Annotated in this window: 53 protein-coding genes (1 of these 53 only partly in view); 26 read left to right on the top strand and 27 right to left on the bottom strand. The window is 53.9% G+C overall.

Features of this window, described 5'->3' with window-relative positions; all coding sequences use genetic code 11:
- The 3 genes from BMZ24_RS09290 to BMZ24_RS09280 form a co-directional block, all read left to right on the top strand.
- Window positions 1-224 carry the 3' portion of a pancreas/duodenum homeobox protein 1 gene (locus BMZ24_RS09290; RefSeq protein WP_092191561.1) on the top strand. The gene continues 157 nt to the left of window position 1, outside the view, so 224 of the gene's 381 nt are visible here — the last part of the coding sequence; its start codon lies beyond the left edge, outside the window; the stop codon is at window positions 222-224.
- Between the two features lie 105 nt (window positions 225-329).
- Window positions 330-959, top strand: a complete 630-nt coding sequence (locus BMZ24_RS09285; protein ID WP_161949104.1) for a 4Fe-4S dicluster domain-containing protein — start codon at window positions 330-332, stop codon at window positions 957-959.
- Window positions 956-2,272: a 4Fe-4S binding protein gene (locus tag BMZ24_RS09280; RefSeq protein WP_244150325.1), complete on the top strand. Its 1,317-nt coding sequence runs from the start codon at window positions 956-958 to the stop codon at window positions 2,270-2,272. The genes BMZ24_RS09285 and BMZ24_RS09280 overlap by 4 nt, the downstream gene beginning before the upstream one ends.
- An 80-nt stretch (window positions 2,273-2,352) precedes the next feature.
- Here the strand turns inward: BMZ24_RS09280 and aroL are convergent, their stop codons facing one another.
- The gene (gene aroL / locus BMZ24_RS09275) at window positions 2,353-3,009 is read right to left on the bottom strand and encodes a shikimate kinase AroL (RefSeq protein ID WP_161949103.1); all 657 of its coding nucleotides are present in this window, start codon (window positions 3,007-3,009) and stop codon (window positions 2,353-2,355) included.
- A gap of 145 nt (window positions 3,010-3,154) precedes the next feature.
- Between aroL and BMZ24_RS09270 the strand changes: the two genes are divergently transcribed.
- From BMZ24_RS09270 to BMZ24_RS09255, 4 genes are read left to right on the top strand one after another with little or no spacing between them, the layout of a single operon-like run.
- Window positions 3,155-3,622: a TlpA family protein disulfide reductase gene (locus tag BMZ24_RS09270; protein WP_092191555.1), complete on the top strand. Its 468-nt coding sequence runs from the start codon at window positions 3,155-3,157 to the stop codon at window positions 3,620-3,622.
- The gene (locus tag BMZ24_RS09265) at window positions 3,619-3,993 is read left to right on the top strand and encodes a DnaJ family domain-containing protein (RefSeq protein ID WP_092191553.1); all 375 of its coding nucleotides are present in this window, start codon (window positions 3,619-3,621) and stop codon (window positions 3,991-3,993) included. The genes BMZ24_RS09270 and BMZ24_RS09265 overlap by 4 nt, the downstream gene beginning before the upstream one ends.
- Window positions 3,994-3,998: 5 nt before the next feature.
- A complete protein-coding gene (locus tag BMZ24_RS09260) occupies window positions 3,999-5,054 on the top strand; it encodes a lytic transglycosylase domain-containing protein (RefSeq protein WP_092191551.1) in 1,056 nt (351 codons plus the stop codon).
- A gap of 10 nt (window positions 5,055-5,064) precedes the next feature.
- Window positions 5,065-5,358: a helix-hairpin-helix domain-containing protein gene (locus BMZ24_RS09255; protein WP_092191549.1), complete on the top strand. Its 294-nt coding sequence runs from the start codon at window positions 5,065-5,067 to the stop codon at window positions 5,356-5,358.
- A gap of 53 nt (window positions 5,359-5,411) precedes the next feature.
- Here BMZ24_RS09255 and BMZ24_RS09250 read toward each other — a convergent pair whose 3' ends face one another.
- A complete protein-coding gene (locus BMZ24_RS09250) occupies window positions 5,412-5,858 on the bottom strand; it encodes a hypothetical protein (RefSeq protein ID WP_092191547.1) in 447 nt (148 codons plus the stop codon).
- A 142-nt stretch (window positions 5,859-6,000) separates the two neighbouring features.
- Here BMZ24_RS09250 and BMZ24_RS09245 point away from each other — a divergent pair, with 142 nt between their 5' ends.
- Genes BMZ24_RS09245 through BMZ24_RS09235 form a run of 3 tightly spaced genes read left to right on the top strand, consistent with a single transcriptional unit; the run spans window position 6,001 to window position 11,126 of the window.
- A complete protein-coding gene (locus BMZ24_RS09245; protein WP_092191545.1) occupies window positions 6,001-7,131 on the top strand; it encodes a class II glutamine amidotransferase domain-containing protein in 1,131 nt (376 codons plus the stop codon).
- A complete protein-coding gene (locus tag BMZ24_RS09240; protein WP_092191543.1) occupies window positions 7,095-8,729 on the top strand; it encodes a glutamate synthase-related protein in 1,635 nt (544 codons plus the stop codon). The genes BMZ24_RS09245 and BMZ24_RS09240 overlap by 37 nt, the downstream gene beginning before the upstream one ends.
- Before the next feature lie 12 nt (window positions 8,730-8,741).
- Complete coding sequence (locus tag BMZ24_RS09235) at window positions 8,742-11,126, top strand: FAD-dependent oxidoreductase (protein ID WP_092191541.1); 2,385 nt, start codon at window positions 8,742-8,744, stop codon at window positions 11,124-11,126.
- Between the two features lie 177 nt (window positions 11,127-11,303).
- Here the strand turns inward: BMZ24_RS09235 and glgP are convergent, their stop codons facing one another.
- From glgP to BMZ24_RS19805, 4 genes are all read right to left on the bottom strand, one after another.
- Window positions 11,304-13,013: an alpha-glucan family phosphorylase gene (glgP, locus tag BMZ24_RS09230; protein WP_092191539.1), complete on the bottom strand. Its 1,710-nt coding sequence runs from the start codon at window positions 13,011-13,013 to the stop codon at window positions 11,304-11,306.
- Window positions 13,014-13,138: 125 nt separating this feature from the next.
- The gene (locus BMZ24_RS09225; protein ID WP_244150333.1) at window positions 13,139-14,095 is read right to left on the bottom strand and encodes a 1-phosphofructokinase family hexose kinase; all 957 of its coding nucleotides are present in this window, start codon (window positions 14,093-14,095) and stop codon (window positions 13,139-13,141) included.
- Between the two features lie 645 nt (window positions 14,096-14,740).
- Window positions 14,741-15,583, bottom strand: a complete 843-nt coding sequence (locus BMZ24_RS09220; RefSeq protein ID WP_161949102.1) for a type II TA system antitoxin MqsA family protein — start codon at window positions 15,581-15,583, stop codon at window positions 14,741-14,743.
- A 70-nt stretch (window positions 15,584-15,653) separates the two neighbouring features.
- Window positions 15,654-15,896, bottom strand: a complete 243-nt coding sequence (locus tag BMZ24_RS19805; RefSeq protein ID WP_161949101.1) for a hypothetical protein — start codon at window positions 15,894-15,896, stop codon at window positions 15,654-15,656.
- On the opposite strand from BMZ24_RS19805, the gene metC reads away from it, so the two are divergent.
- Window positions 15,895-17,067 (top strand): cystathionine beta-lyase, encoded by a 1,173-nt coding sequence (gene metC / locus BMZ24_RS09215; protein ID WP_092191533.1) that lies wholly within the window; start codon window positions 15,895-15,897, stop codon window positions 17,065-17,067. The genes BMZ24_RS19805 and metC overlap by 2 nt on opposite strands.
- A gap of 114 nt (window positions 17,068-17,181) precedes the next feature.
- Here metC and BMZ24_RS09210 read toward each other — a convergent pair whose 3' ends face one another.
- Window positions 17,182-18,543 (bottom strand): sigma-54 interaction domain-containing protein, encoded by a 1,362-nt coding sequence (locus tag BMZ24_RS09210; protein ID WP_092191530.1) that lies wholly within the window; start codon window positions 18,541-18,543, stop codon window positions 17,182-17,184.
- Between the two features lie 248 nt (window positions 18,544-18,791).
- Here BMZ24_RS09210 and BMZ24_RS09205 point away from each other — a divergent pair, with 248 nt between their 5' ends.
- The 7 genes from BMZ24_RS09205 to BMZ24_RS09175 all read left to right on the top strand — a co-directional run bounded on the left by BMZ24_RS09205 (window position 18,792) and on the right by BMZ24_RS09175 (window position 24,341).
- The gene (locus BMZ24_RS09205; protein ID WP_092191528.1) at window positions 18,792-19,016 is read left to right on the top strand and encodes a hypothetical protein; all 225 of its coding nucleotides are present in this window, start codon (window positions 18,792-18,794) and stop codon (window positions 19,014-19,016) included.
- 40 nt (window positions 19,017-19,056) lie between these two features.
- Window positions 19,057-19,278, top strand: a complete 222-nt coding sequence (locus BMZ24_RS09200; RefSeq protein ID WP_092191526.1) for a hypothetical protein — start codon at window positions 19,057-19,059, stop codon at window positions 19,276-19,278.
- 30 nt (window positions 19,279-19,308) lie between these two features.
- Window positions 19,309-20,313, top strand: a complete 1,005-nt coding sequence (locus BMZ24_RS09195; RefSeq protein WP_092191524.1) for an arsenic resistance protein — start codon at window positions 19,309-19,311, stop codon at window positions 20,311-20,313.
- Between the two features lie 4 nt (window positions 20,314-20,317).
- On the top strand, window positions 20,318-20,833 hold the full coding sequence (locus BMZ24_RS09190) for a universal stress protein (protein WP_092191522.1): 516 nt from the start codon (window positions 20,318-20,320) through the stop codon (window positions 20,831-20,833).
- 296 nt (window positions 20,834-21,129) lie between these two features.
- Window positions 21,130-22,092 (top strand): 4Fe-4S dicluster domain-containing protein, encoded by a 963-nt coding sequence (locus BMZ24_RS09185; protein WP_092191519.1) that lies wholly within the window; start codon window positions 21,130-21,132, stop codon window positions 22,090-22,092.
- Window positions 22,085-22,510: a hypothetical protein gene (locus BMZ24_RS09180; RefSeq protein ID WP_092191517.1), complete on the top strand. Its 426-nt coding sequence runs from the start codon at window positions 22,085-22,087 to the stop codon at window positions 22,508-22,510. Before BMZ24_RS09185 ends, BMZ24_RS09180 begins: the two co-directional genes overlap by 8 nt.
- A gap of 139 nt (window positions 22,511-22,649) precedes the next feature.
- Window positions 22,650-24,341, top strand: a complete 1,692-nt coding sequence (locus BMZ24_RS09175; RefSeq protein WP_092191515.1) for an FAD-dependent oxidoreductase — start codon at window positions 22,650-22,652, stop codon at window positions 24,339-24,341.
- A 264-nt stretch (window positions 24,342-24,605) separates the two neighbouring features.
- Here the strand turns inward: BMZ24_RS09175 and BMZ24_RS09170 are convergent, their stop codons facing one another.
- A complete protein-coding gene (locus BMZ24_RS09170) occupies window positions 24,606-25,451 on the bottom strand; it encodes a DUF169 domain-containing protein (RefSeq protein WP_092191513.1) in 846 nt (281 codons plus the stop codon).
- A gap of 396 nt (window positions 25,452-25,847) precedes the next feature.
- Between BMZ24_RS09170 and BMZ24_RS09165 the strand changes: the two genes are divergently transcribed.
- Window positions 25,848-27,383 carry a bifunctional GNAT family N-acetyltransferase/carbon-nitrogen hydrolase family protein gene (locus BMZ24_RS09165; protein WP_092191511.1) on the top strand — a complete coding sequence of 512 codons (1,536 nt, stop codon included), beginning with the start codon at window positions 25,848-25,850 and terminating at the stop codon, window positions 27,381-27,383.
- A gap of 250 nt (window positions 27,384-27,633) precedes the next feature.
- On the opposite strand, the gene BMZ24_RS09160 is transcribed toward BMZ24_RS09165, so the two are convergent.
- Window positions 27,634-28,599: a molybdopterin dinucleotide binding domain-containing protein gene (locus BMZ24_RS09160; RefSeq protein WP_341864727.1), complete on the bottom strand. Its 966-nt coding sequence runs from the start codon at window positions 28,597-28,599 to the stop codon at window positions 27,634-27,636.
- Window positions 28,600-28,975: 376 nt separating this feature from the next.
- Between BMZ24_RS09160 and BMZ24_RS09155 the strand changes: the two genes are divergently transcribed.
- On the top strand, window positions 28,976-29,428 hold the full coding sequence (locus tag BMZ24_RS09155) for an iron-sulfur cluster assembly scaffold protein (RefSeq protein WP_092191507.1): 453 nt from the start codon (window positions 28,976-28,978) through the stop codon (window positions 29,426-29,428).
- A 270-nt stretch (window positions 29,429-29,698) separates the two neighbouring features.
- Here BMZ24_RS09155 and BMZ24_RS09150 read toward each other — a convergent pair whose 3' ends face one another.
- Window positions 29,699-31,177 (bottom strand): cation efflux transmembrane domain-containing protein, encoded by a 1,479-nt coding sequence (locus tag BMZ24_RS09150; RefSeq protein ID WP_092191505.1) that lies wholly within the window; start codon window positions 31,175-31,177, stop codon window positions 29,699-29,701.
- 777 nt (window positions 31,178-31,954) lie between these two features.
- On the opposite strand from BMZ24_RS09150, the gene BMZ24_RS19425 reads away from it, so the two are divergent.
- Entirely contained in the window at window positions 31,955-32,152 is a 198-nt protein-coding gene (locus BMZ24_RS19425) for an iron-sulfur cluster assembly scaffold protein (RefSeq protein WP_143077867.1), read from the top strand.
- A 274-nt stretch (window positions 32,153-32,426) separates the two neighbouring features.
- Here BMZ24_RS19425 and BMZ24_RS09145 read toward each other — a convergent pair whose 3' ends face one another.
- Both BMZ24_RS09145 and BMZ24_RS09140 read right to left on the bottom strand, forming a co-directional pair.
- Window positions 32,427-33,293: a hypothetical protein gene (locus tag BMZ24_RS09145; protein ID WP_143077866.1), complete on the bottom strand. Its 867-nt coding sequence runs from the start codon at window positions 33,291-33,293 to the stop codon at window positions 32,427-32,429.
- A 492-nt stretch (window positions 33,294-33,785) separates the two neighbouring features.
- A complete protein-coding gene (locus BMZ24_RS09140) occupies window positions 33,786-34,727 on the bottom strand; it encodes an alpha/beta fold hydrolase (protein ID WP_092191501.1) in 942 nt (313 codons plus the stop codon).
- 481 nt (window positions 34,728-35,208) lie between these two features.
- On the opposite strand from BMZ24_RS09140, the gene BMZ24_RS09135 reads away from it, so the two are divergent.
- The 3 genes from BMZ24_RS09135 (at window position 35,209) to BMZ24_RS09125 (ending at window position 36,747) form a co-directional block, all read left to right on the top strand.
- Window positions 35,209-35,667: a pyridoxamine 5'-phosphate oxidase family protein gene (locus BMZ24_RS09135; RefSeq protein ID WP_092191499.1), complete on the top strand. Its 459-nt coding sequence runs from the start codon at window positions 35,209-35,211 to the stop codon at window positions 35,665-35,667.
- 346 nt (window positions 35,668-36,013) lie between these two features.
- The gene (locus tag BMZ24_RS09130; RefSeq protein WP_092191497.1) at window positions 36,014-36,313 is read left to right on the top strand and encodes a type II toxin-antitoxin system Phd/YefM family antitoxin; all 300 of its coding nucleotides are present in this window, start codon (window positions 36,014-36,016) and stop codon (window positions 36,311-36,313) included.
- Entirely contained in the window at window positions 36,310-36,747 is a 438-nt protein-coding gene (locus tag BMZ24_RS09125; RefSeq protein ID WP_092191495.1) for a putative toxin-antitoxin system toxin component, PIN family, read from the top strand. The genes BMZ24_RS09130 and BMZ24_RS09125 overlap by 4 nt, the downstream gene beginning before the upstream one ends.
- Before the next feature lie 259 nt (window positions 36,748-37,006).
- Here BMZ24_RS09125 and BMZ24_RS19420 read toward each other — a convergent pair whose 3' ends face one another.
- Together BMZ24_RS19420 and BMZ24_RS09120 are read right to left on the bottom strand one after the other, a co-directional pair.
- On the bottom strand, window positions 37,007-37,879 hold the full coding sequence (locus BMZ24_RS19420) for a hypothetical protein (RefSeq protein WP_143077865.1): 873 nt from the start codon (window positions 37,877-37,879) through the stop codon (window positions 37,007-37,009).
- A gap of 675 nt (window positions 37,880-38,554) precedes the next feature.
- Window positions 38,555-39,583: a DUF2235 domain-containing protein gene (locus BMZ24_RS09120; RefSeq protein WP_092191493.1), complete on the bottom strand. Its 1,029-nt coding sequence runs from the start codon at window positions 39,581-39,583 to the stop codon at window positions 38,555-38,557.
- An 872-nt stretch (window positions 39,584-40,455) separates the two neighbouring features.
- Here BMZ24_RS09120 and BMZ24_RS09115 point away from each other — a divergent pair.
- Window positions 40,456-40,809 carry a GFA family protein gene (locus BMZ24_RS09115; protein ID WP_092191491.1) on the top strand — a complete coding sequence of 118 codons (354 nt, stop codon included), beginning with the start codon at window positions 40,456-40,458 and terminating at the stop codon, window positions 40,807-40,809.
- Between the two features lie 232 nt (window positions 40,810-41,041).
- On the opposite strand, the gene BMZ24_RS09110 is transcribed toward BMZ24_RS09115, so the two are convergent.
- Window positions 41,042-41,653, bottom strand: a complete 612-nt coding sequence (locus BMZ24_RS09110) for a LysE family translocator (RefSeq protein WP_092191489.1) — start codon at window positions 41,651-41,653, stop codon at window positions 41,042-41,044.
- A gap of 497 nt (window positions 41,654-42,150) precedes the next feature.
- Here BMZ24_RS09110 and BMZ24_RS09105 point away from each other — a divergent pair, with 497 nt between their 5' ends.
- Window positions 42,151-42,408 (top strand): IS110 family transposase, encoded by a 258-nt coding sequence (locus BMZ24_RS09105; RefSeq protein WP_244150324.1) that lies wholly within the window; start codon window positions 42,151-42,153, stop codon window positions 42,406-42,408.
- 36 nt (window positions 42,409-42,444) lie between these two features.
- Here BMZ24_RS09105 and BMZ24_RS09100 read toward each other — a convergent pair whose 3' ends face one another.
- The 12 genes from BMZ24_RS09100 to BMZ24_RS09050 all read right to left on the bottom strand — a co-directional run bounded on the left by BMZ24_RS09100 (window position 42,445) and on the right by BMZ24_RS09050 (window position 56,488).
- Window positions 42,445-43,872 (bottom strand): PAS domain-containing protein, encoded by a 1,428-nt coding sequence (locus BMZ24_RS09100; protein ID WP_161949100.1) that lies wholly within the window; start codon window positions 43,870-43,872, stop codon window positions 42,445-42,447.
- A gap of 874 nt (window positions 43,873-44,746) precedes the next feature.
- Window positions 44,747-45,121, bottom strand: a complete 375-nt coding sequence (locus BMZ24_RS09095) for a hypothetical protein (RefSeq protein WP_092191485.1) — start codon at window positions 45,119-45,121, stop codon at window positions 44,747-44,749.
- The gene (locus tag BMZ24_RS20485; protein WP_425266272.1) at window positions 45,118-45,411 is read right to left on the bottom strand and encodes a colicin Z C-terminal domain-related protein; all 294 of its coding nucleotides are present in this window, start codon (window positions 45,409-45,411) and stop codon (window positions 45,118-45,120) included. Before BMZ24_RS20485 ends, BMZ24_RS09095 begins: the two co-directional genes overlap by 4 nt.
- A gap of 942 nt (window positions 45,412-46,353) precedes the next feature.
- Complete coding sequence (locus tag BMZ24_RS09090; protein ID WP_092191483.1) at window positions 46,354-46,785, bottom strand: ubiquitination-like system serine protease family protein; 432 nt, start codon at window positions 46,783-46,785, stop codon at window positions 46,354-46,356.
- Window positions 46,782-47,954, bottom strand: a complete 1,173-nt coding sequence (locus tag BMZ24_RS09085) for a ThiF family adenylyltransferase (RefSeq protein WP_092191481.1) — start codon at window positions 47,952-47,954, stop codon at window positions 46,782-46,784. Before BMZ24_RS09085 ends, BMZ24_RS09090 begins: the two co-directional genes overlap by 4 nt.
- A complete protein-coding gene (locus BMZ24_RS09080) occupies window positions 47,929-48,684 on the bottom strand; it encodes a multiubiquitin domain-containing protein (protein WP_092191479.1) in 756 nt (251 codons plus the stop codon). The genes BMZ24_RS09085 and BMZ24_RS09080 overlap by 26 nt, the downstream gene beginning before the upstream one ends.
- Before the next feature lie 85 nt (window positions 48,685-48,769).
- On the bottom strand, window positions 48,770-52,171 hold the full coding sequence (locus BMZ24_RS09075; protein ID WP_092191477.1) for an ATP-dependent helicase: 3,402 nt from the start codon (window positions 52,169-52,171) through the stop codon (window positions 48,770-48,772).
- A gap of 1 nt (window position 52,172) precedes the next feature.
- The gene (locus tag BMZ24_RS09070; protein ID WP_208599822.1) at window positions 52,173-52,751 is read right to left on the bottom strand and encodes a hypothetical protein; all 579 of its coding nucleotides are present in this window, start codon (window positions 52,749-52,751) and stop codon (window positions 52,173-52,175) included.
- Window positions 52,748-53,605: an RNA polymerase sigma factor gene (locus tag BMZ24_RS09065; RefSeq protein ID WP_208599821.1), complete on the bottom strand. Its 858-nt coding sequence runs from the start codon at window positions 53,603-53,605 to the stop codon at window positions 52,748-52,750. Before BMZ24_RS09065 ends, BMZ24_RS09070 begins: the two co-directional genes overlap by 4 nt.
- Window positions 53,606-53,761: 156 nt before the next feature.
- Window positions 53,762-54,682, bottom strand: coding sequence for a hypothetical protein (locus BMZ24_RS09060; RefSeq protein ID WP_092191475.1), 921 nt, complete (start codon window positions 54,680-54,682; stop codon window positions 53,762-53,764).
- A 44-nt stretch (window positions 54,683-54,726) separates the two neighbouring features.
- The gene (locus tag BMZ24_RS09055) at window positions 54,727-55,188 is read right to left on the bottom strand and encodes a hypothetical protein (RefSeq protein WP_092191473.1); all 462 of its coding nucleotides are present in this window, start codon (window positions 55,186-55,188) and stop codon (window positions 54,727-54,729) included.
- A 58-nt stretch (window positions 55,189-55,246) separates the two neighbouring features.
- Window positions 55,247-56,488: an ISL3 family transposase gene (locus BMZ24_RS09050; RefSeq protein ID WP_092191471.1), complete on the bottom strand. Its 1,242-nt coding sequence runs from the start codon at window positions 56,486-56,488 to the stop codon at window positions 55,247-55,249.
- Window positions 56,489-57,162: the final 674 nt, after the last annotated feature.

The following is a 57,162-nucleotide window of genomic DNA, read 5'->3' as shown; positions in this document are numbered from 1 at the left end:
GCTTTGCCTTTCATCTCCAGCAACGTCCGGGCATGTGCCTGGCCTGCAACCTGACTTACGGACTGCCGCAGGTTTTCACCCGGCATCCGCTGCTTGGCGTGGGCAAGCTGGCTCAGAACCTGGCTGACCGCATCAACGCGAGCATGTCCTCCTGGGCGCTGGGCGCGACGCGCGAAATCTCCAGAAGCCTGCATGTCATCCCCTTTACCATCAAGGTCGCGTGACGAACAGCGCTTCGCCTCCCCAAAATTCTCACAAATAATGGAACGTCGGGAATTTTTGACCCAGGTCAAGGATTCCCGATGCCGTTTCATGGCATAGGCTCACCCATGAAAGACCTGCACAAGCTCCCCGCTCATACGCTCAAAGTCTGCCGTGGCGCGGCCCAGTGCCCGCATGCGGTACTGGGTACCGACCTGACCGCCGAACTCGAAGGCGTGCTCATCCGTTCCGGCTGGCCTGAATTTCTGGCCGGCATGACCCGCCCCATCCGCCATCACCATCAGTTCAGAATGGCCGTGGCCTCCTGCCCCAACGGATGCTCCCAGCCGCATATCGCGGATTTCGGACTCGTCGCCTTTGCCCGCATCGGCCTTGAGCCCGAGCGGTGCTCGGGTTGCGGGCATTGTGTCGCGATCTGTGCGGAGAAGGCCCTGCATCTGGAGGATGGCATTCAGCTGGACCGTTCGCGCTGCCTGGGGTGCGCGGCCTGTGCGCGAGTCTGCCCCGAAAAAGCCCTGCGGGTGGATGAAACCGGATATCGCGTGCTCATCGGCGGCAAGCTCGGACGCCATCCGCGCCTGGCTCATGAGCTGGGTTTTTACAGCCTGCCCGAATCCCTTGATGTCCTGCGCAAGGTCTTGAACGTGTTCATGGACCACCACCGATCCGGTCTGCGCCTGGGGGATCTTGTCGAGAAACTGGGACGGGAGGAATTCGACAAACTGGTGCGGCCATGACCTCCATGACTTTCCTGACACGAATCCTCATCGTGCTCTGCAGTCTGACCACGGCGGCGCATTTCCTGCGCTTCGGCACCCTCTGGGAGGCGGCTCCGGCTCTTTTCCCGGCCGTGGCCGCCTTTTTTCCGCGCCTCTTGCCCAGACCGCTGCTCATTCTGGCCGCCCTCGGCGGCGCGCTGCTGTGGGCGAATCAGGGCGTGGAACTGGCTTCGTGGCGGATGAATTTCGGCCTGCCGTGGATGCGCCTCGCCCTGATCCTGGGCGCGGTCTGCCTGGCACATCTGGGCCTCGCGGCGCTCATGGCCGGCCGCGCCGGGAAGGAACTCTTCGGACCCATGGGCGGCACCGATGCGGTCAAGACCGCGACGGCCCTCTTGGTGGGCGGCACCCTCGTTCTGGCCCAGAACAAGGCGCCCATGACCCTGCTCCTTGGCGACCGCTTTTTTCCCGGTTCCGGGATTTTCTGGATCTGCCTTTTCGCCTTCCACGGGACGCTGGTCGCCGGATGGCTGCTGAGCGACCGCAAAGGCCGGACGCGCGGCAGGATCTGGACCCTGTTTTCAGCCGTGTTCTTCGCCCAGCTCCTGCTCGGCCTGGCCGGTTGGAGCATTTTTCTGATGACCGGAAAACTGCACCTGCCCGTCCCGGCCCTGATCCTGGCCGGGCCGCTGTTCCGGGGCGAAGGGTTTTTCATGCCGATCCTGCTCGGCGTGTCCCTCCTGCTGGTGGGACCGGCCTGGTGCAGCCACCTGTGCTATATCGGCGCCTGGGATGACCGCATGGCCCGTCTGGGACCCGCAAGGCCCGTGCCCCTGCCCTCTTGGGCGCCGCGCCTGCGGGCCGGGTTGCTGGCCGCCACGGTCATCATGCCACTGGTGCTGCGCGCCCTGGACATTTCCTGGCCATGGGCGCTGGGCCTGGCCGCCGTCTTCGGTCTGGCGGGGGTCATGGTCATGGCCCTGGCGTCACGCGGAAGCGGAACCATGGTCCATTGCACGGCCTATTGCCCCATCGGGCTGGTCAACAACCTTATCGGACGCATGCTGCCCTGGCGCGTAAGCATCGGCAGCGGATGCACCCAGTGCGGTGCGTGCGCTAGGGCCTGCCGCTACAACGCCCTGACGGCCATCGATCTGGCAAAAGGGCGTCCCGGCCTGACCTGCTCCCTGTGCGGCGACTGCCTGCCCCGCTGTCCCCACGGACATCTCGGATACAGTTTCCCGGGACTGACACGGGCGCGCGCACGCCAAGTCTTCGTGACCCTGGTCGCCAGCCTGCATGTGGTGTTCCTGGCGGTGGCCCGGATTTAGAAACCGGACGCCCGCTCCCGTACGCAAAAACCAATTTCCACTCCGGACAAGCCCGGCTGGAGCCAAGGGCCCCTAAAGCGCTAATACCGGTCCAGAACCCGCTCTTTTTCGGAATAGTCCCACTCCTTGAGACCCAGGGCCACGAGTACGTCGTCGACCAGTTCCTCGACGCTCCTGTGGGCCTGGAGCATGTGGTCCATGCCGGCCATGTAGAGGGCTTCGCGTTCGCTCATGACCGCCGCGACCTCGTCGTGCAGGGCCAGCGGAGTCAGGGCCGGGCGCTGGGCGACGTTGGGATCGCGCAGCATCCTGGCGATGAGCAGCCCCGCGTCGGCAGCAAGATAGAAGCTGACTCCGGAGCTGTACATGAGGTCCCGGTTGGCCTTTGAGAGGATAATGCCGCCGCCCGTGGAGACGACCTTGCCCGGAAGCGCCGCCGCCTTGATCAGGGCCGCCTCCTCCAGGGCGCGAAAGGCATCCCAGCCCCGCTCGGCCACGATGGCATCGATGCTCTGCCCGGCCTCGGCCACGACCAGGGCGTCGGTGTCGACGCAAGGGCACTTGAGGGTCTCGGCCAGCGCCTTGCCCAGTGTGGTCTTGCCGCTGGCGCGCATGCCCAGCAGGAAAATATTTTTCTTTTGCAGTGAAAAGGGTTCACGCTTGAACTGTCCCGGACGGAAGGTCATGGTGGCCGCGTCGTCCTCGATTTCCACTTTCTTCTTGATGAAATTCGTCATTTGCATCCTCCTTCTGTGGTGCGGCCACAGGAATGGGCGAAAAGCATGCAAATTGCAATGCCCCGGCCGCCAGGTCCGCTGCATTGACTGGCAAATGGCAAACAGCTAGCAATTCAAAAATACGACTTCCAAAAGAGGACCATCCATGAATTTCCTGAAGACATTCGCCCTGATTCTGCTGCTCGCCCTCCTGCCTTCCACCGCCATGTCCCAGGACATCCAGAAAGCCGGAGTCCATGATTTCAAGAACATCATCGAATCAAACAAAGGCAAGGTCCTGATCATAAACTTCTGGGCGACCTGGTGTTCTCCCTGCGTCAAGGAGTTCCCCGGGCTCATGAACCTGCGCCGGGAATTCACGGAGGACGACCTGACCATCGTTGGCATCTCCATGGATTACGGAGCGCGGCCGGTGGAAAATTTCGTCAAGCTGCACAAGGTCAATTTCCCGATCCTCATCGACGACGAATCCATCGGCGCCATGCTCGACATCAAGTCCATCCCCCGCACCCTGATCTACAACCGCGCCGGAGAACAGATCCTCGATCATTTGGGATTCATTTCCGAGGAAAGCTTTCGCCACATTGTCGAACGGTTACTGCAAAAGCCATGAACATTCTCGCCGATCTGGCTGAAAGGGCGATCCGGGAGGCCCAGCAGCGCGGCGAATTCGATGATTTGAGCGGCCAGGGCCAGCCCCTGCCCGATTCAAACGACCCCTTCATGCCCGAAACGCTGCGCATGGCCTACAAGGTGCTCAAAAACGCCGGTTACGTGCCCAGGGAAGTCCAGTCTCAGCGGGAGATCAGGTCGCTCATCGAGTGCCTTGAGCGGGAAACGGACGAAGCCGTGAAAATGCGCCAGATACAAAAGGTCCAGCTCTTCATCACCAAGGCCAGGATGGAGCATGGCGGACTGCTGCAGGAAGAAAACGAAAACTATTTCCAAAAAGTCGTGGCTCGCGTCACGCTCAATAAAGCCTGATTCCCATGAATAATCAAAGACGTTCGCTTCTGAAGGCCGCCCTGGCCCCCCTGCTGCTGCCGCTCTTCGGCCACGAGGCCCTGGCCGCGCAGCCGCCCCTTTCCGAAATTTCGGAGATCCGGATCATCCAGGCCAAGGACCCGGCACGCATCCTTGACCGGGTCTCGGCTTCCGGCTTTGCGCACGCCATGGCCCAATCGGTGCTGGCGTACATCATCGAGAGCTACCCCAAGGGCAATCTGCCGGTCTGGAAAAAGCCCCTGTCCGAGATCGACCTGCATTCGCGCATCCCCCAGATCTGCACGCATGTGGTGCAGGGCGTCCTGCGTCACGCATCCATCTACCCTGTGGACCCCTGCTGGATCATGGGCCAGATGATGGCCGAGTCCTTTTTCTACGAATTCGCCGTGTCCTCGGCCCTAGCCGTTGGGCCGTGCCAGTTCATGGCCGCCACGGCCAGAGGGTACGATCTGGTCTGCGCCGACAGCCACGGACAACCGGCCGGATTTGCCCTGCGCGAGGATCTGGAGCCCGAATTCAAGCAGGCCGCGGCATACCGCGACCAGATGCGGGCCCTGCGCAAGGAACAGCCCGAGCTGTTCGGCAATCCGGCCAAGCTGCTGCGCACCCTCGTCAACGCCCAGGCCGCGGGCAAACCGCTGAGCGCCGCCGGAACCTACGCCCTGGCCCTTGACCGCATGGATCTTTTGCAGGCCAGTTACACCGCATCGCGGGACAATTGCCGCCTTTTTCTGAGTGAAAACTTCCAGAACCGCTCCATTTTCTCGCCCCAGGATGTGGCTTTCCTCGAAAAATTCGACCAGCGCGTCCTTTACTCCCATTCCATAAACGCCATGGTCAAAATGATGGCCGAAAACCTGCGCGCCCGCGGCGGCAACATTCTCGCGGCCACGGCCGGATACAATGCCGGGCTTGGCAACACCGACTCCAAATACGGGGTCTACAGCACCTACGGACGCATCCCCAACTTCGGCGAGACCGTGGATTACGTCAGCAAGATCCTCGTCAACCATCACGAGATAACCCGCCGCATCGTGTAGGAGAAAGGCCGTGAACCCAGCCAAAGTCAGGCGCGATCACCTCCGAAATCTGACCGACCTGCCCAACATCGGCCCGGCCATGGCCCGGGACCTGCGGCTGCTCGGCTTCGAGCGCCCGGAACAGCTCACCGGCCAGAACCCGCAAACCCTCTACGACCGCCTCTGTGAACTGACCGGAGCGCGCCAGGACCCATGCGTGCTGGACGTCTTCGTGTCCGTGACCAGATTCATGGACGGAGACGAGCCAAGGCCCTGGTGGTTCTACACGCCGGAGCGAAAGCAGAATCCGCTTTCCGAAAAATAATTGCCCCGCGATCCATTCCTGACGTCCTAGCCCGCCAATTCCAAAGGCCACGTTCAGTCCGCGACACATACTGCTCGAAGTTCGGAAACCCGCAGTTCCAACACGTCATTCCCGCGCAGGCGGGAATCCATGCCTTGAACAGACGAACCTTGAAGCTCGGGGGATGGATCCCCGCCTTCGCGGGGATGACGCTCGGTGAGACGGCAATCGACTATCACGACCTCCGTAAGATGGATCCCCGGCTGCGCGGGAATGACAAGAGCGTGTTCCGCCTCCTGGCCGACATCGAAGATGGATCCCCGCCTGCGCGGGGATGACGCATGCCCAGGATGATGCGTGTATGCCAGTATTCCACGCTGAATCCCACGCGACGACAGGCAGTCGGCAGGGTTGAATTCCCGACCGTTTGGGAATAGTGTCCTGTATGAGCGGGAAATATTCCCAAACGACAGTTTTTCTGCCTTGTCCCGGTAATCGATTTTGGCCCTTTCCTTGCTCATGTCAGCGTCCTTGACTTTTCACGAGTCGGGGCCGTTTTTTTATACAAATTTGTCATTAATCACCTGTTTGCACCGAAAAAATATGACAATTATGTCACATTTCCAGGAGCCAGGTTTTGAACAGCAAAGGGAGTAGCGCGCTATGTGTCGATTGTTTGCGCTGACCAGCAGCGAACCCGTCTCCCCCATGGATGCCATCCGTGCCTTGGATGTCATGCGCGAGGGACACGACGGATCAGGAGTCGGCCTTTATTTGTCGGATCTGGGCGGCCCGTTCGAGTCCATGAAGGGCAGCCCCATCCTGTCGGGAATCTTCACCGACGCCGGTGTCGAACGTCTGGACGCCTTCATGAGCGCCAAGGGGTTCACCCTGAAGCACGACCTCGCCATCACGCCGAGGGGTCCCATGCCCACTTGGACGCCCCGGCGTGACCGCTACATCGTGCGGACCTATGACATCCCCGCCGCCTGGAACGATCTGAGCGAAGATGAAAAAGGCCTTGGCTACCTGAAGACCCGCCTTGAACTCAAGCACATGGGTCTGGCCGACGAGAGCATCACCGTCTTCTCCTTCTGGCCGGACACGGTCATGATCAAGGAGATCGGCGATCCGTTGCAGGTCGGCGAATATCTGGGACTGGACCGGCCCGAGATAATGAGCCGCCTCGTCCTGGCCCAGGGTCGCCAGAACACCAACTACGCCATCAATCTCTACGCCTGCCACCCCTTCTTCGTCGAAGGGATCAGCACCATGACCAACGGCGAGAACACGGCCTTCATCCCCATCCGCGACTACCTCGCAGCCCAGGGCATTCCCGGCTATGAAGGCTACAACTCCGATTCGGAAGTATTCACCCACATCCTGCACTACACGATCAAGAAGCTGGGCCTGCCCTTTGAAGCCTACAAGCACATCATCACGCCCCTCAAGGACCACGAGATGAGCGCCCATCCGGACAGGGAATTCCTGTCCAAGCTGAAGCAGATCTGCCGCCGCCTCATCATCGACGGCCCCAACTGCGTCATCGGCTGCCTTCCGGACAAATCCATGTTCATGGTCCAGGACAGCAAGAAGCTGCGCCCCGGCGTGGTCGGAGGCCGTCCCGGCATCTACGCGTTCTCTTCGGAGATCTGCGGCCTGGACCTGGCCATTCCCGATCGTGACAAGTCCCAGGATTTTCAACCCATGCATCTTGATTCGGCCATTGTCGGCCCGGACCGCCAGGAGATCAAAGTATGTCGGCAAACACAGCCATTAGCCCTTCCCAACTGAGCATCAAGGATCTGCCCTGGCAGATCGAGTGGAACAAGGACCGCTGCACCCTGTGCGGTCAGTGCTGCGCGGTGTGCCCCATGCAGTCCCTGGAGCTCGGCACCTTCCGCAAGCGCAGCATCAAGGTTCCGGCCGGGTTCAAGAACAAGCCCGAGAACGAGCACACCATCTATTACGGCATCCGCCAGCGCACGGCCCCGCACCAGGCCTGCGTGGGCTGCGGAACGTGCAGCATGGTCTGTCCCAACGACGCCATCCTGCCCATGCACTCCGATGAAAAGGACAAGCTGCGCTACCACGTGAATCTCGGCGGTCAGCCCCGCACCCGTGGCGGACGACGCAACGACAACAATTCGCTGCTGGACCAGATCAAGTTCATCCGCATCTCCATGCTGACCGACCCGGCCCTTGATTCGGGCCGCCATGAATTCGACCTGCGCACCCTGATCGGCCGCATCCAGAGCCCCATGGAGGGCCTTGCCACCATCAAGGAACACGGCTGGGCGCCGCCCGTGCGCGAGATCTATCCGCTCATGATCGGCAGCATGTCGTTCGGCGCGCTCTCGCCCAACATGTGGGAAGGCCTGCAGATGGGCGTCGCCTACCTGAACGAGGAGCTGGGCATGCCCGTACGCATGTGCACCGGCGAGGGCGGCTGTCCGCCGCGCCTGCTCAGATCGCGTTTTCTCAAATATGTCATTCTGCAGATCGCCTCGGGCTACTTCGGCTGGGACGAGATCATCCACGCCATCCCGCAGATGAAGGAAGACCCCTGCGCGGTGGAGATCAAGTACGGCCAGGGCGCCAAGCCCGGCGACGGCGGCCTTTTGATGTGGCACAAGGTCAACAAGCTCATCGCGGCCATTCGCGGCGTGCCTCCGGGAGTGAGTCTGCCGAGCCCCCCCACGCATCAGACCCAGTATTCCATCGAGGAGTCCGTGGCCAAGATGATCCAGTCCATGTCCATGGCCTGGGGCTTCCGCGTGCCGGTCTATCCCAAGATCTCGGCCACGACCACGACCAACGCGGTGCTGAACAACCTCTGCCGCAACCCCTACGCGGCCGGATTGGCTGTTGACGGCGAGGACGGCGGAACTGGCGCGGCCTACAACGTGTCCATGAACCACATGGGCAGCCCCATCGCCTCCAACATCCGCGACGCCTACCTGACCCTTTGCAAGCTGGGCAAACAGAACGAGGTCCCGCTCATCGCCGGTGGCGGCATCGGCAAGAACGGCAATCTGGCGGCCAACGCGGCATCGCTGATCATGCTCGGCGCCTCGGCCGTACAGATCGGCAAGTACGCCATGCAGGCCGCCGCCGGATGCGTGGGCTCGGAGTCCGACCGCTGCAACGTGTGCAACATCGGCGTCTGCCCCAAGGGCATCACCTCCCAGGATCCGCGCGTGTACCGCAGGCTCGATCCGGAGAAGGTGGCCGAGAGGCTGGTCGAGCTCTACGTCAGCTTCGACATGGAAATGAAGAAGATCTTCGCCCCCCTGGGCAGGTCCACGTCTCTGCCCATCGGCATGTCCGATGCGCTGGGGATCGCCGACAAGGACGCGGCGGACAGACTGGCCATCAAATACGTGGTCTGATGAGGGAGAGATATGCAAAGCATCATTCATATTGACGGAAAGGAAAACGGAGTGCGCCTGGAATCGCGCATCCTGGAGGAACGCATCCAGGACGCGGTCAAGGCCGGAGCCAGGGAGCTGACCATCGACGCCTGCGGCCAGCACGGTATCGGCGGGCGGTTGTGGGTATCCAAGGATGAGTCCGTCAGCGTCAAGGTCACCGGCGCGTCCGGACAGCGCCTTGGTTCCCTGGGCTTCCCCGGCACGACCATCGAAGTCATGGGGCCCGGCTCCGACGACATCGGCTGGCTCAACGCCGGAGCGGAAATCATCGTCCACGGCAACGCGGGCAACGGCATCTGCAACGCCATGGCCCAGGGCAAGGTCTATGTCGGCGGCAACGTCGGCTCGCGATGCATGACCATGACCAAACAGAACCCGCGCTTCACCCCCCCGGAACTTTGGGTTCTGGGTGAGACGGGCGACTATTTCGCGGAGTTCATGGCCGGCGGCACTGCCGTGGTCTGCGGTTTCAACGCCCACGATCAGGCCAATGTCCTGGGCTACCGCCCCTGCGTGGGCATGGTTGGCGGGCGCATTTTCTACCGTGGCCAGGAACAGGTCATCAGCAACGCCGACGCCAAGCACGTGCCCATCTCCGACGAGGACTGGGCCTGGCTTGAAGAAAACCTAAAGCAATACCTTCAGAAAATCGAAAAATCCGAACTTTTCGACATCCTGGCGACCCGCGACCAGTGGCATCAGGCCACGGCCAAGTCCCCCTACGAGAAGGTCACCAAGAAACGCAAAAGCATGTCCGACTTCCGTTCCCAGGTCTGGGACATGGAGCTTGGACGCGGCGGCCTGGTCGGCGATCTGACCTCCCTGGACCGTTCGCCCATCGGACTCATCACCAGCGGGGAATTGCGCCGCTTCGCGCCGGTCTGGGAAAACTGCAAGTACATGCCCCCCTGTCAGGCCAGCTGCCCGTCGGGGATTCCGGTCCAGAAACGCTGGCAGCTGGTGCGCGAAGGCCGCCTGGCCGAGGCCGTGGATCTGTCCCTTGAATATACGCCATTCCCGGCCACGGTCTGCGGCTATCTGTGCCCCAACCTGTGCATGGAGGGCTGCACGCGCGGCCTGGGCAGCCTGAAGCCCGTGGACGCCAAGATGCTCGGCAAGGAAGGCATCAACGCCCATCCGCCCATGCTGCCTCTGTCCTCGGACAAGAAGGTCGCGGTCATCGGCGGCGGCCCGGCCGGCATCTCCGTGGCCTGGCAGCTGCGCCTCAAAGGCCACAAGGCCTCCGTGTTCGACATGGACGAGAAGCTGGGCGGCAAGCTGCAGGCCTCCATTCCGGCCAACCGCATCCCGCCCGAGGTGCTGGCGGCGGAGCTGGACCGGGCGCGCGAGATCATTCCCCATGTGCGCCTTGAAAAGAAACTCAACCGCGACGACTTCGAGGCCATAAGAAGCGACTACGACTTCATCGTCCTGGCCACCGGAGCCCAGCGCCCGCGCACCCTGCCCGTGCCCGGCAACGAGCGGCTCATCACGGCCACGGACTTCCTGAAAGCCTGCAAGCACGGCGACGCCGATGTCGGAGAGCGCGTGGTCATCATTGGCGCGGGCAATGTCGGCTGCGACGTGGCCACCGAAGCGGCCCGCCTGGGCGCGAAGAGCATGACGCTCATCGACGTGCAGAAGCCCATGAGCTTCGGCAAGGAGCGCGAGGAAGCCGAGAAAGCCGGAGCCCAGTTCCTGTGGCCCTGTTTCACCAAGGAAATCACGGCCGAGGGCGTGCTCCTGACCGACGGACGGGTCATCCCGGCCGACACGGTCATCATCTCCATCGGCGACACCCCGGATCTGGAGGCCTTTCCCGAGAACATCGCTCGTGAGCGCGGCTTCATCACCGTCAACGACGTCAACCAGACCACGGACCCGAAGGTCTTCGCCATCGGCGATCTGGTCAAACTTGGCCTCCTGACCCAGGCCATCGGCGACGGACGACGTGCGGCCCAGGCCATCGACGACATCATCAGCGGCCGCCGCCCCCTCTCGGTCACCGAGGACATGCACGAGGGACTCAAAACACGGCTTGAATACATGGATCCGGGCAACCACATGTCCGAAACCATAGACTACTCACGCATGAACCTGGCCTACTTCGACCCGCGCCTGGGCGCATTCGACAGCCTGGACCAGTGCGCCGAGGAGTGCTCGTCCTGCGGCGTGTGCCGCGACTGCGGCATCTGCGAGGCCATCTGCCCGCGCGGGGCCATCAGCCGCGAAGCCTTGCCGGACAACGAATTCGCCATGGTCTGCGACAGCGAGAAATGCATCGGCTGCGGCTTCTGCGCCGGAGCCTGCCCCTGCGGCATCTGGACGCTCATTCCGAATACGCCGCTGGAATAGGCGGATTTAAGAATCAGAGAAAACAAGGGGGAAGACGATTTCCCCCTTGTTTCATGTGCGGGAAGGATTGAAGGGAAGATACCTGGACGTTTTTCCGTACACAAATCTGCAAACATAGAAGGCTCGGCTCGTGCCGGTTCTTCTCTTTGCTTTGACAATCAGGATAGATGCGTTTTCTCAGCGATTGTAATATGCATTGAGCACATACTCCTGCACCATCCTCTGGGTGTTAAAAAATGATCCGTTGATGGCAATGGAGTAGGCCATCATGTCCATGAATCGGCCCCGATCGCTGTAGAAAAGGGGGATAACGGTATGCTCCAGCTTGTCGTATAGAGACGGGGCGTCCTGGGAGTGATCCCGCTCCTCTCCCTTTCCGTGAACCGGCTCCCCTATGGACCAGCCCGTCAAACCCTCAATGTGCCCCTCGATCCACCAGCCATCCAGCACGCTCAGGTTTGGGACACCGTTCAGGGACGCCTTCATCCCGCTGGTTCCGGAAGCCTCCATGGGCGGCTCGGGTGTGTTGAGCCAGATATCCACCCCGGCGGTCATGATCGCACCCAGCGTCATGTTGTAGTTCTCCAGATAAACAACTTTAATGTCATGCTTCAGGTCATTTTTGGCCGAGAATATTCTTTTAATGAGTTCCTTTCCGTTATGGTCACGGGGATGGGCCTTGCCGCTATAGACGATCTGGATTTTGCCGACCTCATTGGAGATTCTCTTGAGCCTCTCCATGTCTCTGAACAGGAGATCCGCCCGCTTGTACGTGGCGGCGCGTCGGGCAAAGCCGATGGTCAGTATGTTTTCATCCATGCCCACACCGGTTTCGTCGTTGACAAGGCCCATAAGCTGCTTCTTGCACTGCATGTGGGCGTCCCACAGTTCATTCCTGGGAACGCTCAAGGCGTAGCGCAGGCTGAAATTGTCCTGCCTCCATGAAGGAATCATACGGTCGAAAAGTTCTCGAAACGGTGCGGCGACCCAGGCGGCGGCATGGACCCCGTTGGTGATGGCGTCAATGGTATAGCCTGCAAACATGAGCCTTGAGATCTCGCCATGTTTTCGGGCCACACCGTTGACATAACGGCTGAGGTTGAGGCCCAGATAGGTCATGTTCAGGGTGGTCCCTTCATGGAGAACGCCTTCCAGGTCGAAGAAATCATCCCGCTCGCCGATGACCTTGCGTGCCAGCTCCAGCGGAAACTTGTCATGACCGGCCGGAACAGGGGTGTGGGTGGTAAAAACGCAATGGTCGCGGACCGTATCCAGGTCCTGCGCCATGATCGATTTCCTTCCGGCCTGTTTCGCCGCCTCGTCAAGCAGCGCCAGAGTCAAAAGGGCGGCATGGCCTTCGTTGAGGTGGAATGTGCTGATTTCCTGATAACCCAGAGCCCGGAGCATCCTGACGCCTCCGATACCCAGAATCACTTCCTGTGAGATCCGGTAATGATCATCCCCGCCGTACAAAGAGTGGGTCAGCCCCCTGTCCCACTCCGAATTTTCGGCAAGGTCCGCATCCAGAAAATAGATGGGAACCACGTAGCCGCTCAAGCACTGGGCATCGTAGCGCCAGGCCCGAAGGTGCACGGTCCGCCCTTCCACGGTGACCTGGGCGCGAGCGGACTCCTCTTCCAGCAACTCATCAAAAGCCCAGGAGGTGGGTTCCTCCCGCTGCCACCCGTCGGCTTCCAGTCGCTGCCTGAAATAGCCCTTGCGATAGAGAAGCGTGACCGCAACCATCGGCACCTTGAGGTCCGCTGCCGAACGGATCGTGTCTCCGGCCAGTACCCCCAGGCCACCGCTATACGTACATATTTTTTCGTCAATGCCAATTTCCATGGAAAAATAAGCCACTGAGCGATCTTTGATGTCCTGATTCATGTCTTTCTCCTGATGCTGGCAAGGTTCCGGGAGTTTCTCCAGGATTCATGAGGCCGGGTGCGTACGCTCTTGATTTTAAGGAGTGAAACTCTCATGGCCGTCACCCCGCGCTGTGCATGTGTTCTTCAAGATCCTGAAACCATGCTTTCATATAACCTCTCGGCATCCTCCCGCCTACATAGCTCCGATCCCGGGGTCATGACGGCTGCCGAACCGGTCGCCACTCCGAAAAGGACGGATTCCCTGAGCGGGTTTCCTCGGGCAAGGCTCAAGGTGACACCGGCAACCATGCTGTCTCCGGCCCCGACCTTGCTGACAATGGGCACGGTAGGCGGCAGGATGTGTTCGGTAAATTCCTCCGAAACCACCAGGGCGCCTGCCGCACCGAGAGAAATAATGAGCACCTCGCACCGGCCGCTCTTGACCATTTTCTGGGCCTCGGCCTTGATCTGCGATTCCTCTTTGATCTCTTCGCCGACCAGTTCCCTGAATTCGCGGACATTGGGTTTGATCAAAAACACCCCTTCATCCAGCGCTTCCTTCAAGGCTTTACCCGAAACGTCCACAATGGTTTTTGCCCCCCTTTTCTTTCCGATACGCGCGACCTGTGCATAAAAGTCAGTAGGCACGCCCTGCGGAAGGCTTCCGCTTGCCACAACATAATTGGGTGCGGGGTCGATGGCAGCAAGTTCCTGAAGAAATGACTCCCATTCGTTTTCCTTCAGTTTTGGTCCCGGCATTCCAAAGCGGTACTGCTGGCCGGTCGATTCATCCAAAATGACCAGACTCTCGCGGATCATTCCCGCGATGGGAAATGACCGATGGTTCAGCCCTTCTTCGTCCAGAAGTTCCTGAAGCCTCTTGCCTGTCATTCCCCCTGCGGGATAAAGGAGCTGGGATTTTCCTCCCAGTTTTTTGATGGCCCGACAGACATTAACCCCTCCGCCTCCTGGCTCGAAACGTGGCGGCTTGCAGTAGAGTTTTCGCTCTGCAACGACGTGATCAACACTTGAGCTCTTGTCGATCGTTGGATTTAAAGCAATGGATACAATGGTTTTCATGATTATAAACTCCCTGATCACCAACCCGATGCCGAACTTTCCGTAAGTTTGAAACCACTCTTGCGGAATCTCATATCGTCAACACGATGATCGACGAGATAAGCTTCGATTTTTCAACAAATTTATCTGAAGCCGAACCAGTCGTATCTCATCCAGTAGCATAGAATCATGGTCCCGAAAAGCAGATAGGCTCGCAAAAGGAGCTGCGGCGATTTTTGGCACACGGCCACCGCTTTTGCTTGCTCCAGCGCGGTGGGTAACCTTTCAGCTTTTTCTCATGAACATTCAGGATGATACCCAGCATAACGGCGCATGAAACGAGCCAGCGCCACTTGGCGTTGCGCTTTCTCATGTGATTTCAAAGCGATGCATAGGTTGATCGAGGATGAGAAATTAATAGCTAGATTCGAGAAGGTGCGCGCTACTACAACGTCAACTTGAGATGATATACCGGAAGGTCACTATCGCCGCAGCAGCCAGCGAAAAAAGCCTGAAACAAGAATGGTGAAAAAATCTGGATGTAAAAAATAAACGGAAACTATAAAGAATAGCAATCAAAAAAAATGTTCCCGCATCATTTATTGAATATTGCACGCATGGACACTGTCACAGCAAGCTTCAGCAAACCATTTGCGTCACTTTTGCGCATTCGATCGCATTCAATTGTTAAGAAAGATCCTTGCATGTGGGCATTTCGGTCAAGTCAACGGCATGGGAATATGGAATGAGCGCCCCGGTGGCGCAACGCAGCCAGATTGCTTCGCGGTGCGAGGCATCGTAGACGCCCTTGTTGGTCGGAAAAGTCCGGGCCACGGCTGCGATAAGGGCCGTTTCCGCTTTGCTGAGTGGTGAAGCGCTGGTCATGTCGGCCTTGAGTATCTCATCAACCAGATCCCGATAATTGTTCAGTTGAGGGCCCATCGGTAAAGCGGCGTATGTAGCCCCAGTCATGCCGCGGCCCAGATCCCTGAATGCGGCCATGTCGGCGTACCAGAGGTATTTAGCCGCATAGAGCATGCGGTCATCCTTTTTCAACAAAGGACGCTTCAGGTGATCCGCAAAGGCTTCAAGAACCAAACGAATTCGCGGGATGGAAAATTCACGGTTGCCAGTGTGCTCACTGCATTGATTGTCCAGCAGAAACGATCGCAACAGGGTGTCCATCGACTTGCTCTGAACAACGCCGGTTTCCCAGCGTTTGATACTGGCGACTCCGACTTCCAAGGCATCCGCCAGTGCCTGTTGCGACAAGCCCTTTTCCTGACGCAGTCGACGAATATCTTCGCTTCCGAGCAAACCAACGATTTTCCGGTATGCATCGGCAAGCCGCTCCTGCATGACCGCCGCCTCTTCGATGTCAGCCAACTCAAGCCCGCATTCGGCGCACTGCTGCAACGTTGCAGTGTACGCAACCTCAACGCCTTTAAACAAAACATGCTCTTCAATCTCGATTTGCCTCACAAAACCCTGACAGTTGGGGCACGGCGTTGCCATATCCTGATTCTTCATGGTGATCTCCCTTGACGTTATAGGTGACTTGCCTGCAGCAAATTTCCATCGCGTACACGTGTGATCACAATCACGGCAAGCGCCAGAGACCTTGGTTCTCTGAAATACGGAAGCATCCCAGCATCGCAAATGCCGACATACTGCCAAAGCAGTAGCGCTCCGCTCTCCCTCTTTCCAGGGACGCAAGCAGGAGTCCATCGCCGCCAACCGGCACCAAGACCTTGAGCACGAGCCCTTCGGCCGCCCCATCCAAAACATTGTTGACCAATGATTTTCGCCAAGGCATCAGCACCAGGAGCAGGAGGGATTTCATGAAAGCACGCACCCGCATCATGCAGACGCCGGATCTGGGACTTCCGCGGACCAGAACCGTCAACCCGGAACTTCATCGCGGCTCGACCGTATATTTCGACTCGTATGCGGATCTGCGCAGTGCCGGCCTTGGAGAATATGGCGGGGTCACCTATGGCACCGACAGGCTGCCGCAGCAGCGCATTCTCGAAAAGGCCATCGGCGAACTTGAGGGCGCGGCCCTGACCCGCGTCTTTCCCTCGGGCATCAGCGCCATAAGCGAAACCCTGCTGGCTTTTGTGCAGAGTGGGGACCATCTGCTCGTCTGCGACAATGTCTATGGACCGACCTTACGCTTCTGCCGTGAGGTCCTGGGCAAATTCGGCGTTCAGACCGATACCGTGCCGGGCAATGCGGGAGCGGACATCGCAGGCTACCTGCGTCCGAACACCCGGCTCATTTTCCTGGAATCGCCGGGCTCGAACACGTTCGAGATCCAGGACATACCAGCCATCACCGGCATCGCCCGCGAACGCGGCATCCTGACCGTCCTCGACAACACCTGGGCCACTCCCCTGTTCCTCGATCCGTTCGCCCTTGGCGTGGACATCTCCATCCATTCAGTCACCAAATATCTTTCCGGCCACTCGGACGTCCTGATGGGCTCGGTCTCGACCACCGCCGAACACGCCCAAACCCTGGACAAGGCTTACGCCTGCCGGGAAATCTACGGTTCGCCCGACGACTGCCTGCTGACCCTGCGCGGCCTAAAGACCCTGCATGTCCGCATGAGGGAGCACTTCGCCTCGGCCCTTAAGGTGGCGCAGTGCCTGCAAGACCATCCGCTGGTCGGCGACGTGCTCTATCCGCCCCTGCCCTCGCACCCTGAACACCATCTCTGGAAGCGCGACTTCAGCGGCGCGTCCGGCCTTTTCGGCATTACCTTGCGTCACGAATACGCTCCGGAAGATCTGGGCGCATTTCTGGACTCTCTTGGTCTGTTTGGGATGGGATTCAGTTGGGGAGGATACAAGAGCCTGATCACGGCCGGAGTGCCCGCAAGAAATCTGGGCGGCCGCCATCATGGGCAAACGATCATCCGCCTGCATATCGGACTCGAAGATCCGGAGGATCTGATGGTAGATCTGCGGCACGGGCTGTCGCTGCTTGAAAAACAGACACCACTTGAATGATGCGCCCGTCAGACCCGGCGACTGGCCATGACGTGACGCCATGGGCTCCGCATATCCGGGCGCTTCCGTCAGACCCGGCAAAGGGAGCCTTCGTCCGGCCGTTTTCAAACCTCCTTAAAGCCCCACCTTGTAGCGTTTCATCTGGCTCCAGACGCTGGTGCGGGAGATTCCCAGAATCCGCGCCGCTTCGGACTGGTTTCCGTTTGCCTCGCGCAGGGCCTGCACCAGGCGCTCCCTCTTGATTTCATCCAGGCTTCTGGCCCCGACATCGGCAGGGGCGCACACGACTGCCTCGCTCATGAGCTCCGTCGGCAGGTCACGGGGTTCGATCATGTCCGTCTTGCAGGCCACGAAAGCGTATTCGAAGGCGCTCCTGAGCTCGCGCACGTTGCCCGGCCACGGGTGGCGCAGGAGCAGATCCATGGCCTCGCGCGAGATGCCCTGCACCTTCTTGCCGGACTTGAGCTGCATGCGCAGGAAAAACGAGGAGGCCAGCAGCGGGATGTCCTCGCGGCGCTCGCGCAGCGGTGGGATGCGGATGGGGATGACGTTGATGCGATAGTACAGGTCCTGGCGAAACAGGTTCCTGGCAATGAGATCCGGCAGGTCGCGGTTGGTGGCGGTCAGAATCCGGGCCTGAACCGGGATGGACTTGTGGTCGCCCACGCGCTCGATGACCTTCTCTTCAAGCACGCGCAGGAGCTTGACCTGGGTACTGGCGGGCAGATCGCCGATCTCGTCCAGAAAGATGTCGCCGTCGCCCGCGCTCTCGAAGCGCCCCATGCGGTCCTTGTGCGCCCCGGTGTAGGCGCCCTTGACATGCCCGAAGAGCTCGCTTTCCAGAAGCGACTCGTTGAGCGCCGCGCAATTGACCTTGATGAAAGGCTTGTCCCGGCGTGGTCCGGCTTCATGGATGGCCTTGGCCACCAGCTCCTTGCCGGTGCCGCTCTCGCCATAAATGATGACCGGAGAGTCGATCTGCGCCACGCCGTCGATAAAGTCGAAGACCTGCTGCATGTTCGCGGCCCGGCCCACGATGCCGTGAAAGGAGTCTTCGCGTGAGATCTCGCGCCGGAAGGTCTCAAGCTGCTGCTCCTTGTCCACAAGGTCGGAGATGTCCGTCATGGTCTCCACCGCCCCGATTATCTCGCCGTCCCTGTCCTTGAGCACCGAGGCATTCTTGACCACGGGCACGCGGGAACCGTCCTTGCGCATCAGGGCGCACTGCTGCTTGCGCAGCTCTCCCTTCTTGAACATCACGCACCAGTGACACTCCGGAATCCCGCGTGCCAGCTCGCAGGACGAGCAGCCGAGGATCGTGCACGAAGCCCCGATAAGCTCATCGCGGGCATACCCCGTCATGCTCACCAGCCCCTCGTTGACGGACACGATCTTGCCGTCCGGCGTGACGATCATGATCCCGTCCTGAATGGTGTTGACCACGGTCTTCCAGTATTGATTCAGATCCTCGTCCATCCCCTTCGCTCCATGCCACCTGTTTTATTTGTGAACAAACAACCTGTTAAGGTGTTTAGTTAATGAACATGCAAAACGCAACAGCGAAGCGCCAATCAAGCATTTTGAATCGCCTACACGCACATTTAAAATAATTATTTCGCCATGATAAGCATAATTAAAATCTCGGGATCACCAAAAGGAAATTCTGGCACGCCGCTGGCTATGGGAGAAATGTCGGCGAGGCCCGGCGCATGAGGATGACTGCCATGACCAAGTTAGACATGCGGAACACAATGGATTTTTTCGGGATGCTGACAGCGTGCGCACTGATCAAAAGGCTTGAAGCCGGTGAGTCCATGCTGATCCTGGCCAATGACAGGGCCTTTCTGCCCGATCTGCGCAGAGTGCACCCGGAGTGCAGTTTTCAGCTGGTCCCACCTCATGAATTGAAGGAAGGAGACGATTATCTGTTTCAGGTCAGAAAAATCTGAACCAGGCAGACTTCTCAACCCAAATCGCAAGGAGCAAGCCATGTCTACAGTAACAGTCAATTGCCCGTATTGTCAGGAAAGCATGACCGTAAATCAGGGAGACGACTATGCCCCGCAATTCCACGCATGCCGCAAATGCGGACGCAAGTTCATCGTGGAGCGCGGAGCGAACAGGGTAAAGGTCATGAAGGAAAAGGAAGCTCCGTGCATGAGCAATCCGGACTGCCGGGAAATTGAAACCAGCGCCACGTGTGAAGAATAGCAACACAAAAATGAACAAGGAAGAAAGGTGATGTGGAAGATACTGCAGACGATATCTAAAAATCTGGTCCTGGCCATCCCCACGGTCATGATCCTGGGATTCGTGAGTGGGCTCCTGGGTGACGCGGCATGGCTCAAGAATCTCATCGTGCCCTTCACCTTTCTGATGGTCTACCCGATGATGGTCACGCTGAAGATCAATCAGGTCTTTTCCGGCGGTGATCTGAAGGCACAGATCGTCACCCAGATCGTCAATTTCGCCATCGTTCCCTTCATGGCCTTTGGAGTGGCCTGGATCTTCTTCCGCGACCAACCGTACATGATGCTCGGCATCGTGCTCGCCGGTCTGGTGCCGACCAGCGGCATGACCATCTCCTGGACCGGCTTCGCGGGAGGCAATGTCGCCGCCGCCGTGAAGATGACGGTCATCGGGCTCACGCTGGGTTCCCTGGCCACGCCGTTCTACGTGCGCTCCCTGCTCGGGGCGAGCATCGAGATGGATGTCAGCGCCGTCTTTTCCCAGATCGCACTCATCGTCTTCCTGCCCATGGCTCTTGGCTACGCCACGCAGCGACTGCTGATCCGCGTTTATGGCCAGAAAACATTCGCCGAACGTCTGGGACCGCGCTTTCCCGCCCTGTCCACCCTCGGCGTGCTCGGCATCGTGTTCATCGCCCTGGCGCTCAAGGCCAGGACCATCATGGGCGCACCGGCCATGCTGCTGCAGATCCTCGCGCCCCTGGCGATCATCTATGGAGTGAATTTCGTCCTGAGCACCGTCCTGGGACGAATCATCCTGCCACGAGGCGACGCCATCGCCATGGTTTACGGCACCGTCATGCGCAACCTTTCCATCGCGCTGGCAGTAGCCATCAACGCCTTCGGATCCCAGGGTTCCGACGCGGCCCTGGTCGTGGCCATGGCCTACATCATCCAGGTCCAGAGCGCGGCCTGGTACGTGAAGCTGACCGATCGCCTCTTCGGACCGGCACAGCCAAAAGGCATTTTTACTCCCCAAACAGCAAGCAGGAGCTGACACCATGCTGCCCGAATACAAACGCATTCTCTATGCAACGGACCTCTCCGAAAGCGCGCGCATGGCCCTGCGGCACGCCGTTTCCCTCGCCAACTGCCATGGAGCGGCCATGACAATCCTGCATGTCGTTCCGGATCTGGTCGAGCTCATGAGCGGGGACGCGGGTTTTGACATTGAAAGCCATTTCAGCCGCGCCGAGTGGGAAACGATCAATGCCACGGCCACAACCAGGGCCAAGGAAAAAGCGCGCGAAAGGGTGCGCGAGATGGCCTCCGAATGCGTCACGGACAATCCCCGCTGCCCGGTGTCCGGGGCCGAACTCAAAATCCAGACCGGAGACCCGGCCGAACGCATCCTGGCCGAAATACAAACCGGAAACTATGATCTGGTGGTCATGGGAGCTCATGGTCGCGGAACATTCATGGACATGCTGCTTGGATCCGTGGCAAACAAGGTCGTAAGGCTCAGTCCGGTGCCGGTACTGACTGTGCGCCTCCCCGTGGAGAAAGCGACAGGATGAGTCGACAGCGTACGGGAAAAGGCAGGATCCCCGCCTGCGCGGGGATGACGTCCCTGACTCGCCTTCGAATTGTGAAGATTTCGGCAGGCAGGATCCCCGCCTGCGCGGGGATGACGTCGGGGAGGGACGGCTGGATTCTGGATATTTCCGGATTGCCGCAATGGCGGATACCGTTTTTACAGACACAAGACGCGGCACCGCAGTGAGCGCGGTCGACGCCCTTGTACACTGTCATCTCCGCGCAGGCGGCGATCCATGCCTTTGAACATCAGACTACGAATACTTTGGAGAAACGCATGAAAGTCAACCGCAGATCCTTCCTCGCCTCCGGCCTCGCCGTTGCAGCAGGGGCCGCCCTGGGCCCGGCGAAGGCGCGCGCCCAAGGCGCCCGGGCCGAAGAGGTCGTACTGGCCACGCTGCTGGACCTGTCCAAATGCATCGCCTGCGGCGCGTGCGTGGAGGCCTGCCGCGAGACCAACGGCCACAAGTTCCCGCAGCCGAAAAAACCCTTCCCCAAGATGTATCCATCCAAGGTCAAGGCCGCGGACTGGTCGGATCGGCAGGATGTGGACGACCGCCTGACTCCCTACAACTGGCTCTACATCCAGACGGCCACGGGTGAATACAACGGTAGGCCCTTTGAGCTCAACATCCCAAGACGCTGCCTGCACTGCCAGAATCCGCCCTGCGCCAACCTCTGCCCGTGGGGTTCCGCTTCCAAGGACAGCCGGGGCATAGTCAGCATCAACGACGAAATTTGTCTGGGCGGCTCCAAGTGCAAGGATGTCTGCCCCTGGCACATCCCCGAGCGCCAGACCGGCGTTGGCCTTTACCTCAAGCTCGCGCCGAGCTTCGCGGGCAACGGCGTCATGTACAAGTGCGACCGCTGCCGGGACCGGGTGGCCCTGGGTGAAACCCCGGCCTGCATCGAAGCCTGCCCCGAAGGGGTCCAGACCATCGGCCCGCGCGACGAAATTCTGGCTCAGGCCCGTGAACTGGCCCGGCACACCGGCGGCTTCATCTACGGCGACACGGAAAACGGCGGGACCAACACCTTTTACGTCTCCCCCGTGCCCTTCGACGTTTTGGATCAGGCCATTGAAAAGGGTCCGGGCAAGCCGCATCTGGCTTCGGTCGGCAACCCGTTCGAAAAAGAGGAGCTGCTGGCGCGCGCCGTCTATGCGGCGCCCCTCGTCGGAGTCATGGCCGGCGTGCTGCATCTGGTGCGCGGAGCCACCTCGGAGGACGACAATGAATAAGCTCACCCTGCTCTTTCGCCTGACCGTGGTCGCGCTGCTGTTCACGGGCTTCGCCCAGATGCCCATCTTCGCCCGCTATTATCTGGCGGACGTACCGGGCTTCGCATGGACGGCGGACTACTATTTCAACCACGTGCTGCATTATATCCTGGCCATCGTGCTGCTGGCCATTCTTGGCTGGCGGCTGCCCCGCATCCTGACCCGCAAGTCCTGGACGGCAATGGATGTCATCGTTGGCCTCTGCTGGGCAGGCATCGTCGTGACCGGCATCATCCGGGTCATGAAGAACCAGCCGGAGAGCTATTTCTCTCCCACGCTGGTCATGTGGGTGGACTGGAGCCATCTCGGATTTGTCATGCTTCTTGGAGCGGCGAGCCTGATCCGTTCAAGAGCCCGGCCCGCATCCCTGAAAAGGTGATTCAGGCAAAAACCTAACATATCACTTTAAGTTTTTTCGGCGGATTCATTCCTGTCAACATGACGCGCACCGGGCGATTGGGGGCGTGGCGGGGGCTCTTGTTTCAAAATTCAACCAATTTGACCAAAAGGAGACGAATATGATTGCCAAACGCATTGTCGTGATCGGAGGAACCGCCGCCGGACCAAAGGCAGCGGCCCGGGCCAGCCGTCTTGATCAGAACGCGGAGGTCATCCTCCTGCAGAAGGCCCCGGAGCTGTCCATGGCATCCTGCGGATATCCCTACTACGTGTCGGGAATGTTCAAGGAGCGCGAAAAGCTGCTGTGCACCCCCTCCGGCGTAGTTCGCGACCCGGCCTTCTTTGCCGGCGCCAAGGGCATCACCGCCATGGTCGAGACCGAGGCCGTGAGCATCGATCGTGAGAGCAAGGTCGTGAGCTGGATCAATGCCGCCGGAAACAATGGCCTCCTGGCCTATGACAAGCTCATCCTGTGCACCGGCTCCGTGCCCAAGATGCCTCCCATCCCCGGACGCGACCTCAAGGGCGTGACTACCCTGCACTCCATGGCCGACGCCGACGCCATGCGCAGCTGGGCCGAGCATTCCAGCGGCAAGAAGGCCGTGGTCATCGGCGGCGGACTCATCGGCATGGAGGCCTGCGAGGCCCTGTGCCATGCGGGTGTCGATGTCACCGTGGTCGAGGCCCTGCCGCAAATTCTCGGCTTTCTGGATACGGAATTGGCGCTGCTGGTGGAGAATCATGCCCGCGCCAAGGGTGCAAAGATCATCACCGGCGTCGGCCTGTCGGCCCTTGAAGGCGAAAACGGACAGATCGGCTCCGCTCGGCTGGCAGATGGACGGGTGCTGCCCTGCGACCTGGTGGTCATGGCCATCGGCGTGGCTCCCAACACGGCCCTGGCCAAGGCCGCGGGCCTTGAAATCGGTGCATTCGGCGGCATCGCAGTCAACGACTTCATGGCCACCTCGGACCCAAACATCTACGCCGCCGGTGACTGCGTCGAGATCACCAACCGTCTCACCGGCAAGAAGATGCTTGCGCCCTACGGCGACCTGGCCAATCTGGAAGGCCGCGTGGCCGGAGAGAACGCGGTGCTCGGCGATTCGGTGCGCTTCCCCGGGACCATCGGCAGCGGCATCTGCAAGGTCTTCGACTTCACCGCCGCGTCCACAGGCCTCTCGGAACGCCGCGCCAGGGAGGCGGGCTTCGACGTGGTCACGGCCATCAACGCCAGCCCCGACAAGCCCGGCTTCATGGGCGCCAAACCCCTGGTCTCCAAGATGGTCGCGGATCGCGCCACGGGCCGCATCCTCGGATTCGCCTGCGTGGGTCCCGGCGACGTGAACCGTCAGGCCTCGGAAATGGCCGTGGCCGTGGCCGCAGGCTGGACCGTGGACGAGATGGCCATGGCCGACCTGCCCTACGCGCCGCCCTATTCCCAGGCCATCGACCATGCCATCGCCACCGCGCACATCCTGCAGAACAAGATGCGCGGACTGATGACCGGCATCTCCAGCGTCGAGGCCAAGGCCCTGTTCGATGCAGGCGGTCCGCTCTACATCCTGGACGTGCGCGGCCACGATGAATTCAAGGAAAATCAGCTCGGCCGGGGCGAAACGCTCATCCCACTCGGCCAGTTGCGCGGACGCGTGAACGAGTTGCCCAAGGACAAAAACGCGACCATCCTCTCCTTCTGCAAGGTCTCCATGCGCGGCTACGAAGCCCAACGCATTCTCGAAAGCGCTGGCTACACCGACGTACGGGTCATGGAAGGCGGCCTTATGGCCTGGCCCTACACCAACGAACTATAGTTTCTCCGCCCTTTAACTGATTGAAAAATTGAAAATTCGCAGACGCAGCAGATCGCCCTTTTGGGGCGGCCTGTTAAAGAAAACGAAAGCCCCCGGACAGATTGGCTGTCCGGGGGCTTTTGTCTGTTGATTCACGGGGCTTTTGCCGCGTCCACGCAATTTTCACGCGGCAGGACATCAGCTGACTGTCGAAAAAATCCAAATTTGCAGGCTGTTGTTACTGCGTAAGGGTTGCCCTGGAATCGGAAGGATCCCCCTGTCCCGCTACTCCACTTCTCCCCAAGCTCTGGCGCTGCGCTCAACCTTCTTGCGCACTCCCGTCCAGTCCGTTTCGTGCGCAAACATGGACTCCGGCAGGGCGACCAGCATTTTTTCGTACAGACTCAAGGGGACCGTGAACGTCAGTTCGTCGGTTTTCATGAATTTTCTCGCAGACGGATCCATCCCGCCGAGCACGGCCTTTTCCACACCCTGCGTCTGGTAGTACAGCGGCCAGCCGATTATGTTGGTGCAGCCTGCGCCAAAGGGCGATGCCACGCAGTCCATGTCGCCCGTGGTAAACACCGCCTGGACGAAAAGCCCTGTCAGCACTTCGGGCCGGGCGAAAAAGATGACGAACTCGGGCTCGTCGCCGTCCGTAAACTGCGACAGGGGCTTGAAAATGCAGTATTTGGCAGGAGCCTTGCGCGGATTCACCTTCTCCATGAAGGCCCGCATGGCGTCGGGCCCCGGCATGTACCGCTCGCCGTGCATGGGCGTGCCCGCAAAGCCCGTTGACACGTAATGTTCGATGAAGCGCAGATGCGGCTTCATCATCGAACAATAGTACACGCCGCCCGGACATCCGTATTCCTCGGCGGAAATGAACGCCGCCCCCTTCTTTTTTCGGGCCAGCCAGATATTGCCCATGACACAGGAAAAGGTCTTCATGACCGCCAGCATATTGAGCTCTCTTCGATCCTCCAATTCACGCGAGATGGGAGTGCCCGGCTTCGGGCCGTATGCGTTGTCCGGCTTCGTGTCCGAATAGTAGACGCCGAAGGGCTCCTCGCTGAGTCCGAGATGCTCCATGAAGGTTGCGGTGCCACTAAGAATGAATTCCATTGCCATGTCGTCCTCCTGGTCGTCAGAAATCTGCTGTAAGACGGTAGAGTTGCTCCATGCCATGATAACAGCTAAAATAGACGGAATAAATAGAGAATCCAGGGGCAGATCCTGAATCTTAAATCATCCTATTTTCCGAAGAATTTTACTCACTATTTTTGGGGCGACTTCAATATTTTCGGATACCAACTCGGCGCCCGAGGTTGGCTATGAGTAGCTAGCAGTCTTTTTTTATGGAAATTTAATCAAAACCTCGCCCCCAATTCCGCAATTGCGTGACATGTCGCCCTTGCAATTCCCCCAGTTTATTATACAAACTTCCTGAAGATGAATTTATTCACCATATAACACACATACGATTCAGTTTTTTTCACGCACAACCAAAGTGAAAGGATGACATGGATGATGCAAGAAATCGAACATAAATTACAGACACGACATCTTTCAATAGACGACTTTGATGCTTTGCGAGATCTCCACAAACGGGTCTACAAAAGCCTCGACACCCCGTGGACGCAAAAGCAGATTGCCCTGCTGACCACCCTCTTTCCCGAAGGACAGGTTTGCATCGAGGACAATGGAGTGATCGTGGCCATCGCCCTGTCCGTCATCATCGATTTCAGCCTGTTCGGCGACCAGCACACCTATGACCAGATTGTCGGCAAAGGCACCTTCAAATCCCACGACCCGGAGGGAGACTACCTCTATGGCATCGAGGTCTTCGTGGATCCGGAATACCGGGGCATGCGGCTGGGACGGCGCCTTTACGACGCACGCAAGGAGATCGCCGAGAATCTCAATCTCAAGGGCATCCTGCTGGGCGGGCGCATTCCCGGCTATCACAAAGTATCAAAGGAGATGACGCCCCAGGAGTACATCCTCAAAGTCAAAAACCGTGAATTGTACGACCCGGTGCTCACCTTTCAGATTTCCAACGATTTCCATGTCCGCAATCTCCTCGATGACTACTGGCCGGGCGACCACGAATCCCGAGGCAATGCAGTGCTCCTGGAATGGATCAACATCTATTATCGGAAAAAGACGCGACTGGTGGGGCGCACCAAATCCATCGCCCGTCTCGGAGTGGTCCAGTGGGAGATGCGTCGCTTCGAATCCTTTGACGACTTTATGCAGCAGGTGGAGTTCTTCGTGAACACGGTCAGCGACTACAAGGCGGACATCATCCTCTTTCCGGAACTGCTCAATGCACCGCTTATCCGCATGTTCGATGACCTGCGCCCCACCGATGCCATGCGCCGACTCTCGGAATACACCGAGCCCATGCGTCAGGCCATGACTGAGATGGCTCTGAGTTACAACATCAACATCGTCGCCGGAAGCGTGCCTCAGCTCCAAGAGGATGGCACCCTGCACAATGTCAGCTTTCTGTGCAGGCGCGACGGCACTTGGGACAGCCAGGCCAAACTTCATATCACCCCGGATGAGGATGCACACTGGGGCTTCACGGGCGGACACGACCTTAAGGTCTTTGAAACCGACGTGGGCAAGATCGGCATACTCATCTGCTATGACGTGGAATTTCCAGAACTGGCCCGGTTGCAGACCCTGAAGGGGATGAAGATGCTGTTGGTCCCGTTCTGGACAGACACCAAGAACGGATATCTGCGCGTTCGCCTCTGCGCGCAGGCCCGGGCCATCGAGAACGAATGCTTCGTGGCCATCTCAGGTAGCGTGGGCAACATCCCCAAGGTGGAGACCATGGGCATTCAGTACTCTCAGTCTGCCATCTTCACCCCGTCGGACTTCCCCTTTCCTCATGACGCCATCGCCTCGGAGGTGACCCCGGGCATCGAGACCACGCTGATCACCGACGTCGATCTCGACCTCCTCAAGGAACTGCGCACCCTGGGCAGCGTGCGCAACGTCACAAGCCGGAGGACCGACCTCTATGAACTTCGCTGGAAAGGCGAAGAGTAAGCTATAACGCCAACAAGGAAGTAGTCAGCCAGCCCTGAAGAACAGCGCAATATGCTGAAATTATTTGGTCATAGGGTAAGATCTTGAATCTTGAATTACCCCATTTTCACACCCGGCCGTTGTTCACAACTTCAGAAAAAAAGGGCTCATGAATCAAAACGAGACGTGCTCTTTTCTGGACCTAAAAAAGGCGAAGGCCCCCGGACAGACCATCTGTCCGGGGGCCTTCGCCTTTTGGGAGGGGAGAAATCTAGGCGGCCCGTTCCACCCTTGTCTTGATGTACTTGAGCAGCGGGGTGCCGCCCGTGGACTCCGTGCGGTTCGGGGGCATCAGCGCGCCGGGCACGTTGACTCCGCCCATGTCGGGATACTTGGGATCGCCTTCCAGACCGCGCACATGACCGTAGCCACCGGCCGCGGCCAATACGCCGGGCCGGATATCGTCGGTGACCTCGGCCTTGATGCGCGTGACGCCCCATGGCGAGGACAGCTGGACAAGGTCGCCGCTTGAGATGTCGTGCCTTGCGGCATCTGCCGTGTTGATCAACAGCGTGTTGGTCTTCCTGCGCTTCATCAGTTGGAAGTTGTTGAACGTCGAACAGTGCTCGTGCTGCAGGATGCGGATGTTTCCAAACAGGAAAGGATACTCGGCGTCCGGCAACAGGTCCTGGTCGATAGGCTTGAAATCGGGCAGGGGGTCAACGCCTTTCTCCGCACTGACGGGATTGAGGAAGTTGTACTTGCCGGTCCTGCTGGACCCAGAGCTGCCGTACCCTGCGGGAGGATTGATGCTCTCCCACTTCCTGTATTTGTAATACTCGGCAGCATCGGTCAGGATGAAACCTTTTTCGCGCAGCTCTTCAAAGCTCCAGGGCAGATCGCGCATCTGGTTGGCAAAAGCCTCTTCCATGTTCTTCCACGGCACCGCGTCGGTCACGCCCATGCGCTTGGCCAGCCCCTCGATGATCCGGTACATGGGCCGCGAGTCGTACATGGGAGGCACGACCTCTGCGAAGTAGCTCAAGAATGCCTCGTAAAGCCAATCCGGCTTGACCTGCGCCTGCTCAAGCCAGGTGGCATCGGGCAGGACAACGTCGCTGTAGAGGGCGGTGTTGCACATTTGTGAAAAAACGAAGTTACCGAAGAGTTGATCAAACTTGTGCAGGGCGTGGGGAAAGACGCAATCAGAAGGCGCAAAGCAAGAAAAGGGGATCAAGAACTGGTCAGCCTCGCTTTGGCAGCTCTGACCGGATTCATAAGCTCAAAGAATCAAAAGCAGACCCGCCCCCTTTTCTTCCCAATGGCCTTGAACCCGCCTTGCAGAACATGCCCATCTACTCTGTCATGCCACCCGTTTGAAGGGCTGCGTGCAGGCGTTTGTGAACCTGCGTAGTGTCACGCCGGTTCCTGATGGGTAATCGGCTGCGGGATTGGGGTGCGGGCGAGTCCGGCACAAGGCTTTTCTGACCATTTTGGTATGTGTTCCAGTCTTTGGCGACTGGTGTTGCCGATTTCCGGAGGGGGTGCTAGGAGCCCATTTTGGTCTGTTCCCAGCGGGGACACATGGAAGCACTCAACAAACGGACGAGACAATGCCCAGTTTTGACGACATCGTGAATGAACTTCAGGACAAGATTTTTGATGAAGCGCGTCAGACCTACGGTCAGGCCGGGTTTGAACGCTGGCGCAACAAGCCGTATCGCGGCCGGCCGGCCAAGGCCGAGTACATGGGCGCAGCTACCGGCACGTGTGGCGATACCATTCGCATCTTTCTGCACATCGAAAACGACCTGGTCCTTGACGCGGGATTCGGCACCGACGGATGCGGTTCCAGCCAGATCAGCGGGTCCATGGCTGCGGAACTGGCAGTGAACAAAACCTGCGAAGAGCTGACCGCCATCACGGGCGAGACCGTACTGGAAGCCTTGGGCGGACCAAACTGCATGCCCGAAGAAGACCGACATTGCACCCGTCTGGCTGCCAACGCGCTGCACGAGGCGCTGGGAGATTACTACTTTAAGACGCTGGGGATGCGAGAACGCTGAAGACTCCACGTTCCTTCCGGCGGGTTAAAAAAAATGGCTTGAGACTGTTGAATCTCAAGCCATTGCTCCAAATGGTGGGACCTGAGGTTGTACTTATTTGTGTCTCAAATTCTATAGACACGTACTTCAACTCACTGTTCAGCCTGTGCAGGCCTGTTCCTGATATGGCGCTTCAACAATTTTCCAGGACAGACTGGATAGGTCGAAACAATTCAAGATTCAAGACCTGCCCTCATCTCTTGCGGTCCGTCCCATCGGATTCTTCGCCTTTTACCGATTCTTTTCAAATTTATCATAGACAGATTCTGTGTGGGCTTGTTTATAAAGTATCTCAACGCCATCCCAGTCAATCCCTCTTTTATAAACTGCAAAACCAAGCTTATCGTATATTTTATTTGCCATGATCTCTTCAGGTAAATCACAAGTAAATAATCTTATATATTTTCTTCCTGTTTTTCTAGCTTCGTAAACTACTTTTGCAATTAGGCCATTAGCGGCTTTTGCCGAAAGCATGCCAAGACTCCGTTCTACTGCAGCCCAACCTGCCCACACAGCATCGGTCTCATTTGGATCGAAATAATATCCTGAGAACCCTATTACCTTGTCGCCGTTTAAAGCTACCCAATAGCGAGGATGCGCTATATTCTCTTCCAAGAGTTCATTTTTGTTGGTGCCTAACATACAGCTTTCTTTCAGCACCTTAAATATTAGTTCATAATTGTCTGTAGGCAAGAATTTTTTTACCAACTCCATTGATTCTGTAATGTTTTGTTCTGTAATCGGTTGAATATGTATTTTTTTTAAAGAATTTTTTGCTATATTTGTCTCGCTAAATTCCTTGTATATTCGTGGGATAATTTGCACTTCGCTGTCGGGAATGTCGTTTTCCAGTTTTTCTTTAATCCTTCCAGAAAGGTCAAAGATATCTCCCGCTGTCTTGTCAGGTGTGAAGCCAAGCGTAATGTCAATTATTATCTTCTTGCCTGACTTTCTGGATTTTACACCGTGAAAAGAATCATACCAGTCGAAGTACTCACTTAATCTTCTGAGAACTTTCATCTGCAGATCTTCGTCAAGGGTTTTGTCCAAGAGGTCATGCATGCTTTCTTTTATCAGATCTAAAAATGCATAGCCGGCAGCAAAAATTAACAATATCGCACACGCAGGGTCAATAATAAAACCCCATGAAAAATCTCGCAAAAAAACAGCCGCAAGCAATGAAACAAATACGAATATATTTGCAATGGCATTTGCTCGATGAAGCCTCCATTGAGATTTCATTATTGGCGAATTTGACACTAAAGCAATTTTATAAATTCTTTTCCATAAAACAACATTGATTACTAAAGAAATACAATTAATTACAAAGCCTACTAAAGCAAAATCTACATTTAAGTCCTGAGGATAAACGATGCGATGTATTGATAATCCAGCTGTAATGATCAATCCGAGGACTACCAAAACAGAAATTAATAGAGAACACATGCTTTCAAGTTTTCCGGCACCATAATCGTAAGATGTTATCTTTCCCTTAATGAGCTTGTTAACAATAGTAACAGAGATAATTCCCGAAATAATGTTGTATGAATAATCATAAATATCAGTAAGAAGTATCATCGAATTTGAAAGTATGGCGATCGCTATAACAGGTAGACAGGAAGACACATCAATAAGCAACGCCAACTTCAATACCTTAAACTGTAAAGGCAGGTTTTCCTTTGCGTGGTCAGCAGACGAGTTATTTTGCATGTGTCAAAAACCCTGATTTTGTTAGATATGAATATCCCTGAAACCAACAATGACAGCGAGTTACTGTGAAACTTCCATAACCGAAACCGACAATGCCTCAATCAGCATGCACACAGTGGCTTCTTGTGCTACTACGAACGACCTTGCCGGGAAAACTGTGCGTCACGATCCCGTACATGTATGCGCCCATGAGGCGTTGCCAGTGGTCGCGGTCGACCAGGGGGCGTGCGAAGGACCTCGCCGGTGAAGCCGATGCAGAGCAGGGCCACGGACAGGTCGCATTGGGCCAGCTCCCAGGCCGAGACGATGCGGCTGGAGAGCTGGTAGTGGGTGTCGCCGCTAATGTAAAGCCGAGGAAGTGGCGATTTACAAAAGGTTCACGGGGAATCCAGGATAACGGGGAATCGGGGAATCTAGGGGCGGCTCTTGAATCTTGAAATATTCCATTTTCCGAAGAATTTTACTCACTGAGGAATGAATGCCTGCGTGTAAACGCCGTGTAATTGCCGCAGGGTTTTGGAAAGATTTGCGGCCGAAGTTGCGGCAAATAAAAGTGATTTGTCGTCAGGCAATAGCCATGATAAATAACGTTGAACCGGTGCAACGTTATCCCGAGCACGGAAAGAAAGGTGCTCCTGTCGATATCGTCCAGAAAAAAGGAAGATTATGCATTGCCCCGGGATGTCACATGGTTGATGGCTCCAGAAAATTCTATGCGGAGTGGGCGGACCATAGAGAGGAGTCACTCCAGAAAATTCAAGATTCAAGATCTGAACCTTGCCTCACGCGGAACTGACAGTGAACAAGACCTGCGAAGAGGTGGCTGCCATCATGGGCGACACCATACTGCATGCCTCGGGCGGACCAAACTGCATGCCCGAAGAAGACCGCCATTGCACCCGACTGGCCGCCAACGCGCTGCACGATGCGCTGGGAGATTACTACTTTAAGACGCTGGAGATGCGAGAACGCTGAAGATTGCGCGTTCCTTCCGTCGGGTTAAAAAAAATGGCTTGAGACTGTTGAATCTCAAGCCATTGCATTCAAACTGGCGGGGGCTAATACTGTTTTTTGGTGTCTCAGTTTTTTGGGACACGAACTTCGACTCAATGTTCTGCCAGTGCAGGCCTGTATCCGATGTGGCGCTTCAGCAGTCTTCCAGGATCGACTCGAGAGGTAGAAATAATTCAAGATCTGCCCCACATCCCCCTGGCTGCGCTTCTCGGCCCATCCTTTTGGATCAGAGCGGTCACGGTCGCGGATAGATCTTTTCGGCGATTTGCTGAATCGCCTCCGTGGCCGACAAGCGGACCTTGTACGCGGCAAAAGGCGTGGCGGGCACGGTGAACTCGGCAACGCCGCTCCCCCCTGCGGGCAGGCACGGAATGCCTGTAGACATGATGTTGACCGGCTGTGAACCATCCGTGTCGGGAAGGCCTTGCATGTGCAGCGACACGCCCGTGACGTCGGCGTTGCCTGTATTGTGGACGACTACATAGACCAGCGGCGGCGCGAAGGTCGCCTCGCCCAGCGCCACATTGTCGCCGGAAGGCTTGGCGACGGGAGGCATCTGGGAAACCCCGCTTGTCAGGACCGTGCCTCCGTCCCGCAATTCGACCAGAACCTCGCGCTCCAGGTTGTCACGCAACGGGACACTGCCCATGCATTCTCGCGTCTCGCCTGCGGCAAGGGATGGCACGGCGATGTCGGATGCGGCCGTTTCGAGCACACCTGCGGCCAAGCGATAGACGGGTCGCAGAACGAGATTCGAACTGGTGGGCGTGTCCCCCGTGTTGGTCAGGCTGACAACAAGCTTCAGCCGGCAGGCCGGGAGATTGGGGAAGGTTCGGAATTCGACGGCCTGGATCTGGATGTCGGACACGGTCTGGGCTGGTGTCTCCTGCGTCGTTTCGGGCTGCGTTTCCGTGGATGACCCGGACTGCTCTCCGGTCTTCGGAATGAACCCGGGTTTTTTCAGCACATTGACCTTGGGCTGTGGGCCCTTGAATGCGGGCTGACTTTCCTTAATCCCCGGCGCGACGCCGGTTACCCCGGCAAAAACGGGCAATGCCGCAAAAATGGCGGCGAGGACCCATGCCAGGAAAATGGATCTCATGACGGCTTTGTCTCCGGGACACAGGGCCCGTGTTTCGCCCTGACGAGCGTGTCTTCCGATTCGGCCTGAAAACTTGGTGTAAATCTCGCGGTCCGGCATGTTCTGTTCCTCCGTTGCTGTTGGGCGGCTCATGTTCCACTTCCAGATTTGCTGTAGGCATCCGCTGCGAATAATGTGAAAACGTGGGACCTTTGTCCCCAGGCTGCATTTTCCACAGGACTTCGCCTGATCTAGGGCATCTCCCCATGATGTCTGTTCTTCCGAACAATCCTTCTCAAATTTCATATCCTGCTAGCACATGGACACGTGCTTTACAATTCGAGGAAGCGTCGATCCAAGAAATCATTCCATCACGTAACAGGGTATTGCTGATGCTACACGTGAGGCGATTCTCTCATGCACCGGTCAAGAAAGGCGTCCGCTCTTCTCCTGTACGGAAGGTCGATCCGTATCAAATACATACCGTGCTTCGACAGCGACGCGAGCGGCTTTTCAGTCGCCGCGCAAGAGTCGGGGATCAGGTTTGCTTTTGACATTTGTTGAAAACGAACCGATCGCTTTTTCCAAAGCGGAATTAAACTCCTCTACGCGATTCAGCATGAGAAAATGATCCGCGTCCTTCAGGACAATGGCATCGAAGGAAAACATATGGCGCCGGTTTGCTTCGTATTCGATGGGCCACAAGTCGCCGTTCACGGTCCTGACGGGTATGCGGATGTCCTCGAATATCTTGGCGGCTTCGCCGGTGATGTACTGTGACATCATGCTTTCCATGGCACTCAATGCGACATCCGGCGGTGCGGCAGACATATCGGCGATAATCCATTCACGAAGTTCTGCATCGGTGCGCGGCGAAATCATCGTCTCCACGAATTGCCGGCAGCCGGTCTGAAAATTTGTTTCGAGCGGGCCGACCATGCCTTTGAATTCTTCTTGAGTCATCGGGTATTCGATGTTTTCAAGCGTATCGATACCGACGAGCCCGATCACACGGTCCGCCATGAGCCGGGCAGCCTCGGCGATGACGGAACCGCTCATGGAATGCCCGACCAGGATGACGCTGCGACTGCCGGTTGCCTCGGTTACAGCTTTCACATCCTCTCCGAATGATCTCATGGTGTACTGAGTTCGCCCCATGCCCGAGTGGCCATGGCCTGCAAGATCGAGCACAATCACGCGGTGATTTTTCGAAAAATGGGGGATTTGTTCCCGCCAGTAGCGGGCATCACAGCTCCAACCATGGACAAATACGAGCGTCGGTTCTCCAGAACCATACGATTCGAAGGAAATCGGAGTCCCATCCGCAGATATTGCGAGACTTGGCCATTTGTTTTTGGCGTGTGCTGGGGTGAAAAAGAAAAAGATGAACGCAAAAAAGACAATCAGGCTTATTGAATACCTTTTCAAATCCTTGCAGTAATTATCTTGATTCATATAGATTTCCTATAATATACATTTCGATATATTCATGAATTTTAATAACAAGAAACTATAGATAAGCGATGCGAAAATTAGCGCAGAAAATTTCAGATATTTTGAAAATCTGTTCCGAAATGACTACTAGAATGGATACGTCAAAGGCAAGGGTTTCTTTGGTTGCGTGTTTTACAAAAAAGACGACAGATCATCGATAAGTGGATCAAAAAAATATGGAAGATTGTGAATTACCACGGGATATCACATGGTAGATGCTCCCGGAAATTCTATACGGAGTGGGCGGACCATGAAGAGTAGTTACTCCTGAAAATTCAAGAATCAAGATCTGGCCCTTGCCTCCTGCTCGTCTCCTTGCTGCTGCCCTTTGTCGCCCTCGTTCCGTCAAAGAGCCGAATTTTGGGTTTGATCAAGGCCAGAAGTACGGGCAAGGAATGATGCACACGAAACAACACGAACCCGCTATTCTTGGGAGGCCCAAATGAGAAGAAAGGATCGCGAGATCACCGACCAGTCCTTCATGCACGACGTGCTGCGGGAAGCGGACGTCGTCTCCATGGCGTTCAACACGGGCGAATTTCCCTATGTTCTGCAGTTCAACTTCGTCCTGTACGGGGACAGCATCTTCATCCACTGCGCCCCCGAGGGCCGCAAGCTGGACCTGATCGAGCGCGATTCCAGGGTGGGCTTCTGTGCGGCAGTGGACATCCGCGTGGAAAAGACCACGACGCGCTACCGCAGCGTCTGCGGCACCGGCCTGGCCACCCTCGTGGAGGATGACACCCTCAAGGTCGAAGTTCTCAAGGCCCTGGCCGCCAAGTACAACGCACCCTGCACCTTCCCGGTCCCCGAGCGCACCCTCGCCGCCACCTGGGTCGTGCGCATGAGCATTGAGTCCATTACCGGGAAGCAGTCCCGGTCGTCGGAAGAAAAAGGGTAAGAGACAGAAAAGCACAGCGCGCACAGCGGTTGCACAAATTGAGGGGCACAAATCGAGGGTCTTGAATCTTGAATTATTCAATTTTCGAACAATATTTACACTTGGTCGCAGAGACCCAGTGCCGACAAAAATCAAGATTCAAGATCTGCCCCTCGTCTCCTGCATGATTAGGTGTAGTAAATTGAATGAGTTGTTTAGATTTTTGAAAATTCAAGATTCGAGATGCGACCCCGCTCCCACATAGAAGCAGCGAAACTTGGCCCATTTCTTCACTTGACACGCATTGTCCGGGTTCATAACTGTAGCGAATATGTAGCCATATTGTAGCCAAGCAGAGGATACCGGCATGAGATTATTCACCGATCGCGAATTCCGCAACGAACCGGGTAAAATCCGGGAAGCGCTCGCTACCCAGGAAGTCGTCATGACGAGCCGGGGCAAGCCATATGCCGTCTTGCTACCAGTCCACGACAGCAACGACATCGAGGAAGTCCTCCTTTTGGCACGCCGCATCAGGGCGCAGATGGCGCTTTCCGCCGTGCGACGAAAGGCGGCGCAATCCGGTCTGGATAAAATTTCCGAGGCGGAGATCGATGCGGAGATTTCAGACGTGAGGGCGAAACGCGGCAGGTCCGACGCAGAATGAGCGTACGCGTTGTCATCGACACCAACGTGCTGGTTTCGGGATTGCTTGGCGTGTATTCCTATCCGGCGCGCATCATCGACCTTGTCTATTCCGGACGATTCCACTGCGTCCACGACGACCGCATCCTCATGGAATACCGGGAAGTACTGTCACGCCCGAAGTTCGCCAGCGCAATTTCCGAGCACGAGAGAGACGACCTGATCGACTATCTGGACCGCTGGGGCCTGCATGTCCTGCCCGGCCCGCTTGGCCCGCTTGCGGCCACCGCGCCTGATCCCTTCGACCTCCCCTTCGCCGAAGCAGCCGTCGCCGGACAGGCAAGCTACATCATCACCGGTAACACCGCCCATTTCGAATTCTTCTCGGGCAACCACTGGGGAATCCGGGTTCTGACTCCCAAGGATTGCCACGCCCTTGTCTGCGGAGGCGCATGAACCGAAGCGTCGCGTTCAGTTAATGAGTTTTTGGACTTCTGGAAATTCAAGATTCAAGATGCGACCCCGTTTTGCCGCGACCCCGTTTTGCCGTGCGTTCATCATCAGGCAATAGCCATGACAACTCGCGTTAAATCGGCTCAATGTTATCCCGAGCACGGAAAGAAAGGTGCTTCTGTCGATATCGTCCAGAAGAATTCAAGGTTCAAGATCTGCCCCTTTCCTCCTGTTTGTCGTCGCTGTGCAATCCTGAGTTTGGCTACTGCCAATCGGATAGAACCTCTGCTGATATTTTAAAAATTTTGGGGCCATTAGACACCCTCCAACGTACTTCCCCCTCACTTCCACAACTAGAGATATGTTCAGGAAACAAGATTAACCCGGCGTCACATCCGATCTGGATGTCAAACCGGCGGGTTGCTTCATTACAAACTGTAGCTTGGATTACTCCACGTTGGCGACAAGTTAACGTTCTAACAGAACCATCAGAACTATAATCGACACGCGTTAGACGTACTTTCTCGCCTCCGAATCCAAGATTTTCACATGCATAAAAAACTTCTCTATCTTTTACATAGCCCACAACGGTAACGTTTACGTCTTTCAAACTTATAACTTCAGAAAACGGACCGATCTTCTTTATCGCTAAGTCCGATAATCGACGACCTAATTCAGAAGAAGGAGATAATTTTTCAATTTCGTTAATTAAAACTTCAGCCTTTTTCTTCTCAGCGATTTCCAACTCACCTTTCAAACTTCCAACCTCAGTTTTCAATTGATCCCGTTCACTTTGAGCTGTATTTCGCTCACATATTGCCTCAGCAAATTTATTTGGGCCAATTTCTTGATTCATCTGCTTGGACAAACCCCAGTTTGTTAGATATGCAGTTCCAAGAAGAAGTGCCGCTGATCCGGCAACTTTTAGAACACCAAAGGAAAATTCAGAACCTGATGCACCTCCTAGATAACGATACGTGAGCGCTGCGACAGCAATGCCAAGAAGGACTGCGATAAACATAGGTGGATAATACCTGTCATAGAATGCCCAAAGGCTGACGAAAAGGACTGGAATGAAGATGCAGGCAGTGATTATCACCCAAAGGGCAACATCATCCCGATTTTCTTTTTCCACTTACGTCTCCTGCCACATCTTTATGTTAATTTCTTTCCCAACATTTTTTATATAGATTATTACCAAAATATATTGATTGCAAAATGATGTTTTTATATTTTTCAGACAATCTTTCCTATAGCGCAATATAGTTTTGCTATGCCATTATTCTACCTGATATGCAATATATTGTATGCAAAGCTATTCTTATGCAGCCATAATCCGCGCATTTATAGTGAGCGAAGCGAACGAAAATACGCTCAGGTTCAAGACCCTGTTAATGTATTAGTGGATACATCCGAGATTCAACCGCCCAAAAATCTTCTCCGCACAACTCCGCAACTCCGGCGAACACTCGTCTATAACAAATAAACCATAACGACTTGTAGAAAACTCGGCCATTTCCTGCATTTCTTCAACATAGCGGGCAGTAGGGGCAGGTCTTTAATCTTGAATCATCTCATTTTCCGAATAATTTTACTTATCGTTGAACAATTTAAACCTATCGCGGTATCGACGTGTGCCTGAGTATAGCTGCAACTCATGGCAGGCCTTATGGATGCATGGCTCTCTGCGCCAGCCAAGGCGTCCCCAAAGAGCGAAAGGTCATGCCCGTAAAAATTCAATATTCAAGACCTCAACCCTTTCCTGTACCCTGAATCGCCAGCTTAGCAAGTATCCCCTCCACCTCTTGGACTACGAGACGATGTTAACAGTCGACCAGTCATTGCTGTGCAATTCGAGAAACTTCCGCAGGGCTGGGCTTCGGTAGCTACTCCCCATCTTCTCGAAGCGATCCTTCACTGAACGGTGGATCAAGCTCTCCTTATGTATCTCGCGGAATGTCTTTCCCCGGAGCTTGTACATTCCCTTAAACTCGTCGTGTTGCTTGCCGATTGGACTCGGCTGCAGTGTCGCTGTCGCATGCTCTTCAATCACGAGGCCTCTTGCCTCTGCCTCTTGAAGTAACCAATTGCAGGCGATATCCGCGAGTTGATGGTTGTCTGCATAGCCTCCACCCACATCGGAATGCACGCCGGCAAACCACACCTGCTTGAGGTCGATTCCGAGCTTATCTTCGTCCCAGAGAACGGGTGTAAAGTCCTCTCGCGTCTCGTCAATTGCCAGAGCATGCCGTGCGCATTTCACGGTACGGCTAGGCGAGGTGTCGTGAAACAGGTATGCCGACTTATGGTTCATTAGCCCCCAGAACGTAATCGGGATGCCGAGTGCTCCCACCGTGTCCCACGCGCCGACAAACTCGATTGGCGTTTGATCCGCCACACAGTACTCGGCTCGGAGTTCCTTCGCGCTTGTCTCGTCCGGAGCAGACTTCTTTCCACGGTCGCGGTAGAGTTCGAAAGCTTTCGGAATATGCCGCTCGAACTCGCGCCTAAGTACGCCGCAGTTGCGTATCATCCCAGCAAGTGACCGGACTGTATATGCTCCTCGACTGAATCCGAACAAATACAATTCGTCTCCGACATCGTAGTTCTGAACTATGAAACGATAGCAGTCCATGATGTTCTTGTCGATTCCAACGCCAGAAATACCTCCACTCAGTTTCTTCTGGTCCGACCCTACTCCCCAGTCGTAAAAGACAACCTGCCGCATGGTATCTGTGCTTTGTGGCGAAATGGCCCTGGCAACCCTTAACACATTTGTGGGCACCTCGTTCTCTGGCGAATTCCACGTCCCATCCGATGCAATAACGATCCGCTTCATTTGACACCTCTAGTCTGTCTGTACTTGCCTTCACGACCTATCGAACCCTGGACTGTTAACGCCCGCGTAATAGGTTCCAGCTAACGAACGACCTGATTAACGCGAGGAATCAGGTTTCCAGATCTTGAATCTTCTATTATCCCAGTAGAAGTAAGAGTATATCCTTTTTTTTAGAATCATATAAATATTGCTTTTTTATAAACTTTATCGATGTAATTTCATCTTGAATATATATCATTTTTGAAGAATGTTTTCGGAGATTTTATAATTTATATTAATAATTTATCATAAATTAACGAATAAAAATCTGTTTTTTACGCTTTTTTTATAAGGAAGACTTCCATCTGGAACATTGATTCTATACGGTCGTATTTTGGCCTACTCCTTCTCTCTGCATAGAACGTTTACGGTATTTCTTACATAAATATCCGCAATCTAAGCTAACTACGCTTCGTCAGTACAGGATAAAGCCGCAAAGATGACGAAAAGTAACATTTTTTACATGAAATTTTATTTTTAGAGAATTTGTTACCAAATAAATCAAGAATTATCTAGCGAAATTTGCAATTTTCTCTGTCATACAATATTTTATTCTATAGTGCTTTATTGCAATATATATTACTTTGAATTCTGGCAGTTACTTGTACGACAAGATGGAATGTGCAAAATCAATCGTCTTTTCATATTGAAAAACATGCTATTCTTTGGGCAGGGGGTTGCGTGAGCGACTGGAAATCTTTCCTGCTGCCGGATTGTCGATGGTGCCAGAACTGGCGTTGCCAATCGATGCATGACGCATCTATAATTCACGCTTTGCGCGGCGGTTTCAGCACCGCCGCCTGACAAACGGCGCTAAACATGGAGGTGTAAGCGTGATTTATGCGGGATCGTGCCTCTGCGGCAAGGTCGCCTTCGAGGTCGAGGGCGAATTCGAGAGTTTCTATTTGTGCCATTGCGAACGGTGTCGAAAGGATACCGGCTCGGCCCATGCGGCCAACCTGTTTTCGACCACGGCGACCCTTCGCTGGCTATCGGGCGAGAACTTGATAAAAGTCTTTAACTTCAAAAATACAGATCACATAAAAAGTTTCTGCGCCGAATGTGGCTCTGCCCTGCCGAACATACAAATGGACGGCACGCTTCTGGTGCTCCCTGCGGGCAGCCTCGACTGCGACGCACCAATTCCGCCTACGGCGCATATATTCGTGTCGCGCAAAGCTCATTAGGACAAGGTAGGAGCCTGGGGTCAGATCTTGAGTCTTGAATTGTTCCAATTTCCGAATAATTTTAATTATCACCGAGCAATTCATACCTATCGCGGCAGCTGCTTTTGCCGGAGTATAGCTGTACTTATGGCAGACCTTAGGATAGCTGCGTATCGGAGTGAATGGCTCTCTGCGCCAACAACAACCCCTTCCAAGGACGAACGGCAGATTTCGTGGACGCAAACAGGCTCCATCAATCTGTGAGCGCAAGTTCCGCCCCAAGGCTGGCAAATGCAGAGGCGAATCCGCGTCGTAGCCAGGTTTGCACTCGTGGAGACTCGATAACGGTCTTGCGGAACACATGGGCAAGAAAACCATAGATTACGAATACTATAAACGTCATAGCCATGAAGGTAGCGCTGAGTAGAAGAAGCTGGAAAAGAGGCTGATCCGTGCCTGGTTGAATAAATTGCGGCAGGAAAGCCAAGAAGAAGATGGTCAGTTTGGGGTTGAGAATGTTGATCAAAAACGCTTTTACGACCAAACCAGCGGCCGTTTTTGCAGAGGGGTTTGCGTCAATGGCGAAAGCCGTTTTGTCACGCCAAGTCGCATAAGCAACGTAGAACAAGTAGACAACCCCAGCGTATTTCAGAGTCTGGAATGCAAGCGCGCTTGTGTGCATGATGGTGGCAAGACCCAGAACCGTGGCCATGAGGTGCGGGAGTATCCCTGCCGTGCATCCTAGTGCGGCGAATACACTTGCCCTTCGACCCTGGATAAGTCCTGTAGAGACGGTGTATATTACCCCGGTTCCAGGAATGAGCACCACAATTAACGATGTGATGAAGAACTCAATGCTGATCATTTGTCATATCTCCCTTGTCCTCTCATGCCCCTACTCTGAGCGCTGGGGGAGGAGAGCATATCTTGAATTTTGAATCAAACCATCATCCGCCTTTTCTCCGAAATGGAACGTATTGCAGAAACGTCGTTACAAAAAAAGTAGCGGTAACGGCAAGCGATTGCTTTGTCATACATATTTGCGTTCATGACTTCCGCCCCCCCACACCCCTCTGATACGACAAAAGCCACCCGTTCCCGGATGGCCTTTCGTCTTCCAAGTCAAAAGATGGCAACTGGAGTCAAGAAGACCACAGCACAAATCGAACAAATCAAGGGTCAGATCTTGAATCTTGATTTATTCCATTTTCGAATAATTTTTACTCCTGGTCTCAGAAACCAAGCCCGAAAAACTCAAGATTCAAGATCTGATACTCATACAAAAGGACACCTCCGAAAATAGCAGATGACCGATTCCTCTGCTATATAGGAGTTGGCAAACACTCATATTGGAGGTGTCCGATGGCTCTATACGCAGGAATCGATTTGCATTCAAATTCAAATTCAAATTTCTTGTCTGTCGTCGATGATGCAGGAAAGATCATTGAAAAACGAAAGCTTGCTAACGATGTTCAGACAATTCTGCATCCGCTTGCTGCCTATCGGGATCAGCTGCAAGAGATTGCCATCGAGTCGACCTTCAACTGGTATTGGATCGTCGATGCGTTGATGGACGAGGGCTACCGGGTTTGTGGCCAACCCGGCAGCTATCCAGAATGATACCGGGCGCAAGGAAAAAGGGGCGCACCGTGAATCTCAGTCGAAACCCTCAGGGTGGCACGCGCTGAAGATGTCGAGGATCGTCTTGTCCAGATAGGATTCTTCCCGATAGGTCAGGAATGCGGAATTGAAGGCCCGCGTGATTTTGCTGATTTTCCTGTATCCCAGATTCACGTCCCGGATGTATCCGCTCAAGGCATCGCGTCCGGAGCCCCAGATCTCATCCTTTTCCTCTGGCCGCGCTGAGATGATGAACCGTTCGTCCATTTCCGAAAGCTCTTCCTCCATTCCGTCCAGGGCGCTTGAAATGTGCATCAGATGCGAGTTCAGGTAGTGGCACATGCCTGCGGCCGTATTGCGCAGCACACGGTTCCTCTGGTTCTCCATGGCCTGCGTGATGTTCGAGGCGATTCCCTCGTAATAGAGCACGGCTCCGGATTCGTTTTTCTTGGCCCGCGCGGTGATGTCCACCTCGATAGGAACCTCCGACGTCGGTTTCAGGGTCACGGACCGGTTGGAGACGTGTCCCCTTTCGTTGAGTTCGCGCAGCATCTCGTCCAAGGCCACGGGGAGTTCGACAAAGTCGTACACGCTGCTGCGCAGGGCCGCCTTTCGACCGGGCAGGCCGAGCAGTTTGATGCCTGCGTCGTTGATGTCCAGGAACACTCCCTCCGGCGACACGCTGAACGCCATGTCCTTGGTCTTATGGAAAAAATCCTTGTACCGTTTTTCGCTTCTGTACAGGTCCAAAATGGCCTGTTTTTCCTCTGTGATATCGCGGATCATGTGGTCGATGCGCTGCATGCCGCGTGACGCGCAGAAAACGACATACCCTTCGTCGCGAACCCATCGTACCGTCCCGTCGCTGCGGACGATCCTGTATTCCAGTTCGTCGAATTCCCTGACCGTGATGGAGCGGTAAAAATCCCCGACTTTGCCTTGGTCCTCGGGGTGGGCCAAGGCGATAAGGTCGCTTTCGGACGCCGTGGTCAAGTTTCGCATGGGGATTCCGTACAGAAGTTCGGCCGCCGGATTGATGGACAAGACTGTCGCGTCCTCGGCGGAAAGCGAGACGACCACATCGTGCATGGAGTGCAGAATGCTTTGCAGTCGATCGCTCAGTTTTCTGATTTCGTCCATGCGTCTGCGTTTCGGGGTGACATCGACCACCGTGGCCAACACCGGAGCAGGCTCTCCGGAGCGCAGCAAGGTCATGGTCATCTCTATGCGCAGTTCGCCCCGGTCCGTTTCGATCCAGAATTCATGGGGAGTCGAGGCCAAACCTGTCGCGCGGACCGCGTCGTGACTGCGCAGGATCGCGTCGCGTTCCCCGGCGGGAAACAGTTCCGGCAAAGCCCTGCCAATGAGCATATCCCACCGGCATCCGGTGATGCTCATGAACGCAGGATTGGCATATTCGAAACAGCCTTCCCGCAAGACGGCGATGCCTTCCTTGAGATGCATGATTATTTCCAGGCAATCGATTGAATTATTTTGAACGGCGTCCCGCTCAGAGAATGTTTGACTCAGCATCGTAATGCCCCCGATTTTATGTATAAGAATGATTTTCGGCTAGATGGAAAATAAAAAAGGCGTTCCGTGGAACGCCGTATCTTGAATTTTGCACTGATGGGCGTCTTTGCGATTATCGTGGTGGACGAAAATCGTTTTTTTCTGAGATGATTGCGGAAAGGTTGGCGGAATTCATATTTTTATCTCTGATAAATCTGATAATTGCATGCGTTAGAGGTGCGTTTTTGCGTAATTTGGATATGCATTTTTCTGCGCAGGACAAAATCAAAGTACATAAATAGCCACGTACATGCTTTTTTGCAAGAGCTGAAGTTGCTGAAAGAATATGATCTGCTCAACTCTAATGGCGATAATCTCAGACTCGGTTTTCAAACATATCTGAGGCAGATCTTGAATCTTGACTTATTTATCTGGGCTTTTTTCCTATAAAATCTAGTTTGACTCAAACTACTACAAAAGGAATGGGTGCAAGTCGGATCTACACGTGATGGAAGCTAGCCTTCATCTCAGTTATTCTCAGCTTCATTAGCGTGAATTTTTAAGGACATAGGCTACAAGAAAAATTGCATAAACGGCAATAAATTCTTTTGCCATGCGTATGTCAGTAGAAAGGTCCTTTTTACACGTACTCCGAAAAGCAAAAAGCCACCCGTTCCCGGATGGCATTATTTCTGCTTCAACACATCTAAAACTCCAAAAATCAACCCGCATAAACTGAGTTTCTCATGATCGCAGCGGACAACTTCAAAAACGGCGATCTGCTGTGTTAACGAAAAGCATCGGTGACGTGACGATCACGAATGCCTCAAGGCTCTCCATTACCCCACATTTCGACAATCCGCCGCGCTTCCTCCTCGGAAGCTACGGCAAGATGCAGCGTGTCCGGCAGGAAGGACTCATGAATCGGGATATCTCTCTGTTCATAGACATCTCCTATGCGCAGGGACATTAAGCCGCCAACATGACGTGATGTCGCTGATTGCAACCTTTCAGCGATGTCGTTCCGCAGGGTGATGACGACCATGTAGCGTTTGGCAGCATCCCTGCCGAGGGAGACGTTTGCCTGTACCTTTTCGACCACGACGCGTTCAGTGCCGACGACGAATTCGATTTCCGGTTGGGCCTTGCAGGCCATGAGGCCACAAACGATCAACACGGCCCAGATGGATGCAAATTTCATGGCGTCACCTTCACTTGAATCGTTGGCCCTAGCGAATGACTGCGGAAGCGGATGCGTTGTATGCAATAACAGATCCCGGCAGTAAATGTATGGCTACCGGGGCCTGTTACAAGATCAACATTTTGCGATGGCCCGTTCCAGTATTGAATTTCGGCATCAAACGTCGAACTTGCGCTTGATATGGTATCAAAATCAACTCGATATGTAAGAGGTCCACCAGTCAACTTAGCCAATTCAATCCATGGCCCCCACACTCTCGCAGGTGGTGCCCAACCTTCGAAACTCCGCATTGTCTGGTCCTCCATAAGATTTTGTTTGGAAAAAATCATGAAGGACTCACTTAGCAATATGTGGCGACAAGTCATATTAGGATTGGATTGTATTTTTAGAAAGCTGAATACTTATTCCTTGATCCAGACCGTCGGAGATGAATTCGGAAACATGAAAACTCTCCGTAGCTAAGCATGGAAAGGCGGTGGTCACCGTCGTCGTCATCCCGCCGATGGGCCTACGATTGTTTTCCTTGTTGGAAATGTGTCGCCTGGGGATACCCTGGCATTGGCCTGTCTTCTGGCAACTTGAGTAGGAAGCTGACGGTGCTATAGATACGCGTCAGTCGAATCGCCAGCCTGCCTCGGACCGCTGATAAGAACTGCCGGCGTATCCTGCATCGCGTCATCAATTCGTTTAGTCAGAAATCGATGATAAGAGTCTGTATTCATGACTTAATTAGCATTTAAAATTGGGATTTTGCATCGAACAAACTGGGATTTTAAACTGCTACAATTGGGATTGAACAGCCACCGCCCCACGTGTCTCGCATCGCTTCGATACATTCATGGCGCCTGGCGTCAATCAAGTCCACGCATGCAACCACCGACAAACCCAATCCGATCCCCACCTCAAGAAACAAACGACAAGGCCACCCGTTACCGGATAGCCTTGTCGTTTGTTTTCCACCTTGAAGAGCACGTCAAAACAGCCAACCCACACCAGATCCCATAAAGAAAAAAGGGATTTCAGCCTTTCGACTGAAATCCCTTACTTTCTAATGGCGGGGCCGATGGGACTCGAACCCACGGCCTCCGGCGTGACAGGCCGATAATATCAAGAATGGAGGTCGCCTATCTGTTTGATATTATTAAATGTCATGTCTAAAATATGGGTACCTATATCCACCATTCTACACGCATCTACACACATTTTGCCACATGACTGCCACACGCTAGAGGCTATTTCCCGGACACCCATTTCCAAAAACGCTGCCAGAACCGGGGTCTGCCGTTTGAGGAAACGGGTTGCACAGGTTGGGCTTGTTGCTGCCCATAAAATTTGGCTTTAGCTGTACGATCGCGGCGGCGTTCGGCTTCAACTTGAGTATCAGTCCACGGGCCTGCTTCGATTACCTTTCCATGGTCGATTACATAATGTGAGCGACATTTCAGGGTCCAGTTGCCGATAGATGGACGAAGCGATACGCTTTCACCGTCAAAAGTCATTTTCCAATCTGTCGGCGTAAATGGCGTGACAACCTCTTCCCCGCAACCACAGCAACAAAGGTGGGCTGATGTTGCGTATTTTATAGAAATATAAAGAATTCCAGCCTCTAATTTTTCAGGAAGATTTTCGACAAAACGGTGCTCAAGTCGTTTATTTTTTATCATCCAAAATCCCCATTAATCAAGGTGTTACCGTCAGTGGTATAGGTACAGTGATGTTCCTGCTCTAGATCTCGGTAGATTCCACGTATTTTCTTCCACTTAACAACCGCTAGCACCGCGTTCAGAGCATTAAGGTCTGCGATTTGAATATTGGATGCGTAGACATCCTCCGCGCCTCCTCCGATTAAGGAAACGTGTTTCAGTACATGGTCCCTTTTTTCAGGTGTACTTGCCGTTATCCGAAGGATGCCACCGAGTGAGCCTTCGCTAAGTTCGAGCCCCATGCCAACATCGATGAATGATGCTCCTATCGCTTCTAGCTTTTCAATAATTGCATGTTTAGCGGAACCCGCGTCCAGGGAAAGGAACGCAAATGTAACGTCATCAAGCAGGTGGAGATTGCCAGCGACCAACGCGACAGGGTGTGTCACAATATTACGATGCATCCGGCCATAAATATTCTTCATATAGTCGACCTTTCTTGGCGCTTCCCGCAAATCTTTGAGGCTAGGAGCCCCTGGCGCACGAAACGCATTGTGGGTCAGAAATTCGTCACTGTCGAATATTCTGATTTCGCGAACAGGTGTCTTAGCAACTAAGTCTAATATATAAGCGCCAGTACCTCCGACGCCAATGATAGCCACCCGTTCGTTGGCAAGTCGTTCAGTGAGGAATCCAACTCCGACACGACCAGATGCGGTTTCAATATAGTTAAAAACACTATTTTCTTCATTTTCTGGTTCTCGAAAGATCCTTGGGGTAATGCCGGGGTTTAGAACCGCAGCAGGGCCAGCTACAATATTGGCATAGCTCGTCATTTTATGATGGTAGTCAGTGTAGCCTCCATCAGGTTTGCTAGAAAAACTATGAGTAGCCGTTACTCCATGGCCAAGATCAAAATCGCCTTCATTATGTTTTATCCCATGAATAGGCGAACCATTGACATTGCACGGAAACTCACCGGCCCAGTGGACGACATGTGTGTCTGGAACACGCGTCTTATCTCCAGCCAACGTTAAATTGGAAATGAGAGTGCCAATCTTCAATTGGCGATTTGCGTTGACATAGGGCACCTCTCGCATGATGAGGAGCCCGCTCTGCTGCTCAACCAAGTATCCTTCGTCCAACAGGCGTTTCAGATCGGGATTAAGACTGAACAGTGCGTGTGACATTGAACACCGTTCCTTTCTTTTTAACTTCAACGATCCCCTCAGGGCCTAGTTCGCCAACGTGGGGAGACGATGCTGCGTGTCGGTAGGTCATCGAAAAGACGACTTTAGAGTCATGTTGACCTGGGAAGGCGAATTGCACGATTTGTTCAAAGGTAACCGTTGATTTTTCTATTGTGCGAGGCCGCGCATTGACGATAATTTCGAATTTCAATGGCAGCTTTGGCGCTGTGACAAACCGTTCGATACCAAGGCCGGTCAGGTCCACCAGTTCATGCGGTTCGATAGGGCGTTGTTCGCCATCTGGGACCTCAAGAAAAATACCAAGTTCACCGTCTGCTTTTGCAAGTGAATATAGTATGTTACCGCTGATCGCAGGCTTGCCCCAGCGCAAATCATTACCGTTGAGAGTAAGCTTGAAATCGCGATCCGTGAGGAAAGCGACAAACCGTTCTGTACCATGCTCCCGAAGGTCGAATGGTTCATTTAGACGCACATCCTCGAAGTCACCCGAGGGAAGGATTCCAAAAAGACTATAGCCATCTTGCGGATTCAGCCCCGCAGCCTCAAGCAACTGTCGGCCAAGCGGCACGGGATCGCTGACTTGCTGTGTTAGAAAATTGAGATCGCCCTGCGCGAGGAGGAAACGATACCAGTGCGCCCGGCGTAGTGGCCGGTCTTCGCGCAGGGCCTCTCCAAGATCGTCGTAATCAGGAAGTTCGTGTGGGTTCATATGAATGACCTCCGTATAGGTTTAAGCCGAGGTGATTCTGCGGCTTTGAGAGGTCAATCGAAGTGATCTTCGCCAACCGGTAAAATCAGACAAATTTTTTTTTGAAAGGACCGGAAGGCATTGGTCCACAAACGAAGAAAGCTGGACAATTCCGACACATTCGTGACGAAATATTTCTTGGAAACTTTCCAGCTCTGATATCAACGAAAAATTTTATGAGCTTGTCTTGGCGCCCTCTTAATTCGCGATCTGACAAGGATAATCTTGACGTTTGACCATCGGAAAGATGGACAAGTTCTGCAATGGCACCCGGATAGGCTTGTTTGACAGCCAGGATCAGTGCTGCTGCGCCGACATCTTTACTTTCATTTGAACGCTTGTGTCCCGTTCGGACACGGCGCACAGTGCGGACACCATCTGGACGCACAAGAACTTCATCAGGCGTGACAATTATCTCTTCATTTCCAAGCAAGAGATTGACTACAACTGGAGATTCAATAATTGTTCCTACACGACTAGATATAAAAAAATGCAGCATTGTTAGTGCGATGTCGCGAAAATATGTGCTGTATCCATGATTGGCAAGATCTGTACCTGCAAATGCCAAGTCAGTACGATGTCGTAATTCGTGCGAATTTATCGCTTCATCTGACGTAATTACATCTTTTAGTACGGAACGAATCACATCGTGCATTTGCATAAAGGCAGTAGAAGACCGTCGACCTCCAAGTTGCAGAACATGGGTATAAAAGAAACGACGCGGGCAGGTTTCGTATAGGGCTAGCTGCGAAGCGCCGAATCGAAGTCGCCCTTCGACAATTAAGTCAATCTTCTGTGAATCTGCCGCGCGGGGAAGGAAACGGCTGGGCTCGATTGAACGGCATGTCAGAATGCTTCCGAGACGATCGAGAAAAGGCGAAAGTGGCCTGTTGTTACCATTACTCTTCTCGTTCGACGCATAAAGAATCAGGCGGTCACGAGCTCGCGATTGGGCCACGTAGAAAAGGCACTCCTGTTCTTCGGCCTGACCAGCACGAAATGTTTTAATAAAGTCATCTTCAGATCCTTCGATCATACCGTCCGGTGCTAGGCAAGGCGGCATTGGCGATGTACGCGGAATCGTATCACTATTGAGGCCTGGGATATGAACACAGTCAAATTCTAAGCCTTTAGCGCAATGGATAGTCATTAGGCGTACTGCGTCTAGATGCTGCGCAGATGCTGGTAATTGACGCAGATCATGGTCATCACCAATGCGAATAAGCCTGCGCACGCGATTGAGTAAGCGAGTGATGGGGAGGCCCTGCCCGGATGGCTGGACCCGCACAAAATTGAGAAATTGCCAGATTGCAATGCTGCGAGCGCGGTCGGCCAAGTCCTCGGACATAGCGAAACGTCTGGCGATACGCGTACGATCGAGAAGCAAAGTTGCGAGGACAACCCATGGCGAAGCCGTCTGGTCGAAGCCATCGAGTGCAGCAGCGAGATTGGAAAGGGCCTGACGCCCGGCATCGCTTAAGCCGAAAATAGTTTCACTCTGTTGCAGCCAATTGTTTGGAAGATGTTCGACCTCCCTTAGAAAGTTAACAACCGAGGCAACATCCTCCAAAGAAGCTGCAAATTCGGGCAAACACGCAATACGCACAAAACCCGGGGCTCGCCGATCGACAAGAACAGAGAGAAAAGCCAAAAGGTCTTTGACTTCATTTCGTTCAAACAAACTGCCTAAGAATAGGACAGGGACACCGAGGCATTCTAAAGCCTGTCCGATCGTCGACAGTTTTTCGTTGCCAGTACACAGAATAGCTTGGTCGCTATAAGTGTACCCCTCACTTCGAAGGGTCTCGATTGCGTCGGCCAGGATAACCTGTTGTTGTTCAGCATGCTGCCCTAGGTACAATTCAGGTCCATATCCATTGCTAGCTCGACTCGGCTCAAGATTACTATCCTCATCGCCCACCAGCATTGTGCTCGCAAAGCGGGAAAAACTCGAAACAATCTCCGGCACAGAACGATAGTTGCGTTTCAAACGACCTTTTATGCCATTCGCGAAGTCCTGCTTGCCAAAACGAGTCATATTGAAAGATGAAGCTCCACGAAATCTGTAAATAGATTGTTTAATATCTCCAACAACCCAAAGATTACGACCATTAGGCCGCAACGCTGTCAGCAGTCGAACACTACTACGGTTAACATCCTGATATTCATCAACCAAAACATGATGATATTGCTCCTGCAATAAGGAGCATATTTCTACATTAATTTCAAGTAGTTGCACTGGCAAACAGACAAGGTCACCGAAGTCTATACAATGAGCATTACATTTTATCTGTTCATATGCTGCGTAAACCATTGCCACTTCTTCTAAGCGTTCTGCTGCTATGCGATCGTTAGAATCAATCGCTTTTGACAACATGGATCTTGAAAGCTTTGCATACATTTCCGCATCAATTACTTCGTCTTTAGCTCTTGATATAGCGGCTAGTATCTCGACAATAATTCGAGTTGGATCATAGAGATTGCGGTAATGCTTGAGACCTAGGCGAGGGAATTCCTCCTCAAGAAGTTCAACGGCTTCCGTCCTATCCAATAGTCGCGGATCTTTTGATAGGCCAATCTCCTCATGGAAGCGTCGGATTATATCAAGACCAAAAGCGTGAAATGTGCCGATCCACATCGCAGCCGCCGCCTCAGGCCTCATGCACGCGATTCGATCCGCCATCTCACCAGCAGCTTTGTTCGAAAAGGTCAAAAGTAGGATACGACGTGGATCGACGCCTCTTTCCAACAGATTCTCAACACGAGCAATCAATGTTTGGGTTTTGCCAGTGCCAGGTCCCGCCTCAAGCAGATAAGCATCACCATTATGTGTTGCTGCGGCGATTTGTAATGGATTCAGTGGTCGCTTGACATGCTTAATGGCTGCAACAGGGGGCACTATAGGCAGTAGCAACGCGTCAAGTAGTTGCTGCGCGACGACCTCGAACGGCGCGCTAAGCTTTTCGGCAATGGCAGACGCAGAAAGGCCTTCATCGACATGTAGCATTCGAACAACATTACGCGGAAGCAGTAATTCACGAGCAAATAGGTCCATCTGAACTTCGCGTCGTTGCTTACGTCCGTAATCAACAACTCTATCAATACCAACAGGTGATGGTTCGGCTGCTCGGGACGGATCGATGGCCGATATGGGCTCGTTATTATAGCTATCCCCAAGCGCCACATGGCCTATTTCATGTGCAACTAAAAAGGCCTGATCAAACCGAGAACCAACATTTTCGTGAAGGATCAGTTCTTCTGTGGCAATAAAAACCGCGCGTGCTCCATTGAGGACAGCAGCTCCTCGGGCGGTAGGTTCAACGTCGAGCCCTCGCCGACTGGCTTCCGCGACGGCAAATTCATAGGGTGTCCATGGATCAGCACCAGAAGCAACGAGACTTGCGTGTAGTTCTGCGGCGACTTGTCTGGCGAGTTCCACACAGTCCATATTAGTCTATCTCCGACAATATTCGGGCAATCTTTTCTACTGGAACCCCTGCATCAATCATAATTTGTTCAAAGCTGACCTGTTTGCCTGTTGTTGGCTTGTCGTCAGATTTATAGCTACGCATCCCGCATGGGCATGGCTGCCTCCACGCCAATTCTAGCTGGGGGATGGAGCTATTCATCAAAGCTGCGAATTGTTGTAAAAATTTTCGGGGGATACTACCAAGGGAAACTCGTCTCTCCCGCAATGCAGTTATAACTTGCCGGGGCATGTTCAACTGTCGGGCAATATTTCGTAAATCATCAACTGTCAGAGATGCAAAAGGGTCAAGCTGCTCCTTCGGTATAGATGCTGCATGTAATGACCAGGCAGCATCTATCAGTGATTGATCGGCAACCGAAAGGGGCTCTGTATCTTCGTATGCCTCACAGCTTAGCTCAAGCGAGAGATCAATTAGTTTATTAGCGTATTCAGGATAAAGCTCCAAGTAGCGTTCCAAGACAAATCGGTCAGGATTATTTTCAACTGCGAAAGCGTCGAGGACAGCCTCACAAGAGGGGCGTTCATTGGGGGAGATCACTGCTCTTCTCCATTAGCCATTGCCGCTCGCAAAGCGCTAAAGGCCTTATCGCGATAGGTCCTGATAGTCTTTTCGGAACGGTTTAAGGCTTTTGCTATAGTCATGACGTTTGGAACCTTCGAATCTATGGGGACACCCAGCCTTAACATATGGATAATTCGAGCTTGTTCAGGAGGTAGAGTATTAATCGCGGCATCGAACCGAGACCGGTAATCCGCGTCATCTAAACCTGACCCTGTAGTAGGATCAAACGTTCCTGCGGCCATCTCGACCTGTACCGACAGTTCATTATTTTTTTCTTCATATTCAAGAGGTTGAAAACGTTTTTCATTTAGCCATACTTTATCTTGCGCGTCATACCTCAATTTAGTTAGTGCACTATCAAAGCGCACCTCAAAAAAGTCGAGCTTATCGTTATATGTAGATCTGTCCGCGCTTAATAGTTCGACAAATCGATCGAACACGTAATCTCTGATCGCGCCACGGCTCAGAGATTCTGTCTTGCCGTCGGTGTTTTCGGCTTTTGGCAGACTACGCAGCACCCGCTCAATAAGAATTTTGTAGATACGTTCAAACCACTTAGCATTACCGTCATGTCGGCATGTTCGGATAAAATAGACGAGACATTCACTCGGGACATATCTATCATCCTCGCGGTGGGTAATTTTCGCCCGAGCAATCAACTCATCACGCGGTAGGATTAACAACTCAGCAATGAGTGATTCTATTTTGGGAACGCGGATGTAAAGATCGCCATTAATACTCCGTTTTCGAAGTGGGGTAATATTTTTTTCATTCACTCCATGCGTACTACTATTATTTTTTGCGCTAACAGCTTCCTGCAATAGATTCATGGTGCTGCTACCTTGTTTTTATAACATTTTGTGGTAATTGATCAGTATTAAAAAATACGACATTATTAACACATATGACTGATGCAATCTTACGATTTGCGTCAAAAATTAGAAGTATAAGAATAATAAATTTTATATGGAAATAAAGTATAAAATTTATAAATCTTTTTTTGGTAATTTATAATTCATTCTAAAGATAGAAAAATTGTCTACTAAATTTTGCAAAGATGGTTTGGGGAGTTTCACCTTCCTTGCTTCAAGTATCGAAATTTTTTTATATTCCTCCATTTTGCATACAGCTTCTTTTATTTCTCCATATTTCTCATAGATAGATTTTACATTTGATATAAATGGTACGAAATCTAATGCAGTGCCAACAAATGTTGCGAATATTTTCTTATGTCCCTCATGGATTGCATCTTTTGTTTTTTGAAAAAATGATTCTTTATTATAAATAAATTCTTCGATTTCATTTGGATTAATATGGCTAATACTCTTGTAGTCATATTCACCAATTAATACATGCTGAACTCCCATAATTCCAGCCATTGTCCCATCTGCTATTTTTGGATTTTGCGACTTATATATATTATTTGTAGCGATAGCATGAGCAACAACATCAATATCTAGCGGAGCAATGTTAAGAACCTGTTGGGTATCATGAGGCGCCCTTAAGACGTTCATTTTCAAACTTGACCAAAGGTCAAACAAAGATTCGTCCGTAACAAATGGCTCATCTTCATCATACCGACCTAACGGATCGTCAAATTTAATAATATTCACTAAGCCCGCTTTTTTTAATTTTTCTACAGACTCCCAGATTAGATCTTGTTCTCTTGCTAAAATTTGACATACTTTACTTTTGTGAAAGATATGATCTTCAAAATTATCAGGTGCAAGCGAAGGGTTTATTGCTGACATATAAATTGAAAAGTCAGTCATTATTTGCTTTGGCCAAGCGTAATAAAAAGACATGTCATACAAATTTAGGACATCTTCTTTCGGCTTAGAGAAAGAATCGAGTAGGCTTTTTTGACTAAATAGACATGTGGAATCAATGAATATGTTTTTTTTCATATTGCTTCTGACTATTTAATTTTCCATATGGGCAAAAATGTTTGCTATAATTCATTATTCCTCAATCTATATGAATAGATTGAAGGCTCAATTTTGAAAAGAATGTTAGAGATGCCGAGATCCATCAGGTCGTATTTTTTATTCCCAAGGCTTTTGCGGATGGACATACACATTCGTGTAAATGCCAAGATTTCCTCTTCTTGTTCAAACGTTCCTCCAGAAATCCAAAAATTTCCTAGCTCCTTCACGATTTCGGCATCTGCGCATATGCAGATGCGCGTTTTGGCATCGTTAAGGATAGCCAGATCTTCCAATTCATCCTCAACTCGCCCAAGACGACGAGCAGCAACCAATTTCGTTGCCGCATTAATAAAATCAACATAGGCTTTGATCCGGAATTCTGTGAGCACTTCATATTTTTTCCTGCGGGAAGCGAGATAGTGCGTAGTCACAGCCGCAATTACTGAACTCAGCAGGGATATGAGGATGGTCAGCTCTGGTGTCATAGCTTAATCAGTCCTTGGGATTTTCAATAAAATGGTTCTTCGACGTTTAATGTGGAATTCATGAAGCCACCAAGACCTGAATCGGGGCCGCGATCAGGTAGACCATGGTGATGAAGTTCTCCACGTTTCGGTATCCTCGGGCCCTGGCTCTCGCCGCCTGGAATAGGCCATTGTAGCCTTCGAGCCTCGCATTGGTGTGCAAGGAATGCCAACGATGAAGTATTCGCGGCAAGTGCCTCTCGAAGCTTGCCAGTGCGCTCCGCACAGGCTCCAGGAGCGGGCAGTCGGCAGCATACTCCGCCGCATGCTTGAGAAAATGGGTAATGCGCCACTTGGCGGCCTGCTTTGATTCGGCCCGCCGCACCCAGCGCAGAAGTTCTTTGACACGGTAGGCCTTGGCGGTAGCGAAACCCTGCTCGACGAGCTCCAGGAGAGCATTCTCTTGGTGCTGCGTGCGTTCTTTTTCAGCGCCCTTGAGCACGGCCCAACGGGTGTGATCCGGCAGCTTTGTCTGCCTGGCTTCTAGTTTTCTGACGTCATCGACGGCCTTGGTGAAGAGTTGGACCACATGGAACCAGTCGACTGTCACCGATGCGGACTTGAACTCCTGTTCGACTGCGGAGAGGAACGCCGGCGACATGTCGCAGACAACTTCGACGATGTTCTCGGGACGACCCTCATGGGCTTCGATGAACGCACAGAACTTCGTCAGGCAATCCTTGCCCTTGCCGGGAGTCGCAAAGATCACGGGCTTGTCGGATCGGTCCAGGTCGATGAAGACGGTAATATAGTTGTGGCCTCGTTTGGAGGCGGTCTCGTCTAGGCCGATTGCCTTGAGGCTCTTCAGGTCCAGCGCGGCGATGGCTTTGGACACATAGTGGCGGACGATGCGCCACAAGCGCTTGTCCGTGACCTCAACGTGTCGGGCTACGGCGCTGACCGGCATCTCGCGGACGAGGCTCATGACCACCTGCTCGAAAAGCAGAGTGAAGCGGCTGCCTTCCCTGGCCCACGGTGCTTCCACGCGACGGATCCCGTGTTCCGGACAGTTGATCCTCGGGAGTCGGGCCGTAAGGTAGCAATGATGCTGGAAGAAGTTGAGATGCCGCCACGTGTACTCCTTGAAGTCATGCGCCTTGCACGCGGCGCCGCATTCAGGGCACGGATATAGCGCTCCACGGTCGGCACCGATCTCCAGATGGAGTTTAGTTGGCTTATGGTCTGTATCAAGGCGCTGACTCATAACTTTCCAGGGTGGCGTGAGACCAAGACCCAAGGCGAATATTTGTTCGGCAAGCATGGCAATCCTCCTGAGGGAGGGCTATCCAAACTGGGCGAGGTCGGTCAATTCCACATTAAACGTCGAAGAACCAATAAAATCTAGTCATAGGGACGATCTACGAAGCCTTTGGCCACTCTTTAGAAACATGGTCCATGTCGTTATACAGGAGTTTCAATAAGTTATCGTCGCCACGACATGATTTCAATAGGGACGGCCACAAAATAAGTTGTTTGCATATCTTTTTTTCATGGGGAAACAAAGAGGGTCTAGTCTCGTTTTGACTTTTCTTTAATGCCACTCGAACAAACATCTGCCCCTCCAAACCGAAATCTGGAACAAATCTTAAGTTTGAATCATCCCATAAAGGCAGTGGCAACAGCTCACCCCTAAAAAAAAGTGACTCTCATTGATCATCAATCGTAGTCACATTTTTTGCGTAACGTCGTTACGATAAAAGTTGCACAAACGGCAACTACTTCTTTTGTCATACATAATCCACTTAAGAGCTACCGAACAATACGTACATGAGGCGAACAAAAGAGCACCCGCAACCGGATGGCTTTCTTCGATTCGTAAGACACAACGCGCAAACCCACACAATCGGGTAGGAGGCGGGGTCACCCCCGCCGTCCTCCCACACCACCGTACGTACGGTTCCGTATACGGCGGTTCATGTAACACATTGAATTTTA

Origin of the sequence: Desulfomicrobium norvegicum (assembly GCF_900114595.1) — a bacterium.
Classification (GTDB): domain Bacteria; phylum Desulfobacterota; class Desulfovibrionia; order Desulfovibrionales; family Desulfomicrobiaceae; genus Desulfomicrobium; species Desulfomicrobium macestii.
Note: the sequence above shows the minus strand (reverse complement) of the source record. Positions and strands in the feature narration are given on the sequence as shown.

Bases quoted from the DNA above. Each gene is read 5' to 3' on its own strand.
- BMZ24_RS09130 (WP_092191497.1), top strand. From the start codon at position 36,014: ATGAGATTATTCACCGATCGCGAATTCCGCAACGAACCGGGTAAAATC.
- BMZ24_RS19805 (WP_161949101.1), bottom strand. From the start codon at position 15,896: ATGAAATCCCTCCTGCTCCTGGTGCTGATGCCTTGGCGAAAATCATTG.
- BMZ24_RS09125 (WP_092191495.1), top strand. From the start codon at position 36,310: ATGAGCGTACGCGTTGTCATCGACACCAACGTGCTGGTTTCGGGATTG.
- BMZ24_RS09145 (WP_143077866.1), bottom strand. From the start codon at position 33,293: ATGAGATCCATTTTCCTGGCATGGGTCCTCGCCGCCATTTTTGCGGCA.
- BMZ24_RS09055 (WP_092191473.1), bottom strand. From the start codon at position 55,188: ATGACACCAGAGCTGACCATCCTCATATCCCTGCTGAGTTCAGTAATT.
- BMZ24_RS09270 (WP_092191555.1), top strand. From the start codon at position 3,155: ATGAATTTCCTGAAGACATTCGCCCTGATTCTGCTGCTCGCCCTCCTG.
- BMZ24_RS09165 (WP_092191511.1), top strand. From the start codon at position 25,848: ATGATGCAAGAAATCGAACATAAATTACAGACACGACATCTTTCAATA.
- BMZ24_RS09200 (WP_092191526.1), top strand. From the start codon at position 19,057: ATGTCTACAGTAACAGTCAATTGCCCGTATTGTCAGGAAAGCATGACC.
- BMZ24_RS09210 (WP_092191530.1), bottom strand. From the start codon at position 18,543: ATGGACGAGGATCTGAATCAATACTGGAAGACCGTGGTCAACACCATT.
- glgP (WP_092191539.1), bottom strand. From the start codon at position 13,013: ATGAATCAGGACATCAAAGATCGCTCAGTGGCTTATTTTTCCATGGAA.
- BMZ24_RS09170 (WP_092191513.1), bottom strand. From the start codon at position 25,451: ATGGCAATGGAATTCATTCTTAGTGGCACCGCAACCTTCATGGAGCAT.
- BMZ24_RS09190 (WP_092191522.1), top strand. From the start codon at position 20,318: ATGCTGCCCGAATACAAACGCATTCTCTATGCAACGGACCTCTCCGAA.
- BMZ24_RS20485 (WP_425266272.1), bottom strand. From the start codon at position 45,411: ATGCGGAGTTTCGAAGGTTGGGCACCACCTGCGAGAGTGTGGGGGCCA.
- BMZ24_RS09195 (WP_092191524.1), top strand. From the start codon at position 19,309: ATGTGGAAGATACTGCAGACGATATCTAAAAATCTGGTCCTGGCCATC.
- BMZ24_RS09260 (WP_092191551.1), top strand. From the start codon at position 3,999: ATGAATAATCAAAGACGTTCGCTTCTGAAGGCCGCCCTGGCCCCCCTG.
- BMZ24_RS09105 (WP_244150324.1), top strand. From the start codon at position 42,151: ATGGCTCTATACGCAGGAATCGATTTGCATTCAAATTCAAATTCAAAT.
- BMZ24_RS09175 (WP_092191515.1), top strand. From the start codon at position 22,650: ATGATTGCCAAACGCATTGTCGTGATCGGAGGAACCGCCGCCGGACCA.
- BMZ24_RS09075 (WP_092191477.1), bottom strand. From the start codon at position 52,171: ATGGACTGTGTGGAACTCGCCAGACAAGTCGCCGCAGAACTACACGCA.
- BMZ24_RS09140 (WP_092191501.1), bottom strand. From the start codon at position 34,727: ATGAATCAAGATAATTACTGCAAGGATTTGAAAAGGTATTCAATAAGC.
- BMZ24_RS09245 (WP_092191545.1), top strand. From the start codon at position 6,001: ATGTGTCGATTGTTTGCGCTGACCAGCAGCGAACCCGTCTCCCCCATG.
- metC (WP_092191533.1), top strand. From the start codon at position 15,895: ATGAAAGCACGCACCCGCATCATGCAGACGCCGGATCTGGGACTTCCG.
- BMZ24_RS09050 (WP_092191471.1), bottom strand. From the start codon at position 56,488: ATGCTTGCCGAACAAATATTCGCCTTGGGTCTTGGTCTCACGCCACCC.
- BMZ24_RS09205 (WP_092191528.1), top strand. From the start codon at position 18,792: ATGACCAAGTTAGACATGCGGAACACAATGGATTTTTTCGGGATGCTG.
- BMZ24_RS09250 (WP_092191547.1), bottom strand. From the start codon at position 5,858: ATGAGCAAGGAAAGGGCCAAAATCGATTACCGGGACAAGGCAGAAAAA.
- BMZ24_RS09285 (WP_161949104.1), top strand. From the start codon at position 330: ATGAAAGACCTGCACAAGCTCCCCGCTCATACGCTCAAAGTCTGCCGT.
- BMZ24_RS09065 (WP_208599821.1), bottom strand. From the start codon at position 53,605: ATGAATCTATTGCAGGAAGCTGTTAGCGCAAAAAATAATAGTAGTACG.
- BMZ24_RS09180 (WP_092191517.1), top strand. From the start codon at position 22,085: ATGAATAAGCTCACCCTGCTCTTTCGCCTGACCGTGGTCGCGCTGCTG.
- BMZ24_RS09135 (WP_092191499.1), top strand. From the start codon at position 35,209: ATGAGAAGAAAGGATCGCGAGATCACCGACCAGTCCTTCATGCACGAC.
- BMZ24_RS09085 (WP_092191481.1), bottom strand. From the start codon at position 47,954: ATGTCACACGCACTGTTCAGTCTTAATCCCGATCTGAAACGCCTGTTG.
- BMZ24_RS09150 (WP_092191505.1), bottom strand. From the start codon at position 31,177: ATGCAAAATAACTCGTCTGCTGACCACGCAAAGGAAAACCTGCCTTTA.
- BMZ24_RS09080 (WP_092191479.1), bottom strand. From the start codon at position 48,684: ATGAACCCACACGAACTTCCTGATTACGACGATCTTGGAGAGGCCCTG.
- BMZ24_RS09220 (WP_161949102.1), bottom strand. From the start codon at position 15,583: ATGAAGAATCAGGATATGGCAACGCCGTGCCCCAACTGTCAGGGTTTT.
- BMZ24_RS09095 (WP_092191485.1), bottom strand. From the start codon at position 45,121: ATGAAATTTGCATCCATCTGGGCCGTGTTGATCGTTTGTGGCCTCATG.
- BMZ24_RS09060 (WP_092191475.1), bottom strand. From the start codon at position 54,682: ATGAAAAAAAACATATTCATTGATTCCACATGTCTATTTAGTCAAAAA.
- aroL (WP_161949103.1), bottom strand. From the start codon at position 3,009: ATGACGAATTTCATCAAGAAGAAAGTGGAAATCGAGGACGACGCGGCC.
- BMZ24_RS09265 (WP_092191553.1), top strand. From the start codon at position 3,619: ATGAACATTCTCGCCGATCTGGCTGAAAGGGCGATCCGGGAGGCCCAG.
- BMZ24_RS09110 (WP_092191489.1), bottom strand. From the start codon at position 41,653: ATGATCAGCATTGAGTTCTTCATCACATCGTTAATTGTGGTGCTCATT.
- BMZ24_RS09155 (WP_092191507.1), top strand. From the start codon at position 28,976: ATGCCCAGTTTTGACGACATCGTGAATGAACTTCAGGACAAGATTTTT.
- BMZ24_RS09090 (WP_092191483.1), bottom strand. From the start codon at position 46,785: ATGATAAAAAATAAACGACTTGAGCACCGTTTTGTCGAAAATCTTCCT.
- BMZ24_RS09235 (WP_092191541.1), top strand. From the start codon at position 8,742: ATGCAAAGCATCATTCATATTGACGGAAAGGAAAACGGAGTGCGCCTG.
- BMZ24_RS09185 (WP_092191519.1), top strand. From the start codon at position 21,130: ATGAAAGTCAACCGCAGATCCTTCCTCGCCTCCGGCCTCGCCGTTGCA.
- BMZ24_RS09100 (WP_161949100.1), bottom strand. From the start codon at position 43,872: ATGCATCTCAAGGAAGGCATCGCCGTCTTGCGGGAAGGCTGTTTCGAA.
- BMZ24_RS09240 (WP_092191543.1), top strand. From the start codon at position 7,095: ATGTCGGCAAACACAGCCATTAGCCCTTCCCAACTGAGCATCAAGGAT.
- BMZ24_RS09120 (WP_092191493.1), bottom strand. From the start codon at position 39,583: ATGAAGCGGATCGTTATTGCATCGGATGGGACGTGGAATTCGCCAGAG.
- BMZ24_RS09280 (WP_244150325.1), top strand. From the start codon at position 956: ATGACCTCCATGACTTTCCTGACACGAATCCTCATCGTGCTCTGCAGT.